The following is a 49742-nucleotide window of genomic DNA, read 5'->3' as shown; positions in this document are numbered from 1 at the left end:
GCCCGCAGCTCGGGCGGACGCCAGGAAAGCACGGCGGAACACACCTGGCGGCTGTGCCTCATGGCCATGATGCTGGAAGAGGGCCTGGCGGACCTGGATTTCGCCCGCATCCTGCGGCTGTGCGTGGTCCACGACCTGGGCGAAGCCATCCACGGCGACATCCCTGCCACCCAGCAATCCGCCACCGGCCCGGGCAAGGGCACCCAGGAACGGCAGGATCTGCTGCAACTGGCCGGCCCGCTGGACGAGGCGGCGCGCGCCCGGCTGCTGGCGTTGTGGGACGACTACGAAAACGCCGCGTCGCCCGAAGCCCGGGCCGTCAAAGCCATGGACAAGCTGGAAACCCTGCTACAACATAACCAGGGCGCCAATGCCCCGGACTTCGACTATGCGTTCAACCTGGACTACGGCCGCAAGCACACCGACGCCCTGCCCCTGTTCCGGGCCATCCGCCAGTTGCTGGACGCCGACACCGAAGCGAACATCCGCCAGCAGGCCGCTGCCCGCGCCGCGCCGTCCAGCGCGCCCGCCGACGTGGTCCAGCGGCAGTTGGACGCGTACAACGCCCGCGACATCGACGCCTTTATGTCAGTCTGGGCGGACGACTGCCAGTACTATGCCTTCCCCGACACCCTGCTGGCCAGCGGCAGCGCCCAGGTCCGCCAGCGGCACGTCGAACGCTTCCAGGAACCCGATCTGCACGGCCGGCTGGTCAACCGCATCGTCAACGGCGACATGGTGGTGGACCAGGAAACCGTCACCCGCAACTTCGCCGACGGGCCCGGCGAGATCGACGTCGTCGCGATCTATGAAGTACGCGGCGGCAGGATCGCCAAGGCCTGGTTCCAGCTCGGCCAGCCGCGCCCGCGCGCCCGTCCGGCATAGCGGCGGGCCGTGCGGTGCCAGCCCTACCTCGTGAGACAAGCATGGGACTCCTCGACTCGCTGTTCCGGCGCAAGCCCACGCAAGACCAGTTCGCCACGCTGTTCATCGCCGCCGTGCGGCAACGGGGCTTTACCGGCAACCTGGACTACAAGGCGGATGAGTTCCGACTGGTGCACGGCGAAGGCTCATACTTCAATCTGCACAACGCTTACCACGCCTATTGCGACGCCCCCGGCGGGCAACGCCAGGGCGCCTTGCAGGGCTATGTATCCACCCTGCTGACCAGCAGCCAGGCCCACCCTGCCTCGCTGGCCGAGGCCCGCCCGTTGCTGCGTCCGGTGATCCGCGGCCGCGCCGCCCTTGAAGCGTTGCGCATGCACCACCTGCGCACCGACGGCAACGACGACGGCTTCCACCCGGCGCTGCGCCCCTTCGGCGACGATTGCGTGGTGCTGCTGGCGCTCGACCATCCCGAATCCATCGCCACGCTCGCCAACGGGCCTGATGCGCAATGGGGCGTGTCGTTCGACGAGGCCCTGGCCATCGCCATCGACAATCTGCGCGAGTCGGTCGACCATTTCGTGGAAGTAGCGCCGGGCGTGTATGGCGGTGGCTGGGAAGACGGCTACGACATCAGCCGCGCGCTGCTGCCCGACATGCTGGAACGCATCCCGGCGCGCGGCCGCCCGATATTCATGATGCCGACCCGCGACCTGCTGCTGGTCAGCGGCGACAGCGACGAAGCCGGGTTGTTGAAGATGACGGAACTCTGCCTGCAGGTAGTGGCGCATGGCCGCCCCGTCTCCGCCTGCATGTATCGCTACGGCGATGCCGGCGTCGAACGCTACCGGCCGCGGCAGGAACCGCTGATCCGCCTGCAGGCGCACCTGGCGCGGGTGCTGGCCCAGGGCGATTACGACGCGCAGAAAGAGGCCCTGGACCGACTGTACGAAGCGCAGGGCATCGACGTGTTCGTGGCCACCTACAACCTGTTCACGCAGAACGACGATGTGGCCGCTTCGTTCTCGCTGGCCACGTGGACGCGGGGCGTGGACACCTCGCTGCCCAAGGTTGACCGGCTGGCGTTGGTGCGCCCCGAGGCCGCCGATGATCTTGGCGAAGTCCGGGTGGTGAGCTGGGAGCAGGCGGCTGCCGAACTGGCGCCGCTGCTCGAACCCGAAGACCGCTATCCCGTGCGCTACCGCACGCGGGGCTTTCCCGATGATGCGCAGTTGGCGCGGCTGCGCGCCGTGGATTGACCCATCCAGGCCCGCGCCCTGCCCCGCTACGCCTGCGAGGCCCGCTCGCTCACCAGCCGGTAGGCCAGCGCCCCGATGATCGCGCCGACGATGGGCGCCACCCAGAACAGCCAAAGTTGCTCCAGCGCCCAGCCGCCCACGAACAGCGCCGGGCCGGTGGAACGGGCCGGATTCACCGATGTGTTGGTGACCGGGATGCTGACGAGGTGAATCAGCGTCAGCGCCAGGCCGATCGGGATCGCCGCGAAACCGGCAGGCGCGCGCTTGGACGTCGCGCCCAGGATCACGAACAGAAAACCCGCTGTCATCACGACTTCGGTCACCAGCGCGGCAAGCATCGAATACTTGCCGGGCGAATAGGCATCAAAGCCGTTGGCGGCAAAGTGGCTGGCTTGCAGATCGAAACCCGGCTGCCCCTTGGCGATGACCGCCAGCACCGCGGCGGCCGCGATGGCCCCGAGCACCTGCGCCACCACATAGGGCAGGATGTCGCGCGCCGGGAAACGGCCGCCGGCCACGAGCCCGACCGTGACAGCCGGATTGAAGTGCCCGCCCGAAATGTGGCCGACGGCGAACGCCATCGTCAGCACCGTCAGGCCGAACGCCAGCGCTACGCCGGCAAAGCCGATGCCCAGTTGCGGGAATCCCGCCGCCAGCACGGCCGCGCCGCAACCGCCCAGCACCAGCCAGAAGGTGCCAAAGAACTCCGCGCCGCAGCGCTTCGATAATGGGTACATGTTTCGCCCTCCGCGATGTAAAACGCGACGGTAGCGCGACGCGGGCGTAACGATTTCAAAGCAATGCAAATTCCGGGCGGTTCTTGACGTTGCTTGACGTTGGCAATGATGCCGATTCAGGCCGCGCTGCCGACGAAGGCATTGACCTGTTCCAGCACGTACAGCGTGGCGTGACCCGATACCCGATACGCGCGCGAATCGTCGCTTGCTGGAACGCGAGGAGGTTGTTACCTTTGCCGCACCCCCATTGCCAAAAGGAGTGCGACGGCCATGACCATCGTTGTTTACGCAGCCAATGCCCGCGCGCTCTGGGAGACTATCCAGGCTGACATCGCCCCCATCGGCGCCAAGGCCATTTCCAGCGGCAATACCTGGCGCAAGGACGACAGCGGCCGCGCCGTCAAGATCTATCGCGCCACCCCCACCGGCCAGCATGACGAGCGCGCCTATTTCGTCGGCACGGTGCGCACCGGCCAGTTGATGCTGCTGGACCTGCTGCCCGGCAGCGAGGCGCTGACCTGGCCACTGTTCGGCGCCTTGCATGGCCACCTGTCCGGCATGCTGCTGGCCACCTATCCCGATGCCATCCTGTCGCTGAACCTGTTCCCCAACAAGCCCACCGACGCATAAGAAAGAAGCCACGCTGTGCTGCTGTTATCCATATCTTTGCTGGCCGCTGTGTCACTGGGCGTGCTGACACGGCGTATCGAGCGCCGGCCGGCCAACACAACGCGTGGCGACATTGCCCGCTCGGCCGCCGCCGGCGCCGCCTTGTTCGCCGCGCTGGGGCCCCCGGTGGGCACCCTGGTCTTCGCGCTGGCTCTGACCATCGCCGCGCTGAACCTGGAATCGTTGTTCACGTCGATTTTCCTGGTGCCCTGGTCGTACTTGTACGGCGGCGTGCCCGCGCTGCTGTGCGGCCTGGTGGCGGGCGCCTGCCGACCCGCCACCGTGACCTGGCGCTCTTATTGCTGGCCTGGGCTGCTGGGCGGTCTCTATGCCTTCGTTTTCCTGCTGGGCTTCGCTGTGCGCGACAACACGCTGCCCGAACTGGGCTTTCCGCTGTTTCTGGGAGGCTTGCCCGGCCTGATAAGCGGCGCGGTCTGCGCGCGGGTGTTCTACGGCAAGCCGCAGGTCACCGCCATCGCCCCTGCGTGAGCGCGCGCGGCCTGGGGAATGCGCAGTTGCGGGTCGAAAAAGGCCTTGCCGTATTCCATCGCTAGCGGGTCCGCCAGCGGGTAAGTCCAGCCGGGCGGGCCGTGTCTCTTTCGATCAATTGCCGGCGGCGCGGCGCAGCCTGTCCAATTCGGCCCGGTTAAGGCGCTTGGCCTCGTCTTCGGCGTAATTGCGCTCGTCCGCTTCGTACTTGCCTTCGTACAGGCAACTGCTGCGGCTTACCCGGCATTCGAGGCTGACGCGCGACGAATCGGGACCGGATGACGCCGCCGGCGCCGACCAGACGTTGAGCGGGGAAGAGGAAGAACAGCCTGCCGCGAGCCCGGCGAGCAACACCATCAATGCGCCGCGGCCAAGTGATTGAATCGACAACATTTACCCTCGCTCGACAAGAAAAGCTTCAGGCGTCTTTATAACAAGCACGGGAAATGCGGTACAGGCGCAGAAATATGGGGCTCGATCCGGGGCCCGCGGCGCGGGGCTGCCGTCTTCCGGATTCTTCGCTGCGGCGGTCCCGCCTGGCCATGGCCGCCGCCGTAATCAGCCCACTATCGACCTCTTTCCAGCTTCCTTGCCAACCCTTCCTTGCCAACCCTTCCTTGCCAACATTTTGATTCATAAGGAAATCATCAGCCCGCCCCAAACAAAAAAACCCCGAGACACAGGAATGTCCCGGGGTTTTGGGGTACTGCCGGCGTACCGCCGATTCAGTACCCGAATAGGGTTGGTGCGAAGGAGGGGACAGCGAAATCACGCATCTGCGCGCTCTCCGGGGAACTTGGCGTAGATTTGGCGGACGAGCGCGGGAGTCAGCGTGGCGGACTCGTCCCGCGCAGCCCGCGGATGTATCCCTGCAGGCCGTTCACTTGGTCGGCCCATCCTGCGGCGTCGGCAGCCAGGTCTCCATATTCCGCGTAGCACGCTGCAAAACCTCCGATCCAGTCGGGGCCGGCTTCATCAGGTCGGCGGCCGGCTCGGGGATTCGCGGGATCACGGCCGGCGGCGCGGAGCAGGCGGTCAAGGTCAGCACGGGCAGCAGCCAGGCCAGCTTTCGCAGCCTCGCGCGCCAGGACGGCGCCGCGGTATTGGGCATCAGCACGATCTTTCTCCACTTGGTAGGCTTCGGTGATGGCGCGCTGCGCGGCTTCGGTGCGGGCGCGCTCCTTGGCAACGCCGGCGGCCTCACGGTGGGCGCCGTACAGCAAGAACGCTGCGCCCAGCACCATCACCACCGCAGCGCCGCCGATCCAGGGGAGCGCCATGCGCAGGAAGGGGTTCATGGCCGCACCTGCGCGGCGGCCTGGCGGTAGAGATCCGGCCAGGTTTCCGGATGCGGCTTGCCCGGGCGCCAGGTGCGCAGGTACAGCGCCCAGCCAGCGTCCGCATCGCCGACCGGCGGCAGCGCCTTGGGATCGGTCCACAGCAGCAGCCGCGCCACGCCGGCGGCCAGCACGTCGTCGTACTCCAGCGCGGCATAGACCGCGTCGGGATCGCAGGCCACGCTGCGGGCCTTACATAGGGCTGCCAGGCGGTCCTTGCTGGCCTGGTGCAGGTACACGCCCCACACGCCGCCGCGGCTCGCGCGGGTGCCCTTCTCGAACTGCCAGAAGCCGCGGGCCGGCCCGCCGATCTGGCGCCGGTGCACGAACCGGCTTTCCTGCAGGCCGATCGCCAGCAGCATGACGCGCGCCGCCAGCGTGTCCATGCCGGCCGGCAGCAGCGCCAGCGCCGGGGTGATGGCGTCTGCAACGATGGTATCCAAGGTCATAGCGTGGGTTTCCTGATGTGCTTGACCGTCACTGCGGCCACGTAGAAGGCGGCGGACGCGGCCAGCACGGCATCGCCGGCACTGGCCCAGCCCGCAATGAAGATCCGGCATGCGGCGCCGGTGGCGGTGATGCTCACCGCGGCCAGGCCGATCCTCTCCAAGGTCGTATCTTTGATGGCGCGGGAAAAGACCGCCAGCACCGCACCGCCGGCGACGATGAGCCAGCTCACGAACGCCAGGACGGCCCAGAGCGTCAGGTAGATGGTGCTGTCCATGGTCATGCCCCCTTCCCGCGCACGCGGTCAATCACTGCCTGCCACAGCGCCCCGATTGGCGCCGCCTGCACGGCCTCCCACGCGCGCGACACGATGGCCATGCCGAACATGCCGGTCAGGAAGCCGGCCAGGCCCTCCGGAATGCCCAGCAGCAGCGATAGGTAGGGCGAGGCGTAGTAGGCCACCAGCGAGCCGCTGGCGGCCATGCTCAGGCGTGCTGGCCACGATCCCTGTAGGTAACGCATGGACACGGCCGCGCCCAGCACGCCGGCGAACTTTGCCGCGAGGGCGTCGAAGTCTTGGATGTTCAATCGTGTCCCCTCTGGACGTAAAAAAGCCCGCCGGAGCGGGCTGCGGTGTGCCACTTACTGTCACGCCTGAATTTGGGCCGCCGCGGCGAACAAGTCGTCCAACTGCCCTTCACTCCAGCCTAGGGCTGCAGCACCCGCCGCCAGCGTGGGGCTGCTGCGGGAAAACTCGGCGGCGGTGTCAAATGCCAGCTTGTGGAGCGGGTCCGTGGTAGGCGCGTTGGCCCAGGCGGTCACGTCATCCAGCAGGCCGGCCTGCATCAGCGCGGCCAGGGCCTGGAAGCGCGACACTGAGGCAACTGGCGCTGGCGGCAATACGGGCGGCAGTGTTGCCTCCACCATCTCCCACCCGCTGCCTGTCCACTTTGCCCACATGCCTTCAGGGATGTCTGGCGGTGGCGCGTCCACAGCGCCGCCCGGGACGAGCCACACATCTGGCTCTAGCGGACTCATGTCCGCAACTGCGGGGCCGACAAAAAAGCCCTCGGCATCAAGCTGAGACACAATCTTGGTTTGTTCCATTTCTATTCCCTCAGTACTTGATGCAGCCTAGGAATGCAATGTTGCGCGGGCGGGTAACGCCCCAGTTAATTTCGGCAGTTTCCGGCAACCCACCACTGCCGGTAGATGCGGCCGAGTAATACCCCACCGCTGAGTTGTAATCGGATACCACACCACTATCCACACCTAGAGCGGCTCGCGATTGAAGGCCATTGAGTCCGACTACCCTGGACACGACGATACTCGCCGCCGACCCGATATCAAATGCCAGAGCCGTTCCAAGCTGGGTCGAGCCGATGGCGCGCGGAGAAGGATTTGCGTCAATCCCGCGGCCGTCGTCCCAGAAGCGTGGAAATTCTGCGCGGACATCCGGCAAATTGAACGTAGTCGAACCATCCCCGGCGCCGTAGGTCGTGCCGATGGCCGCGAATAGCGCCGCATAGGTCGTGCGCGATACAGCGGCACCGTTCGCGCGAAGCCAACCGGATGGCGGCGTACTGGCAGCGAAAGGCAGAACGAAGCCGGGAGCAATGGCGACACCCTGCACGGCATTCTGCACGAAGGCCGTAGTAGCTACCCTAGTCGTGCTGTCACCGGCTGTAGGAGTAGGGGCGGTAGGCGTACCTGTGAACGCGGGAGACACCAACTTTGCGATTTCCGCCCAAGCGGCCGAGGGGCCGGCAGCCGGGTCAATAGCATTGTTATCCGTCAAGCTGAGCCATATTTTTGTTCCGTCACTGCTTCGCAAAATAGACCCAGCGGGGTACCCGCCTACAGCACTGGCAAACCCATCATCGTATTGATACCCTCCCCCGGCTTGGGCCCAGCGAACTGCCGCGCTCAAGAAGTACAGGATGCCATTGAAATCCTGCCCTCTCGGGGGAATGCCTCCGGCGGTCAACGGCGTCATGGTCAACGGAGGAAAGCCATCAGTAAAAGACGCAAGTCCCGGCGTGACTCCGATCTGTGAATCCACGGGGATAGTGTTTTTTGATCCGCTTTCAGCAAAGGGGACCGGAGACTTGGAAGGCGAGTTACTGGCTTGCATTTATGAGCCCCGAAGAAGTAAAGAAAACGCCAGACCCGAAAGGCTGCAACAGCCCCTCAAGAAATCCGAAAGTGGAAACAATGTCGACCTGAAGAACATTGGCCAGGACCGCAGCCGGTTTTGGAATGGCTCCCGACTGGGTCAAGATTGCGATTTCATACGGTTCAAGTGCGAACTCAAACACGTAGCGGAATTCCATGTTCCCCGTATCAGATACATAGCACCTGCCGCGATCGGCGAAGAGGTTGGATAGCAGCCGATTCAGGCTCGGCGACGTGCAATCCGAGATGTTGGCCAGCGCTTTAACCAGGATCAGCTTGCGGTATGCGTCGTCTGCGAGCCGGTAGGTCTGCGTTGCCTGCTCACCTGTAAAGAGCGGCGCCTGATTGAACGGCTGCCAGTCGGATGCCTCTTCATATCCTAGGTAGGTGACATCCCCTGGCACAGTCAGTAGCCGCCCGATATCGACGATCCTTCCCCAGATGTCCAGCCCGAAGCCTTGTGCCGTCTCTACGTTCCAAACGAAATTGTAGAAGGCGTCGAAATCCGTGTCGGGGTTGATGTACTCGTCCATGTTGTTGGCCAACTGGACGAGCGTCGGACTGTTCGCATACTGGCTGATGATGGTCCGCGCCACCAGGCCAGGCTTGGGTTGCACACTCATACCAGGGTCACCGAAATATCAGCGGCCGATACGGTCGGTCGCTGGTTGATAGGCACCGTCAAACTGGACGCCGCCGGCGTCACATCGCCCAGCAGCAACGAAAGAATCGACACAGAGGCCCCCAGAAGCGACACCGGCGCATAAAAGCGACTCGCATAGATGGTGGAGCCAATCCGCGCCCGCTGGCCGCCATCGGCGCCGTTGAAGGCGTCAATGATGGCCTGCTTTGTGAGGTCGATGATGTTGGATGGCAAAGCAGGATTGTCGGCAATCTGTACCGCAAACTTCACTGGCAGCGCCGCGGGAGTTTCCCACTTCACAACATAGGACGGGTACGGATAGGCGTAGCCATCCTGGTCTTGGACCGTATACGCCGTGTTTCCGTTATAGTCCGCGCCGTTACTCTTCTTGCGCCAGATGGCCATAGCGATATCCGCAGCAGCACCGCCCACAACCGCCACCCAGATGGAATGAGGGACGAGCGACACGCCACCGATGGTCTGGTCGACGGATAGGTTGTTCTCCGTCACATAGACGTCGATGACGCCGTCCAGGTTTGCGACTGCGGCATAGATGGACTGCAGCGAGCTTCGGGCATTGATCGCCACCGACTGGCGCCGGCGATCTTCGAATTCGGCGCGCGACTCGACATTGCTGCCCACGGTGCCCGCGTCCGCATTCAAGACCGAGTCCCACCCAGGGATGGCCTGGTAGATCTGGTTCAGCGTGCCGGCCGCGCAGCTGATCGGGCCGTTGACCGAGCAGGAAAACGGCAGGTCGATGCTGCCCGACGATGGTATGGTGCCTGCCTGCGTGCACAGGTAGATGTTGCCGTCGACCGCCTGCGCGCGTGCCCCCACGGGGATCGTAACGCCCGTCAACCCCATGCAGGTTGCGATCACCGTGGTGGCCGTGCCAGGCTTGCGGTCCAGGAAGTAGATGCGGCCGATGGCGTCCTGCATCCGGCCGGCGGCGAAGGCCGGGTCCACCTGGTTCACATACGAGGCGAATTCGCTGTTTTTGTCGCCGATGATAGCCGTGGTGGTGCTGGCCAGCTGGCCCTGGGGCGTCTCGAGATTCTTGTTCAGGCCGCCACCGAAGGCGCTGTCCATGTCCGCCAGCACGCCGGCCAGGATCTCGGATTCTTGAGGCAATACGAGGCCTTCCGGCGTGAACTGCACGCGCGGTACTTGGGAGGTAGCCATGTGGTCCCTAGAAAGTGATGGTCGACGTCGTGCCGTTGGTCAGCGTGACTTCGACATAGCCGCTCAGGCGGCGATTCTCGAAAGCGGTGATGGTCGGTACGGCTTCGGCCACCTCCGGCACGGTCAAGGCCGCGGCGCGCAGACGCTCGCGCACCAGCGCCAGAGGCGGCAACTGGCCCAGCACCTCGGTCCAGTACGGTATGCCCTTGGCCGTGTCATAGAACAGCTCGCCGCGGAACAGCTTGATGGCGCTGGCCACGTCCTGCGCGACTGCGTATGGGATGGACGCCATCGCAACGTTGCCCGCAGCATCAAGCACGAGATCCCAGGCGGTGCGATCGAGTAGCAGCGTATTCATGGGTTCGGTGTCCCGGTGTTCGAGGGGCCGGTCTGCACGCCCGGGTGGGTATGCGTCGATCCGACGTCCTTGCCGTTGTTGCGCAGCGTGCCGAGCGTTTCCATGTTGCCCTGCCAGGTCGATGTGCCACCGTATGAGCCGGCGCCCTGTTGCACCGTGCCGTTCAACACAATTTGCGGCGAATTCAGGGCGCACTGCTCGCTGGCGTTCACCTCGACGTTGGGCGCCACCACGGTCACCTTCGAAGGCGACACCACGTTGATACCGCCATCGGTGAACTGCACATACTGCACCGGCGCGCCGTTGAGCAGGCCGCCGAAGTAAAGGCCGTCGGCCATGTCATGGGTCCGCCACGAACCCGGGTTCGCCTGCTGCTTGCTGGCCTTGACCGCCGACAGGTCCCGGTTGGAGAATGCCGCCATGCCGATGTCCCCGACCTTGGGATCGAGAATCACAGCGTCGGTGCCGCCCTGCAGCCGGAAATACGGCAACTGGAACAGCTGGCCATGCGGCACCGCATTCCCGTTTCCGTCCAACTGGTTCACCAGCGGTTGCACGTCGACAAAGCCGACCGGCGACACCCCGCCGTTGTTCGTCACCGCGACCACGCGGACCAGCGTGCAGGTGTTCAGCCGGTTCAGCATCTGCGTCACCAGGAAGCTGATGGCGCCGAAGTCCTGGGAGCCGTCGGCGGCCGTCGCCCGCCCGCGGTACCCGAATTGGGTATCAGCCATTTAGCTGCCTCTGACACAAGATTTTTGACACCCAGGCTCCGCCCGGGACCTCCGCCTCAAGCTGATGCACAAGACTCACCACCGTCCATTCCCCGTGAGCCGCTTCGATGACCGAAATCACCTGCACGAGGTTTCCGAGCCCCAACTGTGGGGTGTACAGCAAGGTGAACTCCACGCCACCGCCGGTGAAGGTCGGGTAGCCCACCAGGTTGTCGCCGGCCTGGATCAGCACCGGCTCATCCGCCCGCGCTCCGGACTGTGGCCAAATTGCCAGCACACCTCGGTCGATCGTGTAGTTGAACCGGGCTGCCCGAGCGCACGCTTTCAGCTGATCCAGCGCAGTTCCAGGGAAGTATGGGTTTGACAACATCACATCCACGCCGTTGTTCTGGAAGGCAAGACTCATGGCCCTGGCCAAATCCTGCGTAACGACTGCAGCCTGTATCGATCCCCTGTAACTGCGCGCATTGGTCGGCTTTACCGCCTCGAATGCCGCCGCGAGTGCCACCACATTGAACACGACCTCCGGTGCCTGGTTGTAGTCGGCCCAGGCCTGGGCTATTGTGCCCTCATAGACCACGGTCAGCGCATCGCCGCCCACGTCTCCGGCCGCGACCAGGATGCGGTTGTTCCGTCGCTCGGTCAGGATGGGGCCGATCACTGTCAGCTTGTTGATCATGTCCTGCGACAGGCCGAAGATGCGCAGCTGCAACTGGGCCTGCGCGTCCCCGTTGTAGGCCACTACCGTCGCCTGCACGCGATAGCCGGACAGCGTCACAGCGGGCCCGGCGTTGTCACCGAACTGCCCCTCAGCCAGGTTGATCGTGACGTCGATCCGGCGTTTGACGAAGCTCATAGGTCTGTGCCTTCTCGGTACATCAACTGGAACCGACCCCCAAAGCCGGTGTAGACGGGATCGTCGCGCCCTTGGGTGTCGACGAAGCTCAGGTCTCCCACGAAGCCGCTGTAGGCCTCCCGGATCAGCCAGACGCGGTCATGGCATAGCACCGCCATGGCGACCGGCTCGTGATTCACCTGCAGGTCGAGGTAGACGCCCGTGGACTTCTGGTAGACGCTGACCTGGCAATTCTGGCCGCCCAGCACCACGCTGAAGGCCTGCGCCGGCACGGCGCGCAATGGGATTTTCCTCATTGGAACTCCGTTGTCAGGATCAACGGCTCACCAGGCTCGGTGCCGAGCGGAAAGCTCTGCACCTGTCCATTGTTTTGCTCGCCGGCGCCGTCCGGCTCCGCGGTGCTGGTGAATGCTGCCTGGGCCGTCTGCCTCACCTCTTCGACATATACATCAACGATCAGTTGGCTTGGGCCACTGCGCGTGTTGCGCTCGTAGGAGTACGCCACCACGTTGGCCGACGGATATACGATCTCCGGCGTCACCACCGAGAACAGATCGACACTTCCTTTCAAAGCCTCCAGCGTGTTCAGCATCGCGCCGCGCGATGCCGTGTCGCCGCTGAGGGCAAACCGCAGCATGGCGTCGAACGGCGTGTCCACCTTGTTGAAGGACGAGAAAGAGCCCTGCTCCACCGGGAAACTCGATATCCGCGACCCATTGCGAAAGCGGATTCCCAGGAAGGTGTCGAACAGAAGCACCTGCTGGCCATCCTGGTCATACAGCCCCCAGCGCGGGATGCCGAAGATCAGTGCAGCGATGGCGCCGAGGCCGAGATTGGCCAGCTCGTCAAGCGACGGAATCGTCAGCCCGCGCAGCACCGCCGGGACGCCTGGCACCTGCGGCACATTCGGAAATTCGATCAGAGGCATCAGAAAGTCCCTGTATTCGCCTGGTTCACCAAATTCTGGCTCCCGCCCATCGCGCCGAGGTCGCGGGCGATACCCTGGCCATCTGTCGCCTGCGTGTGAATCGTCACCGGCCCGTTGATGTTGACCTCGTGATTGTTCTGGGTGTTCAGCGGCAACGGCTTCGCGCCGGATTGCGCAATCACCGGCGCAGCTTGGGCGGCCGCAGCAGTGGACGACCCCGCCGCCGCTTCCATGCTGGCGACATGCGCGGCGCCATACAACGCGCCTGCCGCAGCCGCGCGCTTCTCGGCCTCGCCGTCCTTGTCCTTCGGGCGCTCGTAGTAGCGCGACACGGCATCGCCGGCCTGCTGCGGCGTCTTGGCCGCCTGCAGCTTCTCCATTGCTGTACGCTCGGTGTTGCGCAGCTCCCAGTCCACGAATGCCAACTGCTGGGCCAGCGTTGCGTCCTTCAGATCAATTCCGAACGCCTTCTTGAAGTCAGCCTGGCGCACCGGGTGCCACTGCCCGATACCAACCGCCTGCCCATTGTCGCCAACCGCCTTCGGGTTCAGGTTGCTCTCTGCCATCAGGTTGGCCACGATGCCGGCCGCCTGCTCGCGCGAATAGCCCTTCCCCTCAAAGAACTTGATGGCGTCCATCGCGGCTTTGTTGCCGCTTTGGTATGCGGGATTGTTCAATGCGTCCAACTGCGTGCCCTCGCCCTGGTTGAGCGACTTGCTGTAGGTGGCCAGGGCCACGCCGCCCGCCACCGTGGCAATGGTGCCCAGCGCCGCAACGCCGGCCGCGCCCGAGGCGCCACCGATCACCCCCAGCGACGCGCCAATCGACGCCAGCGCGGTCGCCAGGGACGCCATGGGTGCGACGATCGATAGGATTTTCAGCGCGGCCAGGCCAATCAGGACGTTCTTCCAGCCCCCAACGGACTGCGCAGCCTCATCCGCCTTTTTCACAAAGTTGCCCAGGCCATCCACAGCGTCGTCAACCCATTTCACGATCTTTTCGCGGTTCTCCAGGAAGTAATCGCCAACCTTCTGCGCGATTTTCAAAAGCTTCTCGAAGGTGGGGATGAGCGAGATCAGCACTTTCGTGCCGACCGACTCGAAGGTGTCCCGAAGATCCAGGTAGATATTGCGCAGCCTCTGGGCGTCCTGGGCGTCCTTTGCCGAAATGGCCGAGCGCTTTTCCTGCGCCAGCACCAACTGCTGGATTGCAGCCGGCCCCTGCTTGATCAGGTCGAACTGGTCGTCCGAGATGCCCATCATCTGGGCAGCCAGCGCGGCGCGGGCGCGGTCGGTCTTGTAGATCTCCGACACGATGCGCGAGCGCGCCAGCAGGTAGCTGTTGCCGTCCTTCAGATCCTCGACCTTGCCGCCGAACTGGAAGAATGCCGGCAACGTCTCGGCGGACATACCCCGGCGGAACTTCGCCACCTCGCTGGTCGACTGACGAAGCTGGGCCGTGATGCCCTCAGCAGAGCCGCCAGCGCGCTCGGCGGCACGCTGCCAGGCCTGCAGGCGCTCGGTACTCATGTCCAGGTTCTTGGACATCTGCCCCAGGCCGGCGGCCCCGCTGATGGTGTTCGCCGTGAAGTTCTTCAGGCCCATCCCGGCCGTGAAGACCGCCAGCAGCGCCAGCGCCTCGTTGCGCATACGGCTGAAGAACATGGCCGCCTGCTTGCCGTTGGCCTCCATCGTCCGCGCGGCACGGCCTGATTCCTCCGTCGTGTGCTTCAGCGAACGGTCGACTTCTGCCACGCCTTGCTTGAACCCCTTGGCGTTCAGCTTCAGTTCGACGAACAGGGCATCCAGAATGGTGGCCATTGCTACTTCCTCACTTCAGACAGAACACGCCTGTTGTGCGCGTCCACCGCGATCACCTCAAGCAGGTTGTAGAGATCCTCGGCCCCGTACACGGTCTGCAGGTCATGCAGCATGTGCGGGTGCCGGGAGATGACGGCGGCGATGTTGGGCGGCACATTGGCATAGATGATCAGCCGGTGGTTGCCGCCGTGCCAGGACTGGACGCCGAAGTCGATTGGCCGGCGGCTTGCGAAAAATCCAGGTGCAGCGCCACGATCTCGCGGCGCAGCAGCAGGCGCGTGGCCACTTCCTCGATGTCGTCGTCGTCCAACTTCCGCGTGCCGGCGCGGCCCATATCCACCTCGACGCATTCCATCATCTTGTCGAAAAGCGGCTTCGCCTCTTCGAACTTCAGGGTTTGGAGCGCCTTCAGGCCGATCGACGCGAGCCCGGCCAGGCCGGCCTGCGCGATGTTGTCGGGGATTTCTACCCCCGCATTCATCAGCGCGAACATCGCGCGGCCGGCCCACTCTTCGGCATCGGCCGCCGACAGCTCGGTGATCAAGAACGCCTTGCCCTTGTCGCGCCCCGGCGCTCCGATAGTGATGGTCTTCTGTTTTCGAGCCATGTCACACCACCGACAGGCTGACGTTTTCCCAGGTGATCTGGAACGTCATGGGTTGCAGGATGGCGCGCGCGGTCGGCACCGGCGGCGCCTGCGTCAGCACTCCGCGCCGGAGCGTGTACTTGCGCTCCAGCGACGGAATCGCCAGCGACCCGCTGGCGTAGAAAACCTCCCGCGACGTCTGCATCGCGGCAATCCAGGCTTCGAATATCCCTTTCGATGGGGAGTCCGCCTGGATCGTGATGGTCTGGATCACGGGCTGCGGCGTATAGCCGGCGGACATATAGCCATCCACGCCCATCACCGCCTGGGCGAGCTGCACGGCGTCGAACGCGAAGGCGTCGTCCGTGGCGTAGCCCTCGACCTTGCGGGGGGTGGGGTAGACGGTACCCACCGCCAGCATGAGGACGGAATTGGCACTGGTCAGAGTCGTCATGATGTGTTGCCCTTACAGGACGGCCAGAGAGGCCAGGGTGATCTGCTGAACGGAGCCGCCATCCATGTACCAGAACGTCATGGGCGGCGTGCCGCGCGCCTCGCGCACCTGCGGCGTGGCGTCCTTGATCTGGAGGTACCAGCCACGGGTCTGGAGCGTATCGGCGATGTCGACGCCGGCCTGGTTGTTCACCTGGGCCTGCTGCTGCGCAGACAGCGTCACGCCTGCCCGGATGGAGCCGAAATTCACGCCGGCGTTGATCGGGTCCAGGCATGCCGCGTCGATCAGCGTGTAGCCGTCCAGGTTGTAGGGGATCGAGTTCATCTGCGTGAGCAGCGTCATCAGCGCCTGCTGAAGGGCCGCGTTCTGCCAGATCTGGTTCACGTACACGTCGATCCACTTCCAGCTTCCGCTGATCTGCCCCGGGTAGAAGAACCGGAACTGGTCGTTGCTGGTGGCATAGTCGCCGTAGAAGTTGTAACCGTTGTCGATCAGCGTCTGCGCGGTCGTCGCGTCGGTCACGGAGAACGTCAGGCCGGACTGGCTCTTGAACGCCAGCGTGATCCGGCCATTGGTGCGCGCGAAGTCGATCGACGCCACGGTACCCAGCACGAATGCCGCATGCTGGATGTCCTGATACACAGGCACCGAGCCAGAGTATTCGTTCGCCGCGATGCGTGCAGCCCAGCTGATGGTGCTGCCCTGCGTGGTGGCCTGGATGTCGGTATCCCAGCCCACGTAGACGTAGCGATTGCCCTGGCTGTTCGTCCAGGCCGAGAAGTCCACCTTGCCGTCGGTGTCGGGTTCGAACGTGGTCATGAACGACGCCCAGTTCTGGGTGAGGTCCGTGATCGCGCCCATGTTGGTGGCCGGCACGCCGACAGCGGCGCCCTGCGACAGCACCGCGCCGGTGGCCTGCGTCAGCTTCAGTCCAGCCGAAATCGTGCCGCTTCCGAAGCTGATGGTGCTGGCCGCGCCGTCCGTCCCCGAAGTGATGACGAATGCCGCGCGCTGCGCATCATAGGTGCACGAGGCGCCGAAGGTCGTGAACGCAGCCTGGATGATCGAAGCCGCATTCGAAAAGCTGGTCGCGGCGGACAGATCGATGGCACTGGACGTCTTCGCGGTGCCGTCCACGGTCACGGTAAGGACGCCCGTCAGCTCCTGCAGCTGCGCCAGCGTGGTCGAGGCCATCGAACCGCCGCGCACGTAGGCGGCCACAGCCGCGGTCGGATACTGGGCAAACAGGATGTTGCCCGGCTTGCGCGTCGAGTTGTCGAAGCCGTTGAAGTAAATGCCGGCCAGCGTGGCTTCGGTCGAAGTCGGGCCGAAGAAGCGCTGCACATCGCGCGCCGTGGCGAAGCTCTGGACGGTACCGATGGGTACCGCCGTGTCGTTGGTGAGGATCAGGCCGTTCAGGTCGAGCGCCGATCCGCCGGCGCCGATCACGCCAGGCACAACCTGGACGATTTCACTGGCGGGAATGGACATAGCTTTAAGCTCCCGGAGGGTAGGTAGTGTCGACCTCGACGAGGTCTACGTGGAGTTCGTCCGCAAACTGCTGCGGCACGGTGATGGATGGGTTGAACTGCAGGACCGCGTCGACTGACCAGCGTTCCAGGTACTGATCCTCGCCGGTGATGAACGGCAGTTGCCGCGGATCACCGGTGTAGAGCGGCTGGGCGCCGCTCGATTTCAATGCATCGCAGCCGTAGGAGCTGCGCAGCGCGATGCAGATGGCCAGGGCCATGTCCTGCGCGCCGTCGCCGTAACAGTCGACCTGGGCATTCCACTGGGTGGGCCGGGTCAGGGTCATGGTGCCGGCGCTCGGCACGTCGGCGTAGGTGGTGCGCGGTAGGGACAACGCGGGCGCCAGGATGGGCGTGATGTACACGTAGCGCCCCGCCGGCGGCGGCACGCGGTTCTGCTGCCCGCGCACCACCTCCACCTGGTCCCCGACGATGATCTGCACGAACGCGCCCAGCGCCTCGACCAGGGCGTCTTCGGTGAGGGAAACAGGAATGCTCATGGCGCCGCGTCCATCTGAAGGGTCACACCGACCTTGCACCAGTCGGGCCAGGTCTCGAAGACTGCGGTCACCAGCCACACCTGGCCGCCGAAGACCAGTAGATCGCCACCCTTGGCCAGCGGACGGACGACGCCCTGGGTGTCGCCGTACATGTAGACGCTGCGCTGCACGCCCTGGATGTTCTGCGCCTCGAGATGAGCCAGGTCCTTGCCGCTCAGCGGCTGCACCTGCAGGCGCGCGGCCGCGTCCGGCTTGTACTTCGGCACCTGCTTGCGCCCGGCGCCGATCTCGTAGCCATCGCTGGCGCGCAGCGTGCCGTCGATCATCGGGTTCACCGCGGCGATGATCGGACCGGCGATTCCGTGCAGGTTCATGTGTCGACCTCATAATCTACCGAGTTCAGCATTTGGCCTGTCCAAACCAGCGGCTTCGCGTGGCTCCCTGTCACCTTGGGCTTGGTGCCACTGGCGATATCGCGGCGCGCCTGCTGCACATCGGCAAACGAGATTTCCTCGGGGTGGTTCCCGAAGCGCTCGCGCAGGAGCAGCGTGACAGGAGAAAGCGCCGGCCCGTCCACTTCCCGGATCGACTCCTGAAGCTGGCCCTTGATGCCGTCGCCCATCTGGCCCAACGCCTTGTCGATGTCGTAGTCGTTGTTCTTTGCCAGCGCCCCGAGCGCGCGCGGCCAATCCTTCTGTTTGGCCGCGATCATCGTTCGGAAAAAGGACCTGGGAGGAATTCCTTTCTCAGGCGAGCCAAACTCCTGAATCGCCGCCACGTAGGCGACCGGCGTGCCATCAGGGTAGGTGGCGTTCTCCAGGAACCCCGTGCGCAGCGTCCCGCCGTCGCCCACCTTGTCGGCCATCTCCTTCAGCCGGCGCATGAGGGCCTGGCCGCCCTTCAGGCCTACGGTCGCCATGGAACCACCACGGGGACCGCGTAGCCGGTCGGCGCGGGCCGATAGCGGCCCACCCGGTACTTGGCCGTGGCCTCCCAATACTGCGCGCCATAGCCGGTCTGCGCGTACCACTGCGCCGAGCCCGGCGCCACGTTGTACTCGGCCGACACCGACACCGAGCCCTCCGTGGCGCTGCTGATCCGGCCCACCAGCGGCCGCGGGCCCTGGCCGTTCTCGCCATATGTCAGCGCCGCGATGTGGGCCGTCAGCAGGTACAGCAGCACCTTGCGCTCGTCGACGTCACAGACCGCGCTGCTGTCCTTGTTGCTCAGGTACAGCGTGGCCATGCTGAATGCATGGTTCAGCTGCTGATCCGTGAGCGTCGCGAAGGACGGGTAGATCAGCCGAAACTCGGCGGGGTCAAAGACGACGACAGCCATGGGCCGCTCCTATTTCTTCTTGCCTTCGTAGTTCTCGGGCGCGATTCCGGGCGCGGGCGCGTCCGGGTCCAGACCTTCCAGGCCGGACTTTTCGTTCTTGCGCTCCTTGGCCTTCGAAGTGGCGCTTCGCTCGCTGCCCTGGGCGAAGACCATTTCTTTCTTCAGCGGCTGAAAATCGGGGTACAACTTCGTCCAGGCTTCCCAGAAGTCGGCATCCACTTCGGTGAGGCCGTGGCCCGCGATGGCATCCGGGTGATGGGCGCCTTTCAGCACCACCGGCGCCTTGGCGCCAGGGATTTCCAGGATCAGCCCATTGGGCAGCTTGCACGCAACGGTAACGGTCGGCATTTCTCTTCCTCGAATAAAAAAGGGGCGTCGAGTTGACGCCCCTTGTCGTTGCCTGAGATCAGCGTTACACGCCGATCATCCCAGCGATGCCCATGGGAACCCGGATGATGGCGCCCCAGGTTCCCTGCGACTTCTTCTGCTTGAAGCTGGAGGTGTCGCGGACGATGGCGTGCGCGCGCATCTTCTCGGTGAAGGCGGCGGTCCCCACGTTCTGGCCCTCGATCGAGTCGGCGATGAGCTGCACCAATTGGCCCGATCCCGTGTCGTACTGCACGGCGGTCTCGACGGTCAGGTTGGGGAAGTTCTTGGCCAGCATGTCGCTGACATTGACGTTGTACTGGTTCGTCTTCGTCAGGTTGACTTCGATTTCCGGCGACATGCACAGCTTCATCTTGTCGCGCCGCGTGACCAGGCCGCGCGTCTGCGACACCAGTTGGCCGTACAGCTTCACGATATCGTCGTATACCGCCTGGCCATCCTTGCCCGACCAGAGGGTCACGCCACCGACCGAGATCGGGGCAACCGGCGCCGACAGGTTCGGATCGTTCAGCAGGCCGTAGTTCTGCAGGCCAGCGATGCCGAAGAAGTAGCTGTTGTCCTGGAACTTGTTCAGCACCAGGGCGGACGAAATGTTCTGTTCCGACGCCCAGTTGATCTTCGCGTGGCCGGCCATGTCCAGCTCGCGCTCACCCCATTCCGTCATGGTCTGGTAGTGGTACGACTGGCGCTGCGGGAAGTTGGCGTTGGCGTTGGCGCGGCCGTTGTTGTTGAAGTCGCCGTAGGAAGAGACTTCACCCGTGGATTCCACCACCGGGAAGGTGGCGGTCAGGGTCGTCCAGTCGCCCTTCTTCGACTCGCCCAGGATTACGGCGCCCTGCATGGGCGTCGTGAGGACCCGGGTCAGCTCGGGGTCGATATAGTTCAGCAGGTAGCCCGGGATACCCGAGTTGCTGACCGTCACCAGAGGGCCGGCCTCGTCCATGGCCAGGCCGTAGTCGCTGCGGAAGCCTTCGGGCAGATAGTCCGTGGCTCCCGGGAACACGATGCCGAAGTGCTTCTCCAGCAGCGCGAGGTCTTGGTTTCGTTTCATGTCTTACCCCAGGTTGGTGGAGGTGATCTTGATCAGCGCGCCGATCGCACCCGCGCTGGCCACATACCAGGGCGTTTCCGTGCTGCCGGCGATGGTGGCGCCAGCGGCACCGGTGGAGATGGTGCCGTCCGTGTTGGAGGCGAACACCTTCTGACCGACGGTAGCCACGGTCTTGGTGGCGGCCCAGAAGTCGCCCAGGTTGTGCAGAGTGACTCCCAGCCCCTCGGGGATGGTCATCGTGGCCTCGGCGAGCCAGATGGTGATGACGCCCTGCTGCTCGCGGTGCACGAAGCCCGTGGGCACGCCGGAGCCGGCGTTCGAGACCTTGCCGGCGTCGGCCCAGGCGAAGCGGCCGACGATGACACCGGCGGTATCCGCCACCAATTCGCCGGGGCCCGCCAGAACCGTCGAACGCGGGTTCGAGCTGGCGAAGTCGCCGGCAACCGCGGCGGCGGGTTCGATGTAAACCTGTTTCTGGAAGCCCATGATTAGATCGCCTTGGGAATGTGCGGGAAGCGGTCGCGGAAGCTCTTCTGAGCGGCCGAGTCCATCGCCACACGCGGGGTTTGGGGAGCCTGGTCTTGGGCCAGGGCCATCTTGACCAGCGCGCGGTACGCCGAGGGCGGCGTGTCGGTCAGGTCAACGCCCTTGGCGTCCAGGGCCATCTTGTAGACCGCCTCGGCCGAGTCCTGGGCGACGATCTCGCCGAGGATGGGCCGGCATTCCTGCTCGGCGGTGCGGATTTCGGTCCAGCGCTTGACGGCGGCCTGCTCGCCATCCTTCTGAGCCTTGGCCAGCGCGGCGTCCATGGCCTGCTTGGTCACGGGCGCCGGCGGCGTGCCGGGCGTGGGCGGCGGTTCGTCATTGGCCGCGGCCGGCTCGCCGAGGGCAGCCATGACGCGCGCGGCTTCTTCCGGACCCAGCTTCTGGCCGAGCATTTCGCGGATCTTGCCCATCAGCTCGTCGTCTTGGGCGACCGGCTTGGGATCGACCACCTCGTCGTCCTCGTCCTCACCAATCGGCGCCACGGCCGGGTCGGTGAACACCTCGATGACCTCTTTCAGGTCTTCCAGGTCGGCGTCCTGCGCCAGCTTGCCCTTGAAGTGGTTCTGCATGGCGCGCACGATGCGCGGCAGCTCCGACTTCAGGCTCTTGCGGCTGACGCCCTTGAGGAAGGGGGTCAGGTCGCCCAGTGCCGCGTCCTGGGCCAGCCGGGGCCGGATATGCGCCCCGAGTGCCCCGGCGACGACGGCGGCGGTTTTGCTCAGTTTCATTTTCGGGATCTCCGAAGGGTTGAGGGTACTGCTGTCGCCTACGACGACGTCCGGGCCTGCGCGGCCCACTTCGACAAGCGCGACGTGATTGCCGCGGATGTCTCGCATCACCCCGTCGTATGCAACGCCTTCATAGACGCCGGGCGTCATGTCGGCCCGGTAGCGATAGGCGCTCGAAAGCTCCTTTTGCTCTTCGGATTCGATCAGCGCGATCGCGACGGCGTCCCACACGACGAGGGAATTCTTGAGGTACGGCGCCTGGTAGGAGGCGTTCGAACCCGTGGCCCCGACCACGAACTCTTTCTGCGGCTCGGCGGCCGAGACGGGGATGTGCTTGGACAGCAGCGGGATGTTGTTGAAGGTCGGCGCCGCCTTTTCCAGTTCCTGCGGATCACGCAGCAGGAAGTAGATGCGGTTGGCGTCGAGCCCCAGGGTCTCCCAGTCCGGGATTTCGTTGCCGCGGTACGGGTTGACTGTGGCCTTGCTGATGTTGCTGATCTCGACGTGCATCCGCCCGTCCACGTCGATCCGGCGGACGGTGGCGCGGTCGAAAGCCAGGCCGTGGTGGTTCTGCTGTGTCATGGGTCGAATCCCGGGATGATGCTGATGGCCACGCAGCGGCAGTTCGGCAGCTCGCCGGGGCGGATGTACTCGCCGTCGATGAGCATGCCCTTGTCTACGTCGTAGACCTTGCCGTCGGCTTCCTGGTGCGACTTGCGCGGGTGCTTGCCGCCACGAGAGTGCCGCCACTTGGCCTGTTTGATGCCCAGGCCCTGCTGGCGCACGCGCGTGATGGTGGCCGTGGCCTTGTTGTTCTGGTCGCGGGCGATGAACGCCGCGCGCCGCTTGGTGACGCCGTAGCGCTTCTGCAGATCCTCGACCAGCCCTTCCAGGTCACGGCCCTGGGTCACGGACCGCATGACCATGCCCTGCACGTCCTGCAGATGCTCGGCGGCGATCGACTTGATCAACCCGACGTTCTCCTGCACGGTGGCCTGGAAGACGTCGTTGGCCGCCCGGGTCAGCTGGAACTGCACGCTGAACCCCTTCTGCCGCAGGGCATTCCGCAGCGAGATGTCCGCCGCGCTCATCGAGGTCTCGGCGAACTCGCTGGCAACCGGCTGGGCTGCCTCGTCGAAGCGGCGCTGCCACTGCTTGGCCAGGCGCCGCATCATCTTGGTCAGCGCCATGGCCGGGCTCTCGTCCTGGGCGATCTCGGGCACGTTGCGCCGGTAGGCCGCCGTCAGCCAGTACACCAGGGACCGCTGCATCTCATCGATGAGGCGTTCCAGGCGCTTGCGATAGGCGGCCTCGATCCCCTGGTTGGCGTGCACCGGCCGCAGAGCCTGGTCGCGCCCCGTGGGCGATACCAAGCCGGCGGCCAGCTCCGCCTGAAGCCGGCGCCCGTCGGCCGTGACATACCGGCGACGCCGCAACATCTTGGCGCGATCGGTCTCAGGCATTGGCGTTTTCCTGCAGTTCGTCGTCCAGGGGCGGCGGCGCGCCGGGAACCAGGTCGGGCACACCATCGCCGTCGTCGTCGGCCAGGTCCAGCGAGTGATATCCGTTCGTCTCGTCCGCCGCCACGCGCTCGCGCTCTTCCTGCGGGCTGATGGCACCGGACTCGATCAGCACTGCGCCGGTGTCCGCGTCCAGCTTGCGCACCTCGGCCAGCTCCTTCTCGCTCATCTGCCACAGCGGCACGAAGCTGAAGGTGATGTCGGGGTCGATCTCGCCGAACTCGCTCAGCTGGATCACCTCCAGGCACTGCTGCAGCGGGTCGCGGAACACCGCCTCCTGGGCCGAGAGCATCTCGTCGTAGAAGACGCGGATTTCGCCCTCGGCCGTGGCGTTCAGCCCGCTCGGCGTGATGCCCGTGTACTTCACCAGCGGGATACCCGGCACCACGCATAGCTGCTCCAGTGACTGGTTCTGCAGCGCATCCAGGCCCGACAGCGGCACGTTCTCGAAACCGAATTCTTCGTCCGCCTGGTTGACAGCGAACACGCCACGATTTGACCGCGTCCGGTTGAACACGTCGATGCGCGCGAACACGTCATCACCAGGGTCACCCGACAGGATCGACTCCAGATTGGTCTTGAAGACCCCCACCGAGAACCCATCGATCAGATTGGCCACCGCCTGGCGCGTCTTCAGCCAGTTGTTCACGTATGGAATCGTCAGCTGGGTCAACGACATGCCGCCGAAGTTGTACGACGGCTTCAGCAGGTCCGGCACCTCGCGAGACACGATGTTCAGGAGGCGGCTCGAATGCACCTGGCGCCCCAGCACAAACCAGGACGTCGGCTTGTAGAAGTCCGGCCGCATCGGGTTGTCGCTGTTGTAGAGGTACGGCGTCGTCCAGACCGGGTCGATGACCTTGAAGCCCACCAGCGCGCCCTTGGCGATCTTGGCTGGACTCTTGACCAGGATGGATTTCAGTTCATCCGGGTCGGCCCACGCCAGCATGCCGCTCGGCGTCTTCACGTCGATGTAGATCTGCGACCGGCCGAACAGGCCGTCCTGCAGCGCAGCGAGGCGGAACTTGGCGCGCAGGCGATGCCGGCGCATGGCCTTCTCGATGACCTCGAGCTTGTCGCTCTTGTCGTCTTCGCCCTTGACCTCCAGCTTGATCCACTTCCGGGTCATCTCCTTGGCGATGACGTCGGACATCTTGCGGTACTCGGGGCGCTGGGATAGCTCGGCCAGGTAGGGATAGCCGATGAAGCCCATCCCGGCGTAGGCCTCGCTCACGTAGGCGTAGACCGGCGACATGTCCGAGTCCTGGGCCATCATGGCCTTTTCCATCGTGGCGGGGACTACGCCGGGAGCGACGGCGGGGCGCTTGAACTCTCCCACGGGCGTGGCCACGGGCTCGGCCGGCGGGATGTTCGCTTTCCCCAAGGCTTCCAGGCTGATTTTCATCCCGGGCTCGCGGCGCGCAGCCGGCTCCCTCGCGGGGGCCGTCGCCGGCGTCCTGCGGAGGATCCAGTCGAGTAGTTTCATGCACGCCTCAATGCGTCGGGGTTGATTTGCATCGGCCGCTTGGTGATCAGCTCGGCGAAGGCCCGTGAGAGCCCGTCGATCTGATCGTCATGCTTGCCGTTCGGGAAAGACCGCATTTCGTCGATCAGTGGCTTGTTCCACTCGCCGCGCACCATCAGCACGTTGCCGACGTTCACCTGGGCGGCGAACGGCTCGGCGCGCACGACCTTGTCGCCGCTTTCCGGGCTGCTCACGATCCGGTAGCCGGGCATGCCGCGCGTCAGGTACAGCACCTGCGTCTTGCCGGCCTGGCCTGGGTCCTGCGGGATGCTGATGCGCACCTGTCGGCCGTCCAGCGCCGCGGTGTTCTCCAGCGCCTTGTCGCGGCGGTCTGGGCCCCACTGGCCGCGCACCATGTCGCCGATCACGTACTGACCGGTCGGCAGGCGGCCCAGCTTCGGGCCGGCGGTGAAGTCGCCCGCGCCGTCCGTGCTGGCGAAGTCCCAGCCGCGCACCCAGTCGATGCGGCCGGCGGGCAGCGCGTCGATGACCTGGATCTGGTCGGGCTTGAACAGGTCGCCATCCAGCGGCGTCGGCAGCTGCTGATACAGCGACGACCAGGTCCGCGAGTTGCTTTCGAACTGCGCCCAGTGCTGGCGATCGAACCATTCCGGCCAGAGGTATTCCCCCCTGGCGCGCCCGAGCGGGTCGCTGTCGACGTCGCAGCGCGCCTGGATGCACAGCACTTCCCAGTCGTTGCCGTCCTTGCAGCGGATCAGCCCGCTTTCGCCCTTCCAGTCATCCGGCAGGATGCGACCGGCCAGGTCGTCCTCGTGCCACCGGGTGGTGATCAGGACAATCCAGCCGCCGGGGATCAGGCGCGTCTTCAGGTCGTCTTCGTAGGCATCCCAGGTCTTGTTCCGGATCGTCTCCGAATTCGCCTGCTCGCGGCCCTTGATCGGGTCATCGATGATGATGCCGTGCGCACGGTTGCCGGTGATGCCGGACAGGATGCCGCAGGCCATGTACTCGCTGCCGTTGGACAGCGCGAATTCCTGGGCCGCGTTCGAATCCGACACCAGGGCCGCGCCCCAGATATTCCGGTACCGCGGCTGCTTGATGATCGAGCGCGTGCGGCGCCCCATCTTGCGGGCCAGGTCGTCGCCGTAGCTGGCCAGGATGACGCGCCGGCCTGGCGTGGCGCCCAGGTACTTCGAGGGAAACACCACCGACGCATACGTCGACTTGGCGCTGCCCGGCGGCATGCAGACTATCATCCGCCCGTGCCGGCGCTGGCTGGTCTCTTCCAGCTTGGTCAACAGCAGCCGGTGGTGCACCGCCATGGTGGTCTCAATGGGCTCGAAAAACTCGGCGTCCGGGTCTTCCTCGTCCACCGGCCGGCCTGGCACCTCGATCGCGTTGGCGTACTTGAGGATGTCAGCCCTCGCCCGCCTCCGGATCAGCAGCTCCCGGGCCGCTTCCTGCCGCGAGGGCAAGTAGCTCTTCGTCTGTGAGGTCATCGGCCTTTCGCTGCGTCGTGTTCAGGTTGATCTGCTGCGGCGTCGGCAAGATGCCGTAGGCCTCGCGCTCCAGCGCGATCAGCACCTTGAGCGTTTCGGCCAGCTTCTTCAGCCCGTCAATGCGGGATGCCATGGAAATGGCGCGGTTGTAGACCGTCTCTCGCTTTCCCTGGGCGCCGTCTTCGTCACTGCGCAGGAACTCGGCCAGGTCGCGGAACAGTTCGGGATGGCCGGTCTCGGCCTCCAGTTCCACCAGCATGGCCTCGGTGGCCTCGCGCATCCGGCGGATGGTCGACTTGTGCTTTAGCTTGACGTCGGCCAGCGCCTGGGCGCCGATGGCGATCTCTTCCTTGACCCGGTGCGCACTCGATTCACTGCGGGCCGTGGACTGCGTACTTAACCTGCGTACCTCCTCCCTGCGCACCAGCTCGTCCGCCTTGGCCTGGACTCTGGCGTTCAGGTCGCGGGGCCACTCGTCGCGCTTGGCGCGCTTTCGGATGGCCCCCTCGGTGATGCCGTGCAGGGTGGCGAGTTCGCGCAAGGACATGACGCCCGCGCGGTAGCCCGCCTCGATGCGCTCCCAGTCGGGTGGCGCCTTCTTGGGCTGTGTCATTCGGTTCTCGGTGTGGTTGCCCCCATCCGACTACCCGCCACGGCGGGCTGGGCGCGGCGGTTCTCGTCGTGCTGGCCGCCGGCGACAAGACCGGAAAGAAGTGCCCCGCGCATTTGCCCCTGCGCGGGCGCCAGGCCAGCTGAGGCGACTCATGGGGGTGTTCAGTGCTTCAGCTCACCGTCGATGGCGATCATGAAGCCGGGGTGTTCGAATTCGGGGTTGATAGCCTGCATGCAGTCGACCGCGACGGCCCAGATCCAGTCTGCGGCATCCAGCATCCACTCCGGCCACCAGTTGCGCACGGCAACACGCGGAGCTTCGCCATACGGATCGCCCAGGTAGACCGGGACGATCTTGTAAAGCCGGCCGTAGTGCGTGTAGTCCTGGGCCAGTTGCTCGGGCGTCAGGCGTTTGAGAATGGCCATGCGGCCTCCATGTGGGTTGTGGGGCCCCTCCCCCAAGCACGCGTTGCACGTGGCGCTGTGTGGCGCAGGGAGACTTCGGGCGGCGCCGGTCGGAGCCAGTGAGACGGGGTCATCCCCGCGCGCAGCGGCCGCGGCGGCTCACTGCTGTCTGGTCGATTGCGGCGGCTGTTCCCACAGAGCAGAGGCCGGAGCGTGACGTCTGCCAGCCGGTGCCCATGCGGCCCGGCGGACGGTTCTCTCTGGCCCCTGCTCTCTGGAAACAAAAAAGCCCGCGCAAGGCGGGCACCCCTGAGAGGAGGGTAAAACTAGGCCAGCTGTAAGGGCCGCTGGATTCTCTCCATCAGATCCCCATACCGCTGTTCAAAAATTGGCTTCTGGCGCTTTCGATCCAGGAGCAGGTGTGAGCCGAACGATGCTCTGGCCTTGGAATCCGCGTCCTTGGCCAAGAGCGCGTTCATCTGTTGCCACAAGCCGCTTCGGCCGGCATTGATGTACTCGGCCATGGCGTTGAATGCGTGGATGAAGCGAATCCGCGTCAGCCTCGCCTTCTCGCCAGTGAAGCTCATCGCGAGCTCGGACAGCCCGTCCTTGGTCATAAGGTAGAGACGGCGCAACTGCCCTTTCGCGTCCAGATCTTCAACGGGCTCAAAATTGAGCCGGTAATGCTCTTGCACTTCTGGACTGCTGCTGTCTCGAATAGCGTCAACGGCGCGTAGAACGTTCTTGTGCTGCTTGCCGAACGCGCGGGCGACCTTCCGGGTGTCGGTAATCAGCTTGTCGCCGTCCACCGTCACCAGCTCCTGTATTTCCTTCAAATCCATGTCGCACCTCTCAGGTGTAGAAACAGAAAAACCCGCCGTGGCGGGTTCAGGTTCCGGTCTTTGCCGGTTTGGTCTATGTAGGGATGGAATGAAAAGGTGCAGATGCACCTATGTCGTCAGCTCGATCACGCTCAGACGACGACGCCCGCAATGCAAAAAGCCCCGGCCATTGGCTCGGGGCTTTTCTTCCGGAAACGCGACATCCGCCTACGGGCATCAGTCTCGTCGTTAGACGGTAGTCATCACGGATTGAGGGGGATTATGCACCCGTGATACGAACTTGGCAACATAGAACTCGAATTCGTGAACGGCACGGACCAGAATGTCGTCGAATTCCCGCACCCGCATCCCCTGCATCCGGCAAATGATGGCCGGCGGCTGCCGCAGAACGTAGTAGGACCGCAACAGCGCCGTTTCTCGCGGAAGCCCTCGGTATCCCGCTGCCGTGCGCCAGCAAGCCTCGATCAACTCCGCATCCGCCTCGTCCTTCTCCGGTCGCGGCTGCTCGCTGTCCTCGCCACGCGGTAGCTTGCCCGCCCTGCGGGCCAGTTCCTGGCACACCTGATACGTGGGCGAGACCGAGAACGATGGCCGGTCTCGCATGACGGCTCCCCAGTTCTCAAGCCGTTCGTGAAAGTCGGCCGGCAGGCGGTCTAGCAGCAGTTTCGGCATCTTCATGGCGCGGTGCGCTCCTCGTACTTCGAACAACGTTGGCCGATCTCTTCGCCCAAGGCGCACCGCAGGACGCGGCGTCCGCCGAAGGGATTGGTGATCAGGCGGATCTCCCTGCAGCCGGCGCAGGTGCGCGCGGGCGGCGGTTCTTGGCGGCGTTCCAGCAGCTTGGCCGGGTCGCCGCGCTCGGATTGGGTGGCCCAGGTCATGCGGCACGCTCCCGGATGCCAGCCAGCGAATGGATGGGGTCTTGGGCCGCGCGTGCGCGCTTCGCCAGATCGGCCATGGCTGGCGAGAGAACAAATGGGCGCGGCGCCACCTGGGTGCCAGGCACGACCGCGACCGGTCCGGCGTAGGGCTTCTCTGGCGCAGTTGCCGGTGCCGCCTTTCTGGCTGGCTGCGCCAGCGCGCTCGGCTTGGGGCGCCGCGCTATGTCGCCTCGTGCCTCACGGACAGCCCGTGCGATCTGGTGCACGCGCGGCTGGGTGATGCCGTAAACCTTGGCCAGCGCCGGGCCGCTCTCGCCTGCGGTGAGCCGGCGCTCGATTTCGATGTTGCGCGCGCGGGTCGCGGCGCCCTGGTTCGGGTTGCTCATGCTTTGCGCTCCTGCGCCACGGCCCAGTGCAGGATCGCCAGGGCGTCGGCGTCGTTGTCCGATTCCGGGCGGAAGCCGCGGGCGCGCGCCTCGGCGATCATGTCGGTTTTGTTGGCGCGGCCGCTGCCGGTAAAGCTCTTTTTCACCGTGGCCAGGTTCACGCCGGTCGCCGTGACGTTGAAGCCGTCGCAAACCATGTGCGTGATCGCTTGGAAGGCGCCGTAGGCGTGGGCGGCATCCCAGAGCGGTCGACCCTTCACCTCATGGCGGATGACCAGCTCGTACACCACCCGGTGGATCTGCTCTTCGTGGATGAAACCAGCCAACCACGCGCGGTACCGTGCCCACTTCTGGCCCTCAGACCAGGACTTGCGCGGCGTGAATACCTCCGTGCCATGGCGGGTAGAGCCGTCGCGCCGGCGTAGCGCGAAGCCGGTCTTCGTGCCCAGGTCCAGCGCCAGGATGTTGACGTTCAGGCCCGACTCGGCGCCCGGGCCCGAACTTTCCGAATTTCGAAAGTCGGCAATTTCCGGCCCCGCCCATGGGTCCGCCGGCTCGATGTTAATTTTTGCCAGCTCGGCTGTAGGCGCTCCCGCGCGCGCGTAGCTGCCCGCCAGCGTGCCGGCCATCGGGTCGTAGGGGTCGGTGAGGTTCGGTGAAGCGTTCATGCGAGAGCTCCGATCATGTCGATGGGTTGGCGACGCTTGTCGCTGGTGAATTGCAGGCTGTCGGTGTGGCGCCAGAGGTTGATGCGGCCCTCCCATTCACCGTGACGGTTCTTGTCGCAGATGAGCATCGTGTCCGGCAGGTCAAGCAACTCTGCAGAGGCCTCGCCGTTCTTGCGCAATTCGGCCTCAACCATTCGTTCCTTGCGCTTGTTGCGCCACACGGTGAGCATCTGGTCGACCTGGTCGACGATGGCGCCGGAGCCCTTGGCGGAGAACTTGCCGGGGATGGCGTCTTCGTTCTCGCCCTTCTTGGCGTGGTGCACCAGGTGGATGTGCATGCCCAGGTCGCGCGCCAGCGTGCAGAGCATGTCCACGAAGTCCTTCTGGCCGTTGTAGTCGTCCTCGCCGCGGACGCACTTCATCAGGCTGTCGATCACCAGGTGGCGGACCTTGAGGCGGTCGGCGCAGTAGCGCGCCACCGCGTACAGCATGGCCGGCTTGACCGTGCCCTGCTGGTCGTACAGCCAGAGGCGATCCCGCGACCAGTCGATGAGGCGGTCGACGGCCTGCACGCTCGGCCGACTGTTCATCGCGGTCTGGCGCAGCATGCGCTTGAGGGTCGACTGGGGCTTCATTTCGAACGAGGCGATACACACCCGCTCATCCTGGCAAGCGAAGCCGATACAGGCCTGGCCCAACAGCTCGCTTTTGCCGTGGCCGTTGATGCCTTGCCACAGCGTCACCTCGCCCGGGCGAAAGCGCAGCAGGTCGTGAGTCTTGGCCCAGGGCAGCTTCGCGCCAGTGATCTGCTCGCCGTGCTCGACGGCGCGCACCAGCTCGTCGCGCCAGGCCTCGGCGGCCAGCACCTTAGCCTGGGGCTCGGTTTCGGCCATGTAGGCCTCGAAGTCGACGTCGGCGGGGCTGATGATCTGGCTCATGCTGGGAATTCCTCGATGGTGGTGCCGGGCTGCCAGATGGCCAGCCCCCAGTCGCCGGACGCGATGACCTTGGCGGGAGAGCATTCGGTCAGGCGGCGCAGCACCTGCAGCGCCCGGGCCCGCGTCGGCGCCAGCAGGTGCACGACCGTGCCCACCACCGTGCGCAGGTCGAGCGTGGCCACGTTCTCGTCGTCGTGGATGTGGATCTCGGCATGGCCGACCCAGCGGCCATCCGTCATACGGCCGATCATGGCCTCGGGGTGGGTGAAGCTGCCGTGGCGCTGGCCGGCCGGCACGCAGGCCACCCAGACGTCGACGGGTCGGTAGCCCGCCATCCGGGCATCGAAGAGGGTCTGGTGTCCGATCACACAGCCCCCTTCCACGGTTGGTCTTCTCCGGGAACCGCCGGCGCGGCGCCGCCCTTGAGCTCGTAGAACGAGTCCCAGGCGTGCAGGACGGACTGCCCGATGACCGCGCCCGCGTCGTGGCCGGCAGATCGCAGCGTGTCCAGCTTGGTCACCGCCAGCTTGCGGGCGGCGTCGGTCATGGGCTTTTTCTTCTTTCGCCGCATTTCCTCGAACTGCTGCCAGGGTTCGGCAGGAACCCAGTCCGGCAACGTCCAGCCCTCGACCCCCGGCAGGGGGCTTTGGGGGTTATCTTTTTCTTCTCTATTCTTCTCTTCTCTAGTCCGCTTTTTGTCCGCTTGTGAAGCGGACAAATTTCGGTCGATTCTCTTCCTGTCGGCGTCCTGTGCGCGCTTCTTGGCGGACTGCCCGTTATGCTCGTCGAACTCGGGCATATAGAGGGAATTTCCGTCAAATTCCAGCCAGCCGACGGAAATCATGGCGTCCGAAAATCCGGGAAAGCCGACGGTCTCGTCCATCACCTTGGGCGTATAGCCTTCCAACTTTCCATCGATCGAGTGAGCATCGAAGATCCCCCAAACGGACAAAAGTCCGCCAATCACGCGCAATCTGTCCGCTTGGCAAGCGGACGCAATGCGGACAACTTTCGGATGCGTCGGCAGGTCGACGCGCATCTTGATCCAGTCAGCAGCCATGGGCGGCTCCTTCTTTCATCTTCTCGGCGCGCACGGGCTCCCACCGGGTGTATGCCCAGTCGAAGGTGGCGCGCTTGATTTCTCGATCGATCCCGCTCTGGTCGTAGAGCGCATGGCAGAAGTGGCAGGCGGGAACGGTGAAACGGTCGTGAACCTTCAGGCCCATGCCCTTACCCTCGTTCTGGTGGGCAGGCACGACCGTGGGGTCGCCTTCGTAGCTGCAGCACCCGGCGAATTGCAGGTAGCAGCGCTCGCCGCGGCACGCGGCCAGGTACTTCGGTTCGTGGCCGGGGCGCTTCTTCGGCGCGCGGCGCTTGATGGCGGCACGCTGCAGCGTGGACTGCCGCGCCAGGGTGGCGCTGGAGCCGCTGGAGAGCCGGAATCCGGTGGCGCGCAGTGGGGTCTTGCGGGTCAGGGGTGTGGAGCGCTTGAGCATCACACCGCCTTCACTTCAAGATGTACGCCGCGCGCTGCAAAGTCGTCTCGCACCGCGTTCGCATACTTGGTCAATTGGCTGGTGTTCATCCTGGACGTGACCGGAAACACACGCATGGCCAGCAATTTTTTCTCGTAGGACAGCGGCTTGATGGCGCCGTCGTAGGCCTCGCGGAATTCTTCGTCCTCAGCACGCAGGATGGGCACGCCGTGGTGCAGCTTGCAGTAGCACTTCCAGCCCAGCGCATCGTCTTCCGGCAGCGCTTCGGCGATCTCGCCGTACCAGGCGTGAGAAAACGAGTTCTGGGCGCGCGTGCGGGGCTTCTGGCGCTCGCGCACCACCACCTCGTAGGGACGCTCTGCATCCACGGGCAGGCTCGCCACAAACGCCTGCGCGGCTTCCTGCTGGCTCGGGCCCAGCAAAATGAACTTCTTGGGGTTCAGCAGGCGCTGGTGCATGGCTATGCCGCCCCGCACGTGCCCTGGCTCAGCCGGGCGCGGCAGCAGTTGGCGCCGATGGCATTGCCACGGGCCAGATAGTCCATGTACCACTGCTCTACGATCGACAGGCCGAACACCTCCAGGATGGCGTCCAACTGCTCCAGCTTGATGCCGGCGTTGTTGTTCAGCACCTGGGTGATAGACGATTCATCTTTCCATCCGGCCGCCTGCATGACCTCGGCGCGCCTGGCCTTGGACATGGTGGTCAAGGCCTTGCGGATCAGGGTCTCGCCCTGCGGCTGGGATGAAGAGGGAATTTGAGGGGCGTTCATGAGGCTTCAACGCTGTTCAAGTGAAAGGGAATGCTGCTGAAGGCGACCTTCGCCAAACTGGCGGCATGAAAAATCTGACCGAAACCGAAAAGCTGCTGATCACCGCCCAGGACATGGCCCGCCGGACCTTCGTGGACCCGTCCGAGGCTGCGGTGATGGCCATCTTTGAAGAGCTGCGCGCCGAGCGCGACCGCATGGCCTGGGCCACCGACGACCGCGTCGGCGCGACGGTGCATTGAGCTATGACGGCCCGAAACTGGCGAGAACCCCATCCTGCGGCTACGATCGGCGTTGCCCGGACAACCCGGGCGTGGCGACCAACCACAACCAACTTTCCCCACAGGAGGGGTTCTCATGACAAAGAAGGAATACGGACTGGCCCGCGAGTTCTTGGAGAAGATCCTCACAACGCAACCGAATCTGTTCAACGGAGTGCACCCGCGGGATCTCAATGGCAAGGCCATCGCGGAGTTCGCTTGGGGCTTCATGGAGACGTACGTTCGGTTGGAGCAGGAGAAGACGAAGGACTGATCCCGTTCAGCAGTCCCCAAGCTTCCAGGGCCGCTTCTGCCACCAGGCGGGCGGCCTTGACCGCATCGTCTTCACCGTTGTCCCGCAATGCATTGACCGCGCTCTGGGTAGCCGCGCCGATCACGTCGCGCTGGATGTCATGCGGGATGTCGCCCGCTTTGATGTCGTTCATCAATTTCTCCTGGGTGGGTCAGATATCGGTGGGACCGATGGGGATGCGGTTGTCCTGCGGGTCGGGATCACGCATGGCCGGCCTCCTGCTGGGCCGGCGCGGCGGTGGCACGGCGTTGCCGCTTCGAGCGGCGCAGGTATGCCCAGTCGACATCCGGCAGCAGCTCTTCGCAGGTCACCGCACCGCCGGTGTGGCGCTCGATGGAGGGGCATCGCTTCGCCGGAACCTCACGGATTCCAGCGGCCCATTGGTAGACCGATACGGAAGGAACATTCAGCGCCTTGGCGAGTTTTGCCTGGCGACCGCGCTCTTGAGCGATGTATTCGGAGAGTTTCATGGCGCCTAGCTTAAGCGATTCGCTTAACGACAGTCAAGCGACAAATACAGCAATTCGCTCATCCTCATATTTAGCGAATTGCTATCAAATGGCGGCCATGAAAGCCGTCTCCGAAATCCGCCTTGAAAACCTTGAAGCCCTTGTCCGGGAGGCAGGGACCGCCGAGCATTTGGCCGAGCGGTCCGAACTTTCCCCGGTCTACCTGAGCCAAATTCGCAGCCGAACAATTGACCGAAAGACCGGGAAAGCTCGGAATCTTGGCGATAAGGCCGCCCGCAAGCTCGAAAGCGGGATGGGCAAGCCGGTTGGTTGGATGGATGCTCAACACGCCGCAGCAGCTGCGCCTGAGCCATCGCTGGCCCGTTCGCTTCGCCTGCTGCGCATGGCGCGTGGGATGACGCTGCCGGAACTGGCCTCCCAAGCTGGACTCGTTGTGTCGCACCTGGAATCCATCGAAGGGGGCGCCGATCCGACCAATGACGAGCGCCACGCCCTAGCGGCAGTGTTCGATCTGTCCGGGGAAGAGCTTTCCCAGCGCCCGGTCATGTCGCTTGACGACGCTCGGCGACTTCTGGACGTCGCCCAGAGTCGAGTCCACAATGGCACGCAGCCGCAAAAAGACGCGCATGTCGCCGAAGATCAAGACCTCGAGTACATCGGGCCCATCACAAAAGAGCCAAGGAGAATCCCTGTCGTGGGAATAGCGCAGCTGGGGGAGAACGGGTATTACGACGAATTGGAGTTCCCGGTGGGGCACGGGGACGGCTATCTGGTGCATCATTCGCGTGACACCCAGGCCTATGCCCTGAAGGTTCGGGGTGACAGCATGACACCCGCCATTCGCAATGGCTGGTATGTTTTGGTCGAGCCGAACTCCCCTCCCAGGCCAGGTGAGTATGTGGCGCTCATGCTCGCCGACGGTCGAAAAATGGCCAAGGAATTGCTCTTTCAGCACCGTGATGGCGGCGTCGAAGTGATGTCAGTGAATGGCAATATGAGGCTCAGTTTCTCCGCGACAGAAGTGGAGAAGATTCACCCCATCGTGGGCGTTTTCCCGCCCAGTCAAGTCAGGGAGTTCTGATGCACCGTACCTGTTGGATTGCCGCGGTCTTATTGGCGCTGGGCTTTCAAAGCGCCAATGCCGAAAGCCCTGCGATGGACCCCGAGGTCGGTCTCAGCTGCCGATTTCTCGGTAAAGCGGCCGAACAGGCTGCCTCCCTGCGAAAGAGCGGTGTCACAGAGAAGAATGCGCATGATGGCGCCGACGCGATCATGTCCGAAGTTCCGAACGTGACCGCCACGCAAGTTGAGGTCTATCACGCACTGATTCGCGCTGCGTACAAGGGCAAGCCTGAAGACCCAGTAGAAGCGCGGCTACGTGTGTTTCGCACCTGCATAGACCGAGCCAAGACAATCCCTAGATGACTGCCCAGTCACGCCAACCGCCCGAGGGCGGTTTTTTTTCGCTTGTGAAATTTGGATAAGCACGTCGCTTAAAAATATTTAAGCGATACGCTTGACGACCATTAAGCGACTCGCTTAATATTCTCCCAACACCTCCCCACCCCGGGGAGAACGGGAGAACAGCATGGCAAGCGATCTGATCCTCACCCCGGACCAGCAACCCCGCGTCATCGCCTTTGACGATTGGATGGTGTGGGCGCGTGATGCACAAGGCCGCATCGTCGAAACGTGTACTGAAATGTGGCCCGAATGGCTGGACGAAGCCCGCGACCCGTCCGACATGGAAACCGACGAATATCGCGCCGCCGTGCTGCGCATCCTGCGCACGAAGCGGCCGCAATGGCGCGATGCCCTGGCTTTCGCAGAAGACCAGGAACACCGCGACATGATTCTGCGCGACCTGGCTTCGCTGGAAGCCGCGCAGGCCGCGTTCATCGCCGGCACCACCGCCTGACCTTCCCCACCCGCCCCGGGTGCCGGGGCAAGGAGACAACCATGGAACAGCAAACCAAGCCGAAGGCGACCGATGCCGAAGCCGTGCACGTCATGCGCCAGTACGGCGGCTCGTTCGTGAAGCAGTTGGCGCAGTTGTGGCTGACGGCTGACCCGATCAACAAGGCCCGCGTGGCGGAAGCCTTCCAGCCCGAGTTCGACCGCTACCGTGCGGACGCCGCCACCCTGGCGCATTACCAGGGCCTGGCGCGCGAGGCCGAACTGGCTTCGAGGAACTGACCATGGCCCACCCCCAACGCAAGCTGACGCCCGCGCAGGAACTGCGCATTGACCTGGCCGGCGATGTGCGCGCCGCGCTGCGCGACGGGCTGCACGAGGTCGTGCGCTACGCCGTGGCCGAGCCGAACCGCCAGCCGGTGGCGCATGCCGTCTACGAGGGCAGCATCGGTAATCAGGCCCTGACCGAAGCCTTCGAGGCGGTGGCCAAGGCCTATGCCTACGGCGACACCTTCGGCCGGATCGGCGAGCTGTTCAGCAAGTTCATGGACGGCGCCAGCGCGCTCTACGTGGAAGACCTGGCCGACGCTATCGAGGACCCCGAGCGCCAGTTGGATGTGTCGTTCGAACTGCCGACGCGCCGCAAATGATGACCTACGCCATGTGGGGCTTGGCTGCCCTTTACGCAATTGCACTGATCGGCGACGAGATTGCAGCGCGCCGTAGGAGAAACGCATGACGACGAATCACACCCCGGGCCCGTGGAGTTTGGAAACCGTTCGCACATCTTCCGGCGTCTGCCACAAGGTGGGCCCCTTTCCCGGCCGGCGAGAAGACCACCCACCGCGCCACGCTTGCCTGTACGCGGACTATCCCAGCGACAGCAACCCGGCCGACCAGGAACTGCTGGCCAACGCCCGCCTGATCGCTGCCGCGCCCGAGCTGCTGGAAGCGCTGGAAGAGGCGGTTGACCTGGCCTGGATCGTAGATTCGCACCAGGTGCAGTTCGACCCCACCGTGATTTTCAGCGAGTTCTACGACTTCAGTGGTGTGGATGGCACGAGCCGAATTGAGTTCCACGGCCAGCATGAGTGCATCGTCTGGCCCGGTACCAAATGGTCTGCCTACTGCACCTACGACGGCTCCCTGTGGTTCGAGAAGTTCGACACCGCCGAGGAAGCCAAAGAGGCTTGCATGCGTCTGCTGGACAAGGTGCTGCCCGACCACTCGGCGATGCGCGCCCGCGCGGTCATCCGCAAAGCCCGAGGTGCCGAATGATCCGCCGCCTCCTGAAAGACCGCGACAACCGCGTCGCCGCCTACGTGGTGGCCGGACTGCTGACCGCGCTGATCTTCGGCTATGGCGAGCGCCAGCAGACCGATGCCAAGTCCACCCCCTACCCCACCTGCGAAGGCTGCGGCAAGACCGCTGTGGCCGCCAAGGAATAGCGCCATGGACCCGGACGACGAAGACGCCGCACTGGCGCATCAGCAGCAACAAGAGCAGCAGCAATCCGAAGCACCACCCCCTGAAAGGAAATGACCATGAAGTTCGAAAAAGCCGTGAGAAAGAAGGCCAAGCTACGGCTGGCACTTACCGGCCCGAGCGGTTCCGGAAAGACCCTGTCCGCCCTGCTGCTTGCCAAGGGCATCGGCGGCACCATCGCCGTGCTGGATTCGGAGCGCGACAGCGCGAGTCTGTACGCCGAGCCGATCACGCTTCCCGGCGGCGACGTGGTGACGCCACCAGAATTCGATTCGCTCAGCCTGTCGGCGCCCTACACGCCCGAGCGCTACATCGAGGCAATCCGGGCGGCCGAAAGCGCCGGCTACACCACGATGATTATCGACAGCATCACGCACGAATGGAGCGGCGTGGGCGGCTGCCTGGAGCTTGTCGACGAGATCGCCAAGGCCCGGTACCGCGGCAATAGCTGGTCCGCATGGAACGACGTCACGCCGCGCCACCGCGCACTGCTGGACGCGATCCTGCAAAGCCCCATGCACATGATCGTCACCCTTCGCAGCAAGACCGAGACGGCGCAGCAGGAAGGCCAGAACGGCAAGAAGAACGTGGTGAAGCTGGGCATGAAGGCCGAGCAGCGCGACGGCTTCGAATACGAAATGACCATCGTGCTGGACCTGGCGCACGACGGCAACTATGCCACCGCCACCAAGGACCGCACCGGCCTGTTGATGGGCCGCGACCCCTTTGTCGTTTCGGACGCGACCGGCGCGGCGCTCCTGAACTGGTTGGAATCGGGCGCTGTGTCCACCCCGGTCGAACAGCCGCGCCTTACTGAAGACGAGGTAGTGGGCCACCTGAACGCCATCAACGACGCGTTCAACGAAGAGGCCCTGCGCACGGCCTACGTCGCCGCCTACAAGGCCGCCACCGCCGCCAATGACGCCGCAGCGATCGCGCAGTTCACGGCAGCCAAGGACGACCGCAAGCTGGCCCTCACACCCATCACCAACGAAGCGGAGGCCGCGTAATGGCCAGCGTCAACAAAGTCATCCTGGTGGGCAACCTCGGGCGCGATCCCGAGGTGCGCTACAGCCCCGACGGCGCCGCCATCTGCAATCTGTCGCTCGCCACCACGTCGTCCTGGAAGGACAAGACTAGCGGCGAGAAGCGGGAAGAGACGGAATGGCACCGCGTCGTCATGTACAGCCGCCTCGCGGAAATCGCGGGCGAGTACCTGGCAAAGGGCCGGTCGGTCTACATCGAAGGCCGCCTGAAGACGCGCAAGTGGCAGGACAAGGACACTGGCGCTGATCGCTACAGCACCGAAATCGTCGCCGACCAGATGCAGATGCTGGGCGGCCGCGAAGACGGCGGCGGCGGTGGCGGAGGTTACGACGACGCGCCCGCGCGCCAGCCGCAGCAGCGCGCCCCGGCACAGCGCCCGGCACCGCAGCAACGTCCCGCGCCCCAGGCAGCACCCGCCGCCGGCCGGTCAGACCTGGCCGACATGGACGACGACATTCCCTTCTAGTTCCTAACTTTCTAAGACGGAGACATCCATGAACATGCCCCTCTACACGCTCGCCCAGGAATACCGCGCGCTCGCCATGCGCCTGGCCGAAGGCGACTTCGACGAGAAAGCCATCGCCGACACCATGGAAGCCAGCGGCCTGCCCGAGCAGATCGGCGAGAAGGCCCAGGGCTGCGAGATGGTCGCGCGCACCTTCGAGGCCGACATCCCGGCGATCGACGTCGAGATCAAGCGCCTGCAGGAACTGAAGAAGGCGCGCCAGGCCCGCGCCGATGCGCTGCGTGACTACCTGCTGCGCAACATGATCGCCAGCGACATCCAGGTGATCGAGTGCCCGCTGTTCCGCCTCAGCGTGGCGAAGAACCCGCCGGCCGTCGAAGTGTTCGACGAGAAGCAGATCCCGCAGGACTACTTCACCAGCCCGCCGGCGCCGCCGCCCCAGATCGACAAGAAGCTGATCGGCCAAGCGCTGAAGGATGGCCACGATGTGCCGGGCGCGCGCCTGCGCCAGGGCCTGCGCCTGGCTGTTCGCTGACCCTTTCCCCAACGTAGCACCCTGGAGCCCTGCCCCATGTTCTCGATTACCGAGCAAACCGCAACCCTGGCGCACATCAACGTGCGCACCGAGCGCCACGGCGAAGAGCCGGCGGGCGCAGCTGATCTGAAGATCCAGTTCACCGCCGGCAATGGCGTGTTGTCCGAGTTCCACCCGCGCCTGCGCCATGCCCTCTACAAGGCCGAGGAAGACCCGGCCCAGGCCAGCGTCGACGGCGTCAAGCCCGAGCCCACCGTGCGCGTGTTCGGCGACCTCATCGAAAAGATCCGCCTCAAGCACGAGCTGGTCGGCGCCAAGGTGCTGATCGACTTCGGCCTGGGCGGCGATTCCGACATCGAGCTGGACACGGCCGACGTTGACGGGTTCTCCGCGGAACTCATGGAAGGCGGCAGCGTGGTCACCACCTTCCGCGTGAAGTGCCACCCGAGCGGCGAGCAGGTCAAGAAGCTCTACGAGGTGCTGGGCAACGAGATCACCATCAGCATCACGCCGGCGGCCGAGAAGCAGGGCTCGCTGGGCCTGGGCGGCAACGAAGACTGATCAATGGCCGGCCCGGCGGCGGGACTCCCTCCCCCATCCGACCGCCGCCGGTGCCCGGCCTCCATATACCGAGAACGACATGAGCCTCTACAACCTGCTTTTCGGAATGAATTCGCAAACCCCGCTGCTGCTCGCGGCGGTCGGGATCCATGAAAATGACGTGCAGCGCCTACGCGACGTGAGCGTAACTCCTGACGGCAGCGAAGTCTTCGTCTACACGCGTACGGGCGGCGGCAATCGCGAGGACTATCCGAACGAAGCCATGCGCAGTGTGCCGGGCTGGGTCAGCAGCGAAGACGACGACTACGACTGCACGTACTGCACCGACACGATTCTGGTCGCGCCCGAATTTCATAGGGACGTTGCAGCCCTTGGAGACTTCTTTGCACACGGGATGCGGCCGGAATTCGCTGCACACCTCGCCAATACTCTCAAGCGTGAGCCGACCGAGGAAGATATCGCCCAGCGCGCTATTGACGCCGAGCGCAAGGAACTGGAACGGACGCGCCACGTTAAGGCGAACGGGCACACCTTCGTCCCCTACGACGATTCCGCCATGGAAACGGCGTTGCGGCTGGCCGAAGCGAATGGCGGCTCGCTGCGTAGCTGCTGGGGAATCCTGCCCATCAAGCTGAATGTTCGAACCGACTATCAGCCGTGGCCGCATGCCAAGGTCGGCGCAGAGCGAATCATCCGCGCGAATATCGACTACGACTTCAAGTGGGGAATGGACACCGCCTACTGGCAACACTGCGTTGGTCTTTTCAGTGAGAAGTACCCGCTATCGATGGCCAAGATCGGTAAAGAAGTCGAAGCCTATCTGGCACGGGAACAGGCGGCCTGACCATGACCCACGCCCGCAAGCCCCGCCGCAAGCAGTACCGGCCGCGCCCGGCCCGCCTGCCGATGCTGATCAAGGCCCAGCAGACCCTGGCGCCGCTGGAAGCGATCATCGACCAGATCGACCGCGACGGCACCGTGACGACCAATGCCCGCGGTGTGCCGATATTCCTGTGCCTGGAGGACGGCGAATGGTACGCCAGCGCGCCGGCAATCGCGGGCATGGCCGACTTCTTCGATATGTGGGCCACCCGCCACGGCAGCCCGTTCAAGGCCGTGGCGCTGCGCCAACTGGCCAAGCGCCTGGAGGTGGGCATGCCCATCGACGCGCCGCTGATGGCCGCCCTGCACGCCGAGATACCCGCCCTTCGCCGCATCGGCGCCGGCCTTACCCAGGCTGACGCGTCCGACCTGCTGCGCCAAACCCAAATCCTTGCCGAAATGGACGCCGCGCGCGCCCAAGGAGCCTGACATGACGAATTCCTACGACGTTGACCACGGCCTGAGCCAATGCCCCCCTGGCCCGCTGGAGCCGGTGGAGATTGCCCCGCAGCCCGGCGCTGCGCCTGCCACGGGCAACACCGCCCGCGACCAGGAGATGTACGCCGCCGGCATCCGGACTGGCGAAGAGAACGCCAAGCACAATGCGGCGATTCGCGCCAGCATGCCGGACGGATGGAAGCTGGTGCCTATCGAGCCGACCGACGACATGGAAGCCGCTGCCGAGAATGACTACGAGCAACGCAGCGAAACCTTCCCCGACTGGAAGGCCAAATATCGCGCCATGCTCGCCGCCGCGCCCGCCGCCCCTGGCGTATCCACGGTGGAGGACAAGCCGGCGTGGCCCTCCGGACTGCTGGACCGAGTCAAGGCCGCCGAGAAGCGTATCCGCGACGGCCACGGCTTGATGCGCGTGCCTGCCGATCCGACCGATCCCGACCTGGTGCTGGCAGAAATCGCCGCACTCATCGAAGGTCGTAAGCCGCCCTTCTGGCTGCGCCCCGCTCCCGCTGCTGGCGATGCGCTGGATGCGGCGCGGTATCGGTTGGCGGTGGCCGACTGCATCCTTGTTCTACGCGGCGATGCCGCTCTAGGCCGGGACGAATGGGACAGCAAGCTGGACGCGTTGGCCAAGACCCAAGGAGCGAAATGATGGGCAGCCAGATCACCGCCTTCATCCTGCCGGACGTGCTGCCTGGCGAACAGTGGAAGCCCAGCAACGGCACAGTCGGGTATTCGTTCGTTGCGCATGTCTGCGGCGACTGCGAGCGGAACCGCAACGAAGACTGCGACATCCTGGCCCGCTCGTTCTGTGGCGAGGCCGTCGAATGGCGAAGCACCGACGAGGGGCAATTCTGCATGGCATATGCCCCGATGGGCGAATGCCTGCCGGAGACGCCTGATCCTCTGACGTTGTGCATGGATTTCGCCGCCATTGCAGCCCAACGTAAGGGGGATGCGTGATGGACAAGTACCAGCAGGCCATCCTGGCGCTGCACGTGGCAGTGCAGGAGATAAACCGGCTCTCGGTGGAAATCGGCCTTGCGATTGAGGCCTCCCTGGTGGCGCAGGATCCGCCAGCCGGCGCGCCTTTCAACGGCCGGCCGCCCGTCAATTGGCTGGAGCGCGCCTATGCGCTCGACCATGACGACGATGGTGACCGGTGCCACGCGTACCACGATGGCGACGTTGCCGCCTATCTGGCTGCCAACTGCCAGCACGCGCTGCGCGCCCACCAGCTCATCCAGCAGCGCAAGGCTGCCAAGGTGGTCCGCGCCAGCGCGCGCCGGTGGATAACGAAGCTCGGCAAAGAGCTCGCCGCCCAGCAGAGCGGCCAGGGCGCGGGGAGGTGAGCATGGCGGCCGCCGCCTACTACAACGAGATCGACCCTTACGCCGCCGACTGGCTCCGCAACCTGATCGCGGCCGGCCACATTGCCCCCGGCGACGTCGACGAACGCAGCATAGAGGACGTACACCCCGATGACCTTCGCCCCTACACACAGTGCCATTTCTTCGCCGGAATCGGCGTCTGGTCGTATGCCCTTCGCCGCGCCGGCTGGCCAGATGATCGACCTGTTTGGACCGGTAGTTGTCCGTGCCAACCTTTCTCCGCGGCAGGCAAAGGAACTGCGTTTGATGACGAGCGGCACCTCTGGCCGGCCTGGCACTGGCTCATTCAAGAGTGCCGCCCTCCAGTCGTCTTTGGCGAGCAGGTTGCAAGCAAGGACGCAGAACCTTGGCTCGACCTTGTTTCGACTGACCTGGAAGCCCTGGCCTTTGCCGTCGCGGCGTGCGCTTTCCCGTCTGCGAGCATCGGTGCTCCGCACATCCGCGACCGAACCTACTTCATGGCCCACGCCGCAGGCCCGGGATTTCAAGGGTGCCAACGCAGCGGGCAACGAGCTGGATCACAACAGCCGGCCGCTGAACGAGGTCGCAGTGCTGGCCGGCTGGCCAACGCCAACAGCGTCGCTGGCGGACAAGGGCGTGCGATCGACGGAAGGCGGGATCCGGGAAGCGATGCGCGGGCACGGGCCGGATCTGGCGGCGATGGCTTGCCTGTCGTCCTGGCCGACGCCCAGCAGCATGATCGTGGATGCCAAGCCGCGCCCGCCGATAACTACTGGCCGCAAGCCCACGGATCCACAGATCGGGCTGGCGGATGTGGCGGTTCATCTGGCGAGCTGGGCGACACCTCGGGCGAACGATGCGGAGAAGCGCGGGGAGTTGGCTCCGGACATCCGGAACGGCCTACCGATGCAGGCGCAACAAACGGGCCCGGCCCGGTTAACGGCCACTGGCGAGCTGCTGACTGGCTCCTATGCCGGGATGGAAAGTGGCGGCCAGTTGAACCCGGCACATTCCCGCTGGCTCATGGGGCTCCCGCCCGAGTGGGACGCCTGCGCGCCTACGGCAACGCGATCAACGCGCAGCAAGCGCAAATCTTCATCGAAGAAAGCATGAGGTGCATATGACCCAACAAGACAACATCAAGGGCGCGGGGAGGTGAGCATGGACCTCAATAAATGCTATCTCGGAGACTGCCGTGATGTGCTGCGAGATTTAGCCACCTCGGGCATCAAGGCCCAAACGTGCGTTACCAGCCCCCCTTACTTCGGATTGCGGGACTACGGCGTCGACGGGCAGATCGGCCTTGAGAGTACGCCTGAGGCGTACATCGCCAAGATGGTCGAGGTTTTCCGCGAAGTGCGGAGAGTGCTTGCCGACGACGGCACGCTGTGGCTCAACATTGGTGACAGTTACGCCGGCGGCGGTGGCGGCAACTACAACAAAACGGGTAAGACGCGGGCCGGGGGTCAGCATGTCACCAACGTTAGAAATCGCCCAGATTGGCTGGCAAAAGCAGAGCTGAAAGCTAAAGACCTGATCGGCATTCCATGGATGCTGGCCTTCGCCCTGCGCGCTGACGGGTGGTATCTCCGTCAGGACATCATCTGGAACAAGCCCAACCCTATGCCTGAAAGTGTGGATGATCGGTGCACCAAGGCGCACGAGTATGTCTTCCTGCTCTCGAAGTCGCCGCGGTACCACTTTGATGCGGATGCGATTAAAGAGCCGGCGGCGGCATCGAGCCACGCTCGTTGGGCGCAGGATGTGGAGGCCCAGCGCGGCAGTGATCGATTCCCGGGAAAATCCAACGGGCCGATGAAGGCAGTAGGTGGGCGCAGTCGCCGCGACAGCTTCAAGCGTGACGACAGCAAGCGCGCCCAGGCTATCCCGGGTCAAACAGCCGGGACACACCGTGAGGATCGCCCTGAATCGGAATGGGACACCGCTGTACGTAACCGACGCAGCGTGTGGACCGTGGCAACTACGCCCTATTCTGGCGCCCACTTCGCCGTTATGCCGGAAGCCCTGGTCGAACCGTGCATCCTCGCCGGCAGCCGCCCCGGAGACATTGTGCTGGACCCATTCATGGGCAGCGGCACAGTCGCGGCGGTAGCCCAACGGCTTGGACGCCGATGGCTGGGCGCAGAACTGAACCCCGATTACTTGTCCTTGCAGGCCGAACGCACCCGCCAAGGCGGCCTGTGCTTGGAGACCATATGACCCAACAAGACGACATCACCCAGCGCGTGCTGACGGCAGAGCAAGAAGCTGTGCGCCGCGCCCTGGAAGCCTACGCAGAATCCTATGACATGATGGCCCGTGTCGCAAAGCGCGAAGGCCGCGACGCATCTGTAGGGGTCCACGCTGTCGCTTATGACATCCGCAGAAACATGGTCAACGCCGTGTTGAGGGCGCTGTCCAAGCTGCGCGCCCCTGTAGCCGACGAGCGGGCGTTGTTTGACCGGTGGTGGGAATCGGCCCAGGGCAACGTAGGACCGTGGTCGGCGTGGCAAGCCCGCGCCGCCCTGGCAAGCGCCCCTGTAGCCGGGGAGGCGCAGCCGGTGGCAGAAGTGGTGTCGCGCTATGGCGATCCCGAGGCGTTCGGCGAGCGCGACCTAAAGGTGCTGGTGGATCTGAACAGCTATCCCTATGGCACCAAGTTCTACGCCGCGCCCCAGGCCAGCGAGGCGCAGCCAGTGGGCCGCGTGCGGCACTTCAACTATTCGGGGATCGCTCGCAATGGGTTCTCGCAGGAGGCCGTCCTGAATGACGACGCGCCTTCGCTTCCTGACGGAGCGCCGCTCTATGCCGCGCCCCAGGCCAGCGCATCTGTCCGCATCGGTCGCGCTACAACCAAGGGTGGCCGCGTACAGTCCTATGCTTTCGAGCAGACCGACTTGCCGGATGGGGAGCACGCGCTTACCGTAGGCGCGCCCCAGGCCAGCGCCGGGGAGGTGCAGCCGGTGGCGTGGCGATACCAGACCCCCACTGGATGGCACGCCACGACTGATGCGCAAAAGGCTGTCAGCTTGCGCGCGCATCACCCGGTCGAACCCCTTTACCCCAAGCCCCAGGCCAGCGCCGAGCCGACACACAAGCCGGCCATGTCGGTGGCCGAATTCTGCGCGGAAGCTGGGCGCCTTGGCCTGACCGCCGATACGCTCGCCGCGCAGTTGTCGCAGCGCCCTGAGTTCGCGGATTGTCTGCCCCAGGCGGACAAGGCCGCTGCCCCCTGCACCTGCCCCAGCGGTGACGGCTCCCCGCGCCATCCGTGCCAGATGCATACCGGGGCGGACAAGGACGGCGGCCAGCAGCGCGCCGGGGATGGCAAGACCCGCGAGGCCTTGAGCTGGTACGCGGAAAAGGTGGCCGGCTGCCGAAAATTCGGCCCCGATGGTGAGGCCGCGCGCCATGCGCTGGACAGGGATGGTGGTCAACTTGCCCGCGCCGCCCTTTCTGCCCCCCAGGCCGAACAAGGAGAGCGGGATGAATGAGCAACGCCAGCCGTGCCCGTTCTGCGGGTCGCTGTCCATCTTCTACAACGAGTGGTACGCCATGTGCTGCTATTCCTGCGGCGTTCAGGGTCCTGACGCCGATCACGCGTCGCGCGCGGCGGCTCTTGCCAAGTGGAACGCTCGTCCTGGCACCCAGCCCACCGAGGACGGAGGCGCCCATGGCTGACCTGCACCTGGCCCTCAAGGGCGAGTACTTCGACGCCATCAAGGCCGGCACCAAGACCGAGGAATACCGCATGGTCTGCCCGTTCTGGGCCATGCGGATCGAGGGGCGAGAGTTCCAACGCGTGATCCTGACCAGAGGCTATCCGAAGCGCACGGATTGGTCGCGCCGTCTGGAATTGCCCTGGCGTGGCTACACCATCAAGACGATCACGCACCCCCACTTCGGCAATGTTCCGATCGAGGTATATGCCATCCACGTGGCGGCCAATACCGACACCGACAAGAAGGAGATGTGATGACTGATCGCGAACTGTTGGAGCTGGCGGCGAAGGCGGCTGGGATGCCCCTTGGCGGTTGGGAGCCGTGTCCCGGCGGGTTCTTCACCTATTCCCATCGTGGCAGCGACGAGAGAAAAACTTGGCTTCCCCTCACCGACGACGGCGATGCGCTGCGGCTGGCTGTAAAGCTGAACATTTGCCTGGAGTTCACACACTGTGAGGATGACGCTCCGGTGATTTACTGCGGGCGCGCCGAAGATCGGCGCTATTGGCCGATGTCGGCGAAGTTCCCGGATCCAAATGCAGCCACCCGCCGCGCCATCGTGCGCGCCGCCGCCGCTATCGGAAAGGAGATGTGATGGCACACGCAGCCCAACACCAAGCACCGGCCGCGGCGCCGAAGGAAGACCGCTTCGTCTCGCACGTCGACATCGCCGAGCGCCTGTGCCTCAATCCGGACCACGTCCGCGACAGGCTCACCAAGCGCAAGGACTTCCCGCGCGCGTTCCAATTCGGTGGCGTGCGCCGCTGGAAGGCCGATGAGGTGGACGACTGGATCGAGTCCCAGCGCAAGGCGCCTGACGGCCGGCGCGCGGCCTAATCCAGCTTCTTGGCGATATCGGCCGCCGTTTCACGGTAGTAGATCATGAGCGAGCGTGGGTCCCGGTGGCCCACCATCCGCGCCAGTTCCAGGATGCTCAGCTTTTTGGCCAGCCTGGTCAGCGCAGTGGCACGAGCGTCATGGAACGTGGCCCCCTCGACCTGTGCCAGCGTCTTGGCATGCCGAAAGTACACATCCCTCAGAGCGCCCGTCAGGGTGAACATGCGCACCTTGTCCACGCCATTGAGCGCCTTGAACAGGGACACAGCCCGCTTCGACAGCGGCACGGCGCGCCGGTCGCCGTTCTTGGTCTGGTCCAACTGGGCTACCTGCTTCTTCAGGTCGACCTGGGCCCGCTCAAGGGACAGCAGCTCGCCGGATCGCATCGCCGTCTCCAGGGACAAGAGGAACGCCACCGCGGTCTGGTGGCGCTTGTCTTCGACGGGCTTGCCCTCTTTCCACCCCAGCGCCAGCACGATCCGGTCTATTTCTTCCTGGGTATAAATGCGCTCGCGGTGGCGCCCCTTGGACGGCATGGTCAGCGCCAGCCAGGCGTCATCTTTGACGTTGTGCCACTCCTTCCTGGCGTAGCCCCAGGCGGCGCGCAGGAGGGCTATATCGCGCCGGCAGGATGTGGGCTGCACCTGGGCCAGCCGTTTGTCGCGCCAGGCTGCCAGATCTACCGTGGTGACGGCGTGGATGGGCTTGGCGCACAGATCCGGCTCGTCCTTCAGGAAACGATCGATCCGCACGCGCTCCCAGCGGTGGCCCTTGTTCTTGGGCGAGACCTCGTCGCGGAACCGCTCCAGGACCTGGGCCAGTGTCTTGACGACAATGCCGCCCACGGCGGTGGTGGCCAGTTCCGTCTCCCTGCTGGCCGCCCATTCCTGGGCCTCCCGCTTGGTGGCAAACGTCTTGCTCTCCCTGGTGCCGCCCTTGCTGACCTCGGCGCGCCATGTGTCCCCGCGCTTGCGGAAAGTACCCAATTTCATCCCCTTTGGCGTAAATCCTGGCGTGGATTTGGCGTAGCAAAGTAGGCGATTTAATGGGTGGATGTCAAAACTGTTGGCAAAAGAAAACCCCCGAGGCACTCGAATCCTCGGGGGTTGTATGACATTGTTGGCGTAACGCCAAAACAGTGTCAGGCAATACGTGGTGCGAAGGAGGGGACTCGAACCCCTACACCTGTTACGGCGTCAGGACCTAAACCTGGTGCGTCTACCAATTTCGCCACCTTCGCGATAGGCCAAGCCTGCTATTGTAGCTTGCTTGTTAAAATCTTGCGTCATGAATCCGCGCCTCGATGCCCTGCACCCCTATCCGTTCGAAAAACTGCGCGCCCTGCTGGCCTCGGCCAGCACGCAGCCGGACGGCCTGACGCCAATCAACCTGTCGATCGGCGAGCCCAAGCACGCGGCGCCGGAGCGCGTCGGGCAGGCCATCCGCGACCATCTTGGCGGCTTGTCGGTGTATCCGTCAACCAAGGGCGATCCCGCACTGCGCCGCGCCATCGCCGACTGGCTGGCGGGGCGCTACAGCATCCCGGCGCCCGACGCCGAGACCCAGGTGCTGCCGGCGCTGGGCTCGCGCGAGGCGCTGTTCGCCTTTACCCAGACGGTGATCGACCCGTCGGCAGGGGCGGTGGTGATCTGCCCCAACCCGTTCTACCAGATCTATGAAGGCGCCACGCTGCTGGCCGGCGCCACGCCCTACTACGTCAACGCCGACGCGTTGCGCAATTTCGCCTGCGACTGGAACCAGGTGCCGGATGAGGTGTGGCAGAAGACCCGCCTGGTGTTCGTCTGCTCGCCCGGCAACCCGGCCGGCAACGTCATGACGCTGGACGAATGGGAAGACCTGTTCGCCCTGTCCGACCGCCATGGCTTCGTGATCGCCTCCGACGAGTGCTATTCCGAGATCTACCTGGACGAAGGCAATCCGCCGCTGGGCGGCCTGCAGGCGGCGCGCCGCCTGGGCCGTGACGACTACCGCAACCTGGTGGTGTTCTCCAGCCTGTCCAAGCGCTCCAACGTGCCGGGCCTGCGCTCGGGCTTCGTGGCGGGCGACGCCGCGCTGATCGGCCGCTTCCTGCTCTATCGCACGTATCATGGCAGCGCCATGAGCCCGCTGGTGTCGGCCGCCAGCATCGCCGCCTGGACCGACGAAGCGCACGTCAAGGACAACCGCCGCCTGTATCGCGAGAAATTCGAGGCCGTACTGCCCATCCTGCAGAACGTGCTGGACGTGCAACGTCCGCAGGCTTCGTTCTATCTGTGGGCGGCCACTCCGGGCTCGG

Annotated in this window: 75 protein-coding genes, 1 tRNA gene and 1 pseudogene (2 of these 77 running past the window's edge); 30 read left to right on the top strand and 47 right to left on the bottom strand. The window is 64.7% G+C overall.

The window, feature by feature from the left end:
* The 3 genes and pseudogenes from AC6LKG_RS00870 to AC6LKG_RS00860 form a co-directional block, all read left to right on the top strand.
* A pseudogene (locus AC6LKG_RS00870) lies at positions 1-486 on the top strand (HD domain-containing protein) (its annotated part extends 75 nt beyond the left edge of the window); the annotation flags it as partial.
* A gap of 48 nt (positions 487-534) precedes the next feature.
* Positions 535-885, top strand: coding sequence for a nuclear transport factor 2 family protein (locus AC6LKG_RS00865; protein ID WP_498162129.1), 351 nt, complete (start codon positions 535-537; stop codon positions 883-885).
* Positions 886-926: 41 nt separating this feature from the next.
* Positions 927-2144, top strand: a complete 1218-nt coding sequence (locus AC6LKG_RS00860; protein ID WP_498161999.1) for a DUF1444 domain-containing protein — start codon at positions 927-929, stop codon at positions 2142-2144.
* A gap of 26 nt (positions 2145-2170) precedes the next feature.
* On the opposite strand, the gene aqpZ is transcribed toward AC6LKG_RS00860, so the two are convergent.
* Entirely contained in the window at positions 2171-2881 is a 711-nt protein-coding gene (gene aqpZ / locus AC6LKG_RS00855) for an aquaporin Z (RefSeq protein WP_498161998.1), read from the bottom strand.
* Between the two features lie 270 nt (positions 2882-3151).
* On the opposite strand from aqpZ, the gene AC6LKG_RS00850 reads away from it, so the two are divergent.
* Complete coding sequence (locus tag AC6LKG_RS00850; RefSeq protein ID WP_498161997.1) at positions 3152-3511, top strand: hypothetical protein; 360 nt, start codon at positions 3152-3154, stop codon at positions 3509-3511.
* Positions 3512-3526: 15 nt separating this feature from the next.
* Positions 3527-4039: a hypothetical protein gene (locus AC6LKG_RS00845; RefSeq protein WP_498161995.1), complete on the top strand. Its 513-nt coding sequence runs from the start codon at positions 3527-3529 to the stop codon at positions 4037-4039.
* A gap of 114 nt (positions 4040-4153) precedes the next feature.
* Here the strand turns inward: AC6LKG_RS00845 and AC6LKG_RS00840 are convergent, their stop codons facing one another.
* The 42 genes from AC6LKG_RS00840 to AC6LKG_RS00635 form a co-directional block, all read right to left on the bottom strand.
* Positions 4154-4396: a hypothetical protein gene (locus tag AC6LKG_RS00840; RefSeq protein WP_498161993.1), complete on the bottom strand. Its 243-nt coding sequence runs from the start codon at positions 4394-4396 to the stop codon at positions 4154-4156.
* Positions 4397-4866: 470 nt separating this feature from the next.
* Positions 4867-5337, bottom strand: coding sequence for a hypothetical protein (locus AC6LKG_RS00835; RefSeq protein WP_498161992.1), 471 nt, complete (start codon positions 5335-5337; stop codon positions 4867-4869).
* Positions 5334-5825 carry a hypothetical protein gene (locus tag AC6LKG_RS00830; RefSeq protein WP_498161990.1) on the bottom strand — a complete coding sequence of 164 codons (492 nt, stop codon included), beginning with the start codon at positions 5823-5825 and terminating at the stop codon, positions 5334-5336. Before AC6LKG_RS00830 ends, AC6LKG_RS00835 begins: the two co-directional genes overlap by 4 nt.
* Complete coding sequence (locus AC6LKG_RS00825; RefSeq protein ID WP_498161989.1) at positions 5822-6100, bottom strand: hypothetical protein; 279 nt, start codon at positions 6098-6100, stop codon at positions 5822-5824. Before AC6LKG_RS00825 ends, AC6LKG_RS00830 begins: the two co-directional genes overlap by 4 nt.
* A gap of 2 nt (positions 6101-6102) precedes the next feature.
* Positions 6103-6411, bottom strand: coding sequence for a hypothetical protein (locus tag AC6LKG_RS00820; protein ID WP_175144136.1), 309 nt, complete (start codon positions 6409-6411; stop codon positions 6103-6105).
* Positions 6412-6471: 60 nt separating this feature from the next.
* Positions 6472-6930: a hypothetical protein gene (locus tag AC6LKG_RS00815; RefSeq protein ID WP_498161988.1), complete on the bottom strand. Its 459-nt coding sequence runs from the start codon at positions 6928-6930 to the stop codon at positions 6472-6474.
* Between the two features lie 10 nt (positions 6931-6940).
* Positions 6941-7957: a phage tail protein gene (locus tag AC6LKG_RS00810; RefSeq protein ID WP_498161987.1), complete on the bottom strand. Its 1017-nt coding sequence runs from the start codon at positions 7955-7957 to the stop codon at positions 6941-6943.
* A complete protein-coding gene (locus AC6LKG_RS00805) occupies positions 7944-8621 on the bottom strand; it encodes a DUF2612 domain-containing protein (RefSeq protein WP_498161986.1) in 678 nt (225 codons plus the stop codon). Before AC6LKG_RS00805 ends, AC6LKG_RS00810 begins: the two co-directional genes overlap by 14 nt.
* Positions 8618-9826, bottom strand: a complete 1209-nt coding sequence (locus tag AC6LKG_RS00800; RefSeq protein ID WP_498161985.1) for a baseplate J/gp47 family protein — start codon at positions 9824-9826, stop codon at positions 8618-8620. Before AC6LKG_RS00800 ends, AC6LKG_RS00805 begins: the two co-directional genes overlap by 4 nt.
* Positions 9827-9833: 7 nt before the next feature.
* The gene (locus AC6LKG_RS00795; RefSeq protein ID WP_498161983.1) at positions 9834-10184 is read right to left on the bottom strand and encodes a contractile injection system sheath initiator; all 351 of its coding nucleotides are present in this window, start codon (positions 10182-10184) and stop codon (positions 9834-9836) included.
* Positions 10181-10918, bottom strand: a complete 738-nt coding sequence (locus AC6LKG_RS00790) for an oxidoreductase (protein WP_498161981.1) — start codon at positions 10916-10918, stop codon at positions 10181-10183. Before AC6LKG_RS00790 ends, AC6LKG_RS00795 begins: the two co-directional genes overlap by 4 nt.
* Complete coding sequence (locus AC6LKG_RS00785) at positions 10911-11774, bottom strand: baseplate hub protein (RefSeq protein ID WP_498161979.1); 864 nt, start codon at positions 11772-11774, stop codon at positions 10911-10913. Before AC6LKG_RS00785 ends, AC6LKG_RS00790 begins: the two co-directional genes overlap by 8 nt.
* Positions 11771-12070, bottom strand: a complete 300-nt coding sequence (locus AC6LKG_RS00780) for a phage baseplate plug family protein (protein ID WP_498161977.1) — start codon at positions 12068-12070, stop codon at positions 11771-11773. Before AC6LKG_RS00780 ends, AC6LKG_RS00785 begins: the two co-directional genes overlap by 4 nt.
* On the bottom strand, positions 12067-12702 hold the full coding sequence (locus AC6LKG_RS00775) for a hypothetical protein (protein WP_498161975.1): 636 nt from the start codon (positions 12700-12702) through the stop codon (positions 12067-12069). Before AC6LKG_RS00775 ends, AC6LKG_RS00780 begins: the two co-directional genes overlap by 4 nt.
* Complete coding sequence (locus AC6LKG_RS00770; RefSeq protein ID WP_498161973.1) at positions 12702-14522, bottom strand: phage tail tip lysozyme; 1821 nt, start codon at positions 14520-14522, stop codon at positions 12702-12704. Before AC6LKG_RS00770 ends, AC6LKG_RS00775 begins: the two co-directional genes overlap by 1 nt.
* A gap of 169 nt (positions 14523-14691) precedes the next feature.
* Positions 14692-15066, bottom strand: coding sequence for a hypothetical protein (locus tag AC6LKG_RS00765; protein ID WP_498161971.1), 375 nt, complete (start codon positions 15064-15066; stop codon positions 14692-14694).
* 64 nt (positions 15067-15130) lie between these two features.
* A complete protein-coding gene (locus AC6LKG_RS00760) occupies positions 15131-15562 on the bottom strand; it encodes a phage tail fiber protein (protein WP_498161969.1) in 432 nt (143 codons plus the stop codon).
* A 12-nt stretch (positions 15563-15574) separates the two neighbouring features.
* Positions 15575-17053, bottom strand: coding sequence for a DUF3383 domain-containing protein (locus tag AC6LKG_RS00755; RefSeq protein WP_498161967.1), 1479 nt, complete (start codon positions 17051-17053; stop codon positions 15575-15577).
* A gap of 4 nt (positions 17054-17057) precedes the next feature.
* Positions 17058-17591, bottom strand: a complete 534-nt coding sequence (locus AC6LKG_RS00750; RefSeq protein ID WP_498161966.1) for a phage neck terminator protein — start codon at positions 17589-17591, stop codon at positions 17058-17060.
* Entirely contained in the window at positions 17588-17965 is a 378-nt protein-coding gene (locus AC6LKG_RS00745) for a hypothetical protein (RefSeq protein WP_409151210.1), read from the bottom strand. The genes AC6LKG_RS00750 and AC6LKG_RS00745 overlap by 4 nt, the downstream gene beginning before the upstream one ends.
* Positions 17962-18510, bottom strand: coding sequence for a hypothetical protein (locus AC6LKG_RS00740; RefSeq protein WP_498161964.1), 549 nt, complete (start codon positions 18508-18510; stop codon positions 17962-17964). Before AC6LKG_RS00740 ends, AC6LKG_RS00745 begins: the two co-directional genes overlap by 4 nt.
* The gene (locus tag AC6LKG_RS00735; RefSeq protein ID WP_498161962.1) at positions 18498-18929 is read right to left on the bottom strand and encodes a DUF4054 domain-containing protein; all 432 of its coding nucleotides are present in this window, start codon (positions 18927-18929) and stop codon (positions 18498-18500) included. The genes AC6LKG_RS00740 and AC6LKG_RS00735 overlap by 13 nt, the downstream gene beginning before the upstream one ends.
* Before the next feature lie 9 nt (positions 18930-18938).
* Entirely contained in the window at positions 18939-19277 is a 339-nt protein-coding gene (locus AC6LKG_RS00730) for a hypothetical protein (RefSeq protein WP_498161960.1), read from the bottom strand.
* A gap of 64 nt (positions 19278-19341) precedes the next feature.
* Positions 19342-20367, bottom strand: a complete 1026-nt coding sequence (locus AC6LKG_RS00725; protein ID WP_498161958.1) for a major capsid family protein — start codon at positions 20365-20367, stop codon at positions 19342-19344.
* A gap of 3 nt (positions 20368-20370) precedes the next feature.
* Positions 20371-20853 carry a structural cement protein Gp24 gene (locus AC6LKG_RS00720; RefSeq protein ID WP_498161956.1) on the bottom strand — a complete coding sequence of 161 codons (483 nt, stop codon included), beginning with the start codon at positions 20851-20853 and terminating at the stop codon, positions 20371-20373.
* A gap of 2 nt (positions 20854-20855) precedes the next feature.
* A complete protein-coding gene (locus tag AC6LKG_RS00715; RefSeq protein WP_498161955.1) occupies positions 20856-22223 on the bottom strand; it encodes a DUF2213 domain-containing protein in 1368 nt (455 codons plus the stop codon).
* Positions 22220-23104, bottom strand: coding sequence for a phage head morphogenesis protein (locus AC6LKG_RS00710; protein WP_498161954.1), 885 nt, complete (start codon positions 23102-23104; stop codon positions 22220-22222). Before AC6LKG_RS00710 ends, AC6LKG_RS00715 begins: the two co-directional genes overlap by 4 nt.
* Positions 23097-24566 carry a DUF1073 domain-containing protein gene (locus AC6LKG_RS00705; protein WP_498161953.1) on the bottom strand — a complete coding sequence of 490 codons (1470 nt, stop codon included), beginning with the start codon at positions 24564-24566 and terminating at the stop codon, positions 23097-23099. Before AC6LKG_RS00705 ends, AC6LKG_RS00710 begins: the two co-directional genes overlap by 8 nt.
* A gap of 77 nt (positions 24567-24643) precedes the next feature.
* A complete protein-coding gene (gene terL / locus AC6LKG_RS00700) occupies positions 24644-26146 on the bottom strand; it encodes a phage terminase large subunit (protein WP_498161951.1) in 1503 nt (500 codons plus the stop codon).
* The gene (locus AC6LKG_RS00695; RefSeq protein ID WP_175216374.1) at positions 26064-26759 is read right to left on the bottom strand and encodes a hypothetical protein; all 696 of its coding nucleotides are present in this window, start codon (positions 26757-26759) and stop codon (positions 26064-26066) included. The genes terL and AC6LKG_RS00695 overlap by 83 nt, the downstream gene beginning before the upstream one ends.
* 161 nt (positions 26760-26920) lie before the next feature.
* Positions 26921-27184: a hypothetical protein gene (locus AC6LKG_RS00690; RefSeq protein WP_241061199.1), complete on the bottom strand. Its 264-nt coding sequence runs from the start codon at positions 27182-27184 to the stop codon at positions 26921-26923.
* A gap of 305 nt (positions 27185-27489) precedes the next feature.
* Positions 27490-28005: a Rha family transcriptional regulator gene (locus tag AC6LKG_RS00685; RefSeq protein WP_498161950.1), complete on the bottom strand. Its 516-nt coding sequence runs from the start codon at positions 28003-28005 to the stop codon at positions 27490-27492.
* 228 nt (positions 28006-28233) lie between these two features.
* A complete protein-coding gene (locus AC6LKG_RS00680) occupies positions 28234-28683 on the bottom strand; it encodes a hypothetical protein (protein WP_498161949.1) in 450 nt (149 codons plus the stop codon).
* Positions 28680-28886, bottom strand: a complete 207-nt coding sequence (locus tag AC6LKG_RS00675) for a hypothetical protein (RefSeq protein ID WP_498161947.1) — start codon at positions 28884-28886, stop codon at positions 28680-28682. Before AC6LKG_RS00675 ends, AC6LKG_RS00680 begins: the two co-directional genes overlap by 4 nt.
* On the bottom strand, positions 28883-29272 hold the full coding sequence (locus AC6LKG_RS00670; RefSeq protein ID WP_498161946.1) for a hypothetical protein: 390 nt from the start codon (positions 29270-29272) through the stop codon (positions 28883-28885). The genes AC6LKG_RS00675 and AC6LKG_RS00670 overlap by 4 nt, the downstream gene beginning before the upstream one ends.
* The gene (locus AC6LKG_RS00665; protein ID WP_498161944.1) at positions 29269-29940 is read right to left on the bottom strand and encodes a hypothetical protein; all 672 of its coding nucleotides are present in this window, start codon (positions 29938-29940) and stop codon (positions 29269-29271) included. Before AC6LKG_RS00665 ends, AC6LKG_RS00670 begins: the two co-directional genes overlap by 4 nt.
* Positions 29937-30878 carry an AAA family ATPase gene (locus tag AC6LKG_RS00660; protein ID WP_498161942.1) on the bottom strand — a complete coding sequence of 314 codons (942 nt, stop codon included), beginning with the start codon at positions 30876-30878 and terminating at the stop codon, positions 29937-29939. Before AC6LKG_RS00660 ends, AC6LKG_RS00665 begins: the two co-directional genes overlap by 4 nt.
* Positions 30875-31246, bottom strand: coding sequence for a hypothetical protein (locus AC6LKG_RS00655; protein WP_498161940.1), 372 nt, complete (start codon positions 31244-31246; stop codon positions 30875-30877). The genes AC6LKG_RS00660 and AC6LKG_RS00655 overlap by 4 nt, the downstream gene beginning before the upstream one ends.
* Positions 31243-31938 (bottom strand): phage replication initiator YdaU family protein, encoded by a 696-nt coding sequence (locus tag AC6LKG_RS00650; protein ID WP_498161938.1) that lies wholly within the window; start codon positions 31936-31938, stop codon positions 31243-31245. The genes AC6LKG_RS00655 and AC6LKG_RS00650 overlap by 4 nt, the downstream gene beginning before the upstream one ends.
* Positions 31928-32374 (bottom strand): hypothetical protein, encoded by a 447-nt coding sequence (locus AC6LKG_RS00645; RefSeq protein ID WP_498161936.1) that lies wholly within the window; start codon positions 32372-32374, stop codon positions 31928-31930. Before AC6LKG_RS00645 ends, AC6LKG_RS00650 begins: the two co-directional genes overlap by 11 nt.
* Entirely contained in the window at positions 32374-32832 is a 459-nt protein-coding gene (locus tag AC6LKG_RS00640; protein WP_175144166.1) for a recombination protein NinB, read from the bottom strand. The genes AC6LKG_RS00645 and AC6LKG_RS00640 overlap by 1 nt, the downstream gene beginning before the upstream one ends.
* Before the next feature lie 2 nt (positions 32833-32834).
* Entirely contained in the window at positions 32835-33146 is a 312-nt protein-coding gene (locus tag AC6LKG_RS00635; protein ID WP_175191974.1) for a hypothetical protein, read from the bottom strand.
* Between the two features lie 65 nt (positions 33147-33211).
* Here AC6LKG_RS00635 and AC6LKG_RS00630 point away from each other — a divergent pair, with 65 nt between their 5' ends.
* Positions 33212-33385, top strand: coding sequence for a hypothetical protein (locus AC6LKG_RS00630; RefSeq protein ID WP_020924369.1), 174 nt, complete (start codon positions 33212-33214; stop codon positions 33383-33385).
* A gap of 245 nt (positions 33386-33630) precedes the next feature.
* Here AC6LKG_RS00630 and AC6LKG_RS00625 read toward each other — a convergent pair whose 3' ends face one another.
* Both AC6LKG_RS00625 and AC6LKG_RS00620 read right to left on the bottom strand, forming a co-directional pair.
* Positions 33631-33849: a hypothetical protein gene (locus AC6LKG_RS00625; protein ID WP_254595201.1), complete on the bottom strand. Its 219-nt coding sequence runs from the start codon at positions 33847-33849 to the stop codon at positions 33631-33633.
* 67 nt (positions 33850-33916) lie between these two features.
* Positions 33917-34186 carry a transcriptional regulator gene (locus tag AC6LKG_RS00620; RefSeq protein ID WP_498161933.1) on the bottom strand — a complete coding sequence of 90 codons (270 nt, stop codon included), beginning with the start codon at positions 34184-34186 and terminating at the stop codon, positions 33917-33919.
* A gap of 97 nt (positions 34187-34283) precedes the next feature.
* On the opposite strand from AC6LKG_RS00620, the gene AC6LKG_RS00615 reads away from it, so the two are divergent.
* The 23 genes from AC6LKG_RS00615 (at position 34284) to AC6LKG_RS00505 (ending at position 47446) form a co-directional block, all read left to right on the top strand.
* Positions 34284-35267, top strand: coding sequence for an XRE family transcriptional regulator (locus AC6LKG_RS00615; RefSeq protein WP_498161931.1), 984 nt, complete (start codon positions 34284-34286; stop codon positions 35265-35267).
* Positions 35267-35611, top strand: a complete 345-nt coding sequence (locus AC6LKG_RS00610; protein WP_498161929.1) for a hypothetical protein — start codon at positions 35267-35269, stop codon at positions 35609-35611. The genes AC6LKG_RS00615 and AC6LKG_RS00610 overlap by 1 nt, the downstream gene beginning before the upstream one ends.
* A 163-nt stretch (positions 35612-35774) precedes the next feature.
* On the top strand, positions 35775-36104 hold the full coding sequence (locus AC6LKG_RS00605; protein ID WP_498161927.1) for a hypothetical protein: 330 nt from the start codon (positions 35775-35777) through the stop codon (positions 36102-36104).
* Positions 36105-36145: 41 nt separating this feature from the next.
* Positions 36146-36382, top strand: coding sequence for a hypothetical protein (locus AC6LKG_RS00600; RefSeq protein WP_421430305.1), 237 nt, complete (start codon positions 36146-36148; stop codon positions 36380-36382).
* A 2-nt stretch (positions 36383-36384) separates the two neighbouring features.
* The gene (locus AC6LKG_RS00595) at positions 36385-36750 is read left to right on the top strand and encodes a hypothetical protein (protein ID WP_498161925.1); all 366 of its coding nucleotides are present in this window, start codon (positions 36385-36387) and stop codon (positions 36748-36750) included.
* An 85-nt stretch (positions 36751-36835) separates the two neighbouring features.
* Positions 36836-37378 carry an XkdD/Y8K6 family phage-associated protein gene (locus AC6LKG_RS00590; protein WP_498161923.1) on the top strand — a complete coding sequence of 181 codons (543 nt, stop codon included), beginning with the start codon at positions 36836-36838 and terminating at the stop codon, positions 37376-37378.
* A complete protein-coding gene (locus tag AC6LKG_RS00585) occupies positions 37375-37548 on the top strand; it encodes a hypothetical protein (RefSeq protein WP_498161922.1) in 174 nt (57 codons plus the stop codon). Before AC6LKG_RS00590 ends, AC6LKG_RS00585 begins: the two co-directional genes overlap by 4 nt.
* A 96-nt stretch (positions 37549-37644) precedes the next feature.
* A complete protein-coding gene (locus tag AC6LKG_RS00580) occupies positions 37645-38595 on the top strand; it encodes an AAA family ATPase (protein ID WP_498161920.1) in 951 nt (316 codons plus the stop codon).
* A complete protein-coding gene (gene ssb, locus AC6LKG_RS00575) occupies positions 38595-39098 on the top strand; it encodes a single-stranded DNA-binding protein (protein WP_498161919.1) in 504 nt (167 codons plus the stop codon). The genes AC6LKG_RS00580 and ssb overlap by 1 nt, the downstream gene beginning before the upstream one ends.
* Before the next feature lie 28 nt (positions 39099-39126).
* Positions 39127-39633, top strand: coding sequence for a siphovirus Gp157 family protein (locus AC6LKG_RS00570; RefSeq protein WP_498161917.1), 507 nt, complete (start codon positions 39127-39129; stop codon positions 39631-39633).
* Between the two features lie 36 nt (positions 39634-39669).
* Positions 39670-40194, top strand: coding sequence for a hypothetical protein (locus AC6LKG_RS00565; RefSeq protein WP_498161915.1), 525 nt, complete (start codon positions 39670-39672; stop codon positions 40192-40194).
* Between the two features lie 79 nt (positions 40195-40273).
* Positions 40274-41038, top strand: coding sequence for a hypothetical protein (locus AC6LKG_RS00560; RefSeq protein WP_498161913.1), 765 nt, complete (start codon positions 40274-40276; stop codon positions 41036-41038).
* Between the two features lie 2 nt (positions 41039-41040).
* A complete protein-coding gene (locus AC6LKG_RS00555) occupies positions 41041-41505 on the top strand; it encodes a hypothetical protein (RefSeq protein WP_241065256.1) in 465 nt (154 codons plus the stop codon).
* Between the two features lies 1 nt (position 41506).
* Complete coding sequence (locus tag AC6LKG_RS00550) at positions 41507-42187, top strand: hypothetical protein (RefSeq protein WP_498161911.1); 681 nt, start codon at positions 41507-41509, stop codon at positions 42185-42187.
* A complete protein-coding gene (locus AC6LKG_RS00545) occupies positions 42187-42498 on the top strand; it encodes a hypothetical protein (RefSeq protein WP_498161910.1) in 312 nt (103 codons plus the stop codon). Before AC6LKG_RS00550 ends, AC6LKG_RS00545 begins: the two co-directional genes overlap by 1 nt.
* Positions 42498-42887: a hypothetical protein gene (locus AC6LKG_RS00540; RefSeq protein WP_498161908.1), complete on the top strand. Its 390-nt coding sequence runs from the start codon at positions 42498-42500 to the stop codon at positions 42885-42887. Before AC6LKG_RS00545 ends, AC6LKG_RS00540 begins: the two co-directional genes overlap by 1 nt.
* A 2-nt stretch (positions 42888-42889) precedes the next feature.
* A complete protein-coding gene (locus AC6LKG_RS00535) occupies positions 42890-44011 on the top strand; it encodes a DNA cytosine methyltransferase (protein WP_498161907.1) in 1122 nt (373 codons plus the stop codon).
* A 37-nt stretch (positions 44012-44048) separates the two neighbouring features.
* Positions 44049-45107 (top strand): DNA-methyltransferase, encoded by a 1059-nt coding sequence (locus AC6LKG_RS00530; protein WP_498161905.1) that lies wholly within the window; start codon positions 44049-44051, stop codon positions 45105-45107.
* On the top strand, positions 45104-46381 hold the full coding sequence (locus tag AC6LKG_RS00525) for a hypothetical protein (protein ID WP_498161904.1): 1278 nt from the start codon (positions 45104-45106) through the stop codon (positions 46379-46381). Before AC6LKG_RS00530 ends, AC6LKG_RS00525 begins: the two co-directional genes overlap by 4 nt.
* Positions 46374-46568, top strand: coding sequence for a hypothetical protein (locus AC6LKG_RS00520; RefSeq protein ID WP_498161902.1), 195 nt, complete (start codon positions 46374-46376; stop codon positions 46566-46568). The genes AC6LKG_RS00525 and AC6LKG_RS00520 overlap by 8 nt, the downstream gene beginning before the upstream one ends.
* Positions 46561-46863, top strand: a complete 303-nt coding sequence (locus AC6LKG_RS00515; RefSeq protein WP_498161900.1) for an ASCH domain-containing protein — start codon at positions 46561-46563, stop codon at positions 46861-46863. The genes AC6LKG_RS00520 and AC6LKG_RS00515 overlap by 8 nt, the downstream gene beginning before the upstream one ends.
* Positions 46863-47204 (top strand): hypothetical protein, encoded by a 342-nt coding sequence (locus AC6LKG_RS00510; protein WP_498161898.1) that lies wholly within the window; start codon positions 46863-46865, stop codon positions 47202-47204. The genes AC6LKG_RS00515 and AC6LKG_RS00510 overlap by 1 nt, the downstream gene beginning before the upstream one ends.
* On the top strand, positions 47204-47446 hold the full coding sequence (locus AC6LKG_RS00505) for a helix-turn-helix transcriptional regulator (protein WP_175191955.1): 243 nt from the start codon (positions 47204-47206) through the stop codon (positions 47444-47446). Before AC6LKG_RS00510 ends, AC6LKG_RS00505 begins: the two co-directional genes overlap by 1 nt.
* On the opposite strand, the gene AC6LKG_RS00500 is transcribed toward AC6LKG_RS00505, so the two are convergent.
* Together AC6LKG_RS00500 and AC6LKG_RS00495 are read right to left on the bottom strand one after the other, a co-directional pair.
* On the bottom strand, positions 47443-48438 hold the full coding sequence (locus AC6LKG_RS00500) for a tyrosine-type recombinase/integrase (protein ID WP_457988709.1): 996 nt from the start codon (positions 48436-48438) through the stop codon (positions 47443-47445). The genes AC6LKG_RS00505 and AC6LKG_RS00500 overlap by 4 nt on opposite strands.
* Before the next feature lie 161 nt (positions 48439-48599).
* Positions 48600-48686: transfer RNA gene (locus tag AC6LKG_RS00495), tRNA-Leu, on the bottom strand.
* Between the two features lie 47 nt (positions 48687-48733).
* Here AC6LKG_RS00495 and dapC point away from each other — a divergent pair.
* A protein-coding gene (dapC, locus tag AC6LKG_RS00490; protein WP_498161896.1) for a succinyldiaminopimelate transaminase crosses the window boundary here: on the top strand, positions 48734-49742 show its 5' portion. Its footprint extends 188 nt past the window's final position; only the first 1009 of its 1197 coding nucleotides appear in the window; its start codon is at positions 48734-48736; its stop codon lies beyond the right edge, outside the window.

This window comes from Achromobacter sp. 46006, from assembly GCF_059761975.1.
Note: the sequence above shows the minus strand (reverse complement) of the source record. Positions and strands in the feature narration are given on the sequence as shown.

Excerpts from the sequence above, each read along its gene's own strand:
- AC6LKG_RS00860 (WP_498161999.1), top strand. The coding sequence starts at position 927 with ATGGGACTCCTCGACTCGCTGTTCCGGCGCAAGCCCACGCAAGACCAG.
- aqpZ (WP_498161998.1), bottom strand. The coding sequence starts at position 2,881 with ATGTACCCATTATCGAAGCGCTGCGGCGCGGAGTTCTTTGGCACCTTC.
- AC6LKG_RS00850 (WP_498161997.1), top strand. The coding sequence starts at position 3,152 with ATGACCATCGTTGTTTACGCAGCCAATGCCCGCGCGCTCTGGGAGACT.
- AC6LKG_RS00840 (WP_498161993.1), bottom strand. The coding sequence starts at position 4,396 with ATGGTGTTGCTCGCCGGGCTCGCGGCAGGCTGTTCTTCCTCTTCCCCG.
- AC6LKG_RS00835 (WP_498161992.1), bottom strand. The coding sequence starts at position 5,337 with ATGAACCCCTTCCTGCGCATGGCGCTCCCCTGGATCGGCGGCGCTGCG.
- AC6LKG_RS00830 (WP_498161990.1), bottom strand. The coding sequence starts at position 5,825 with ATGACCTTGGATACCATCGTTGCAGACGCCATCACCCCGGCGCTGGCG.
- AC6LKG_RS00825 (WP_498161989.1), bottom strand. The coding sequence starts at position 6,100 with ATGGACAGCACCATCTACCTGACGCTCTGGGCCGTCCTGGCGTTCGTG.
- AC6LKG_RS00815 (WP_498161988.1), bottom strand. The coding sequence starts at position 6,930 with ATGGAACAAACCAAGATTGTGTCTCAGCTTGATGCCGAGGGCTTTTTT.
- AC6LKG_RS00810 (WP_498161987.1), bottom strand. The coding sequence starts at position 7,957 with ATGCAAGCCAGTAACTCGCCTTCCAAGTCTCCGGTCCCCTTTGCTGAA.
- AC6LKG_RS00805 (WP_498161986.1), bottom strand. The coding sequence starts at position 8,621 with ATGAGTGTGCAACCCAAGCCTGGCCTGGTGGCGCGGACCATCATCAGC.
- AC6LKG_RS00800 (WP_498161985.1), bottom strand. The coding sequence starts at position 9,826 with ATGGCTACCTCCCAAGTACCGCGCGTGCAGTTCACGCCGGAAGGCCTC.
- AC6LKG_RS00795 (WP_498161983.1), bottom strand. The coding sequence starts at position 10,184 with ATGAATACGCTGCTACTCGATCGCACCGCCTGGGATCTCGTGCTTGAT.
- AC6LKG_RS00790 (WP_498161981.1), bottom strand. The coding sequence starts at position 10,918 with ATGGCTGATACCCAATTCGGGTACCGCGGGCGGGCGACGGCCGCCGAC.
- AC6LKG_RS00785 (WP_498161979.1), bottom strand. The coding sequence starts at position 11,774 with ATGAGCTTCGTCAAACGCCGGATCGACGTCACGATCAACCTGGCTGAG.
- AC6LKG_RS00780 (WP_498161977.1), bottom strand. The coding sequence starts at position 12,070 with ATGAGGAAAATCCCATTGCGCGCCGTGCCGGCGCAGGCCTTCAGCGTG.
- AC6LKG_RS00775 (WP_498161975.1), bottom strand. The coding sequence starts at position 12,702 with ATGCCTCTGATCGAATTTCCGAATGTGCCGCAGGTGCCAGGCGTCCCG.
- AC6LKG_RS00770 (WP_498161973.1), bottom strand. The coding sequence starts at position 14,522 with ATGGCCACCATTCTGGATGCCCTGTTCGTCGAACTGAAGCTGAACGCC.
- AC6LKG_RS00760 (WP_498161969.1), bottom strand. The coding sequence starts at position 15,562 with ATGACGACTCTGACCAGTGCCAATTCCGTCCTCATGCTGGCGGTGGGT.
- AC6LKG_RS00755 (WP_498161967.1), bottom strand. The coding sequence starts at position 17,053 with ATGTCCATTCCCGCCAGTGAAATCGTCCAGGTTGTGCCTGGCGTGATC.
- AC6LKG_RS00750 (WP_498161966.1), bottom strand. The coding sequence starts at position 17,591 with ATGAGCATTCCTGTTTCCCTCACCGAAGACGCCCTGGTCGAGGCGCTG.
- AC6LKG_RS00745 (WP_409151210.1), bottom strand. The coding sequence starts at position 17,965 with ATGAACCTGCACGGAATCGCCGGTCCGATCATCGCCGCGGTGAACCCG.
- AC6LKG_RS00740 (WP_498161964.1), bottom strand. The coding sequence starts at position 18,510 with ATGGCGACCGTAGGCCTGAAGGGCGGCCAGGCCCTCATGCGCCGGCTG.
- AC6LKG_RS00735 (WP_498161962.1), bottom strand. The coding sequence starts at position 18,929 with ATGGCTGTCGTCGTCTTTGACCCCGCCGAGTTTCGGCTGATCTACCCG.
- AC6LKG_RS00730 (WP_498161960.1), bottom strand. The coding sequence starts at position 19,277 with ATGCCGACCGTTACCGTTGCGTGCAAGCTGCCCAATGGGCTGATCCTG.
- AC6LKG_RS00725 (WP_498161958.1), bottom strand. The coding sequence starts at position 20,367 with ATGAAACGAAACCAAGACCTCGCGCTGCTGGAGAAGCACTTCGGCATC.
- AC6LKG_RS00720 (WP_498161956.1), bottom strand. The coding sequence starts at position 20,853 with ATGGGCTTCCAGAAACAGGTTTACATCGAACCCGCCGCCGCGGTTGCC.
- AC6LKG_RS00715 (WP_498161955.1), bottom strand. The coding sequence starts at position 22,223 with ATGACACAGCAGAACCACCACGGCCTGGCTTTCGACCGCGCCACCGTC.
- AC6LKG_RS00710 (WP_498161954.1), bottom strand. The coding sequence starts at position 23,104 with ATGCCTGAGACCGATCGCGCCAAGATGTTGCGGCGTCGCCGGTATGTC.
- AC6LKG_RS00705 (WP_498161953.1), bottom strand. The coding sequence starts at position 24,566 with ATGAAAATCAGCCTGGAAGCCTTGGGGAAAGCGAACATCCCGCCGGCC.
- terL (WP_498161951.1), bottom strand. The coding sequence starts at position 26,146 with ATGACCTCACAGACGAAGAGCTACTTGCCCTCGCGGCAGGAAGCGGCC.
- AC6LKG_RS00695 (WP_175216374.1), bottom strand. The coding sequence starts at position 26,759 with ATGACACAGCCCAAGAAGGCGCCACCCGACTGGGAGCGCATCGAGGCG.
- AC6LKG_RS00690 (WP_241061199.1), bottom strand. The coding sequence starts at position 27,184 with ATGGCCATTCTCAAACGCCTGACGCCCGAGCAACTGGCCCAGGACTAC.
- AC6LKG_RS00685 (WP_498161950.1), bottom strand. The coding sequence starts at position 28,005 with ATGGATTTGAAGGAAATACAGGAGCTGGTGACGGTGGACGGCGACAAG.
- AC6LKG_RS00680 (WP_498161949.1), bottom strand. The coding sequence starts at position 28,683 with ATGAAGATGCCGAAACTGCTGCTAGACCGCCTGCCGGCCGACTTTCAC.
- AC6LKG_RS00675 (WP_498161947.1), bottom strand. The coding sequence starts at position 28,886 with ATGACCTGGGCCACCCAATCCGAGCGCGGCGACCCGGCCAAGCTGCTG.
- AC6LKG_RS00670 (WP_498161946.1), bottom strand. The coding sequence starts at position 29,272 with ATGAGCAACCCGAACCAGGGCGCCGCGACCCGCGCGCGCAACATCGAA.
- AC6LKG_RS00665 (WP_498161944.1), bottom strand. The coding sequence starts at position 29,940 with ATGAACGCTTCACCGAACCTCACCGACCCCTACGACCCGATGGCCGGC.
- AC6LKG_RS00660 (WP_498161942.1), bottom strand. The coding sequence starts at position 30,878 with ATGAGCCAGATCATCAGCCCCGCCGACGTCGACTTCGAGGCCTACATG.
- AC6LKG_RS00650 (WP_498161938.1), bottom strand. The coding sequence starts at position 31,938 with ATGGCTGCTGACTGGATCAAGATGCGCGTCGACCTGCCGACGCATCCG.
- AC6LKG_RS00645 (WP_498161936.1), bottom strand. The coding sequence starts at position 32,374 with ATGCTCAAGCGCTCCACACCCCTGACCCGCAAGACCCCACTGCGCGCC.
- AC6LKG_RS00640 (WP_175144166.1), bottom strand. The coding sequence starts at position 32,832 with ATGCACCAGCGCCTGCTGAACCCCAAGAAGTTCATTTTGCTGGGCCCG.
- AC6LKG_RS00635 (WP_175191974.1), bottom strand. The coding sequence starts at position 33,146 with ATGAACGCCCCTCAAATTCCCTCTTCATCCCAGCCGCAGGGCGAGACC.
- AC6LKG_RS00630 (WP_020924369.1), top strand. The coding sequence starts at position 33,212 with ATGAAAAATCTGACCGAAACCGAAAAGCTGCTGATCACCGCCCAGGAC.
- AC6LKG_RS00625 (WP_254595201.1), bottom strand. The coding sequence starts at position 33,849 with ATGAACGACATCAAAGCGGGCGACATCCCGCATGACATCCAGCGCGAC.
- AC6LKG_RS00620 (WP_498161933.1), bottom strand. The coding sequence starts at position 34,186 with ATGAAACTCTCCGAATACATCGCTCAAGAGCGCGGTCGCCAGGCAAAA.
- AC6LKG_RS00615 (WP_498161931.1), top strand. The coding sequence starts at position 34,284 with ATGAAAGCCGTCTCCGAAATCCGCCTTGAAAACCTTGAAGCCCTTGTC.
- AC6LKG_RS00610 (WP_498161929.1), top strand. The coding sequence starts at position 35,267 with ATGCACCGTACCTGTTGGATTGCCGCGGTCTTATTGGCGCTGGGCTTT.
- AC6LKG_RS00605 (WP_498161927.1), top strand. The coding sequence starts at position 35,775 with ATGGCAAGCGATCTGATCCTCACCCCGGACCAGCAACCCCGCGTCATC.
- AC6LKG_RS00600 (WP_421430305.1), top strand. The coding sequence starts at position 36,146 with ATGGAACAGCAAACCAAGCCGAAGGCGACCGATGCCGAAGCCGTGCAC.
- AC6LKG_RS00595 (WP_498161925.1), top strand. The coding sequence starts at position 36,385 with ATGGCCCACCCCCAACGCAAGCTGACGCCCGCGCAGGAACTGCGCATT.
- AC6LKG_RS00590 (WP_498161923.1), top strand. The coding sequence starts at position 36,836 with ATGACGACGAATCACACCCCGGGCCCGTGGAGTTTGGAAACCGTTCGC.
- AC6LKG_RS00585 (WP_498161922.1), top strand. The coding sequence starts at position 37,375 with ATGATCCGCCGCCTCCTGAAAGACCGCGACAACCGCGTCGCCGCCTAC.
- AC6LKG_RS00580 (WP_498161920.1), top strand. The coding sequence starts at position 37,645 with ATGAAGTTCGAAAAAGCCGTGAGAAAGAAGGCCAAGCTACGGCTGGCA.
- ssb (WP_498161919.1), top strand. The coding sequence starts at position 38,595 with ATGGCCAGCGTCAACAAAGTCATCCTGGTGGGCAACCTCGGGCGCGAT.
- AC6LKG_RS00570 (WP_498161917.1), top strand. The coding sequence starts at position 39,127 with ATGAACATGCCCCTCTACACGCTCGCCCAGGAATACCGCGCGCTCGCC.
- AC6LKG_RS00565 (WP_498161915.1), top strand. The coding sequence starts at position 39,670 with ATGTTCTCGATTACCGAGCAAACCGCAACCCTGGCGCACATCAACGTG.
- AC6LKG_RS00560 (WP_498161913.1), top strand. The coding sequence starts at position 40,274 with ATGAGCCTCTACAACCTGCTTTTCGGAATGAATTCGCAAACCCCGCTG.
- AC6LKG_RS00555 (WP_241065256.1), top strand. The coding sequence starts at position 41,041 with ATGACCCACGCCCGCAAGCCCCGCCGCAAGCAGTACCGGCCGCGCCCG.
- AC6LKG_RS00550 (WP_498161911.1), top strand. The coding sequence starts at position 41,507 with ATGACGAATTCCTACGACGTTGACCACGGCCTGAGCCAATGCCCCCCT.
- AC6LKG_RS00545 (WP_498161910.1), top strand. The coding sequence starts at position 42,187 with ATGGGCAGCCAGATCACCGCCTTCATCCTGCCGGACGTGCTGCCTGGC.
- AC6LKG_RS00540 (WP_498161908.1), top strand. The coding sequence starts at position 42,498 with ATGGACAAGTACCAGCAGGCCATCCTGGCGCTGCACGTGGCAGTGCAG.
- AC6LKG_RS00535 (WP_498161907.1), top strand. The coding sequence starts at position 42,890 with ATGGCGGCCGCCGCCTACTACAACGAGATCGACCCTTACGCCGCCGAC.
- AC6LKG_RS00530 (WP_498161905.1), top strand. The coding sequence starts at position 44,049 with ATGGACCTCAATAAATGCTATCTCGGAGACTGCCGTGATGTGCTGCGA.
- AC6LKG_RS00525 (WP_498161904.1), top strand. The coding sequence starts at position 45,104 with ATGACCCAACAAGACGACATCACCCAGCGCGTGCTGACGGCAGAGCAA.
- AC6LKG_RS00520 (WP_498161902.1), top strand. The coding sequence starts at position 46,374 with ATGAATGAGCAACGCCAGCCGTGCCCGTTCTGCGGGTCGCTGTCCATC.
- AC6LKG_RS00515 (WP_498161900.1), top strand. The coding sequence starts at position 46,561 with ATGGCTGACCTGCACCTGGCCCTCAAGGGCGAGTACTTCGACGCCATC.
- AC6LKG_RS00510 (WP_498161898.1), top strand. The coding sequence starts at position 46,863 with ATGACTGATCGCGAACTGTTGGAGCTGGCGGCGAAGGCGGCTGGGATG.
- AC6LKG_RS00505 (WP_175191955.1), top strand. The coding sequence starts at position 47,204 with ATGGCACACGCAGCCCAACACCAAGCACCGGCCGCGGCGCCGAAGGAA.
- AC6LKG_RS00500 (WP_457988709.1), bottom strand. The coding sequence starts at position 48,438 with ATGAAATTGGGTACTTTCCGCAAGCGCGGGGACACATGGCGCGCCGAG.